General features: G+C 49.5%; 52 protein-coding genes (1 of these 52 running past the window's edge). 28 read left to right on the top strand and 24 right to left on the bottom strand.

Annotated features, from left to right (window positions below):
- The 3 genes from BLW68_RS17445 to BLW68_RS17435 form a co-directional block, all read left to right on the top strand.
- Positions 1-342 carry the 3' end of a cytochrome c1 gene (locus BLW68_RS17445; RefSeq protein ID WP_092796103.1) on the top strand. The gene continues 396 nt to the left of window position 1, outside the view, so the window shows 342 of its 738 coding nt (coding positions 397-738); its start codon lies off the left edge, out of view; the stop codon is at positions 340-342.
- Positions 343-417: 75 nt separating this feature from the next.
- Positions 418-1056 (top strand): stringent starvation protein SspA, encoded by a 639-nt coding sequence (gene sspA / locus BLW68_RS17440; protein WP_092796102.1) that lies wholly within the window; start codon positions 418-420, stop codon positions 1054-1056.
- A 5-nt stretch (positions 1057-1061) separates the two neighbouring features.
- Complete coding sequence (locus BLW68_RS17435) at positions 1062-1475, top strand: ClpXP protease specificity-enhancing factor (protein WP_092796180.1); 414 nt, start codon at positions 1062-1064, stop codon at positions 1473-1475.
- A gap of 20 nt (positions 1476-1495) precedes the next feature.
- On the opposite strand, the gene ilvY is transcribed toward BLW68_RS17435, so the two are convergent.
- The gene (ilvY, locus tag BLW68_RS17430; protein WP_092796100.1) at positions 1496-2380 is read right to left on the bottom strand and encodes an HTH-type transcriptional activator IlvY; all 885 of its coding nucleotides are present in this window, start codon (positions 2378-2380) and stop codon (positions 1496-1498) included.
- A 158-nt stretch (positions 2381-2538) separates the two neighbouring features.
- On the opposite strand from ilvY, the gene ilvC reads away from it, so the two are divergent.
- From ilvC to BLW68_RS17410, 3 genes are all read left to right on the top strand, one after another.
- Positions 2539-4020 carry a ketol-acid reductoisomerase gene (ilvC, locus tag BLW68_RS17425; protein ID WP_092796099.1) on the top strand — a complete coding sequence of 494 codons (1482 nt, stop codon included), beginning with the start codon at positions 2539-2541 and terminating at the stop codon, positions 4018-4020.
- Between the two features lie 183 nt (positions 4021-4203).
- Positions 4204-4635, top strand: a complete 432-nt coding sequence (locus BLW68_RS17420) for a methylglyoxal synthase (protein ID WP_092796097.1) — start codon at positions 4204-4206, stop codon at positions 4633-4635.
- A 650-nt stretch (positions 4636-5285) separates the two neighbouring features.
- Positions 5286-6206, top strand: coding sequence for a Dyp-type peroxidase (locus BLW68_RS17410; protein WP_092796093.1), 921 nt, complete (start codon positions 5286-5288; stop codon positions 6204-6206).
- Here BLW68_RS17410 and argR read toward each other — a convergent pair whose 3' ends face one another.
- Positions 6207-6680, bottom strand: a complete 474-nt coding sequence (argR, locus tag BLW68_RS17405) for a transcriptional regulator ArgR (protein ID WP_092796091.1) — start codon at positions 6678-6680, stop codon at positions 6207-6209.
- 187 nt (positions 6681-6867) lie between these two features.
- Between argR and mdh the strand changes: the two genes are divergently transcribed.
- Entirely contained in the window at positions 6868-7806 is a 939-nt protein-coding gene (gene mdh, locus BLW68_RS17400) for a malate dehydrogenase (RefSeq protein ID WP_092796089.1), read from the top strand.
- Positions 7807-7861: 55 nt separating this feature from the next.
- Here mdh and ispB read toward each other — a convergent pair whose 3' ends face one another.
- Positions 7862-8833, bottom strand: coding sequence for an octaprenyl diphosphate synthase (ispB, locus tag BLW68_RS17395; protein WP_092796087.1), 972 nt, complete (start codon positions 8831-8833; stop codon positions 7862-7864).
- A gap of 210 nt (positions 8834-9043) precedes the next feature.
- Here ispB and rplU point away from each other — a divergent pair, with 210 nt between their 5' ends.
- From rplU to BLW68_RS17370, 5 genes are all read left to right on the top strand, one after another.
- Positions 9044-9352 carry a 50S ribosomal protein L21 gene (gene rplU / locus BLW68_RS17390; RefSeq protein WP_068233856.1) on the top strand — a complete coding sequence of 103 codons (309 nt, stop codon included), beginning with the start codon at positions 9044-9046 and terminating at the stop codon, positions 9350-9352.
- Positions 9353-9367: 15 nt separating this feature from the next.
- A complete protein-coding gene (rpmA, locus tag BLW68_RS17385; protein ID WP_068233853.1) occupies positions 9368-9625 on the top strand; it encodes a 50S ribosomal protein L27 in 258 nt (85 codons plus the stop codon).
- Between the two features lie 167 nt (positions 9626-9792).
- Complete coding sequence (gene cgtA / locus BLW68_RS17380) at positions 9793-10950, top strand: Obg family GTPase CgtA (RefSeq protein WP_092796085.1); 1158 nt, start codon at positions 9793-9795, stop codon at positions 10948-10950.
- Positions 10951-10963: 13 nt separating this feature from the next.
- The gene (gene folA, locus BLW68_RS17375) at positions 10964-11452 is read left to right on the top strand and encodes a type 3 dihydrofolate reductase (protein WP_092796083.1); all 489 of its coding nucleotides are present in this window, start codon (positions 10964-10966) and stop codon (positions 11450-11452) included.
- Positions 11453-11528: 76 nt separating this feature from the next.
- On the top strand, positions 11529-11909 hold the full coding sequence (locus BLW68_RS17370; protein WP_092796081.1) for a DUF3718 domain-containing protein: 381 nt from the start codon (positions 11529-11531) through the stop codon (positions 11907-11909).
- A 61-nt stretch (positions 11910-11970) separates the two neighbouring features.
- On the opposite strand, the gene BLW68_RS17365 is transcribed toward BLW68_RS17370, so the two are convergent.
- The 7 genes from BLW68_RS17365 to lptD all read right to left on the bottom strand — a co-directional run bounded on the left by BLW68_RS17365 (position 11971) and on the right by lptD (position 20623).
- Positions 11971-13983 carry a methyl-accepting chemotaxis protein gene (locus BLW68_RS17365; protein WP_092796079.1) on the bottom strand — a complete coding sequence of 671 codons (2013 nt, stop codon included), beginning with the start codon at positions 13981-13983 and terminating at the stop codon, positions 11971-11973.
- Between the two features lie 73 nt (positions 13984-14056).
- Complete coding sequence (locus BLW68_RS17360; protein WP_092796077.1) at positions 14057-14875, bottom strand: symmetrical bis(5'-nucleosyl)-tetraphosphatase; 819 nt, start codon at positions 14873-14875, stop codon at positions 14057-14059.
- Positions 14875-15252 (bottom strand): Co2+/Mg2+ efflux protein ApaG, encoded by a 378-nt coding sequence (gene apaG / locus BLW68_RS17355; protein ID WP_092796075.1) that lies wholly within the window; start codon positions 15250-15252, stop codon positions 14875-14877. Before apaG ends, BLW68_RS17360 begins: the two co-directional genes overlap by 1 nt.
- On the bottom strand, positions 15249-16061 hold the full coding sequence (gene rsmA, locus BLW68_RS17350; protein WP_092796073.1) for a 16S rRNA (adenine(1518)-N(6)/adenine(1519)-N(6))-dimethyltransferase RsmA: 813 nt from the start codon (positions 16059-16061) through the stop codon (positions 15249-15251). The genes apaG and rsmA overlap by 4 nt, the downstream gene beginning before the upstream one ends.
- Positions 16054-17049, bottom strand: a complete 996-nt coding sequence (gene pdxA, locus BLW68_RS17345) for a 4-hydroxythreonine-4-phosphate dehydrogenase PdxA (protein WP_092796071.1) — start codon at positions 17047-17049, stop codon at positions 16054-16056. The genes rsmA and pdxA overlap by 8 nt, the downstream gene beginning before the upstream one ends.
- The gene (surA, locus tag BLW68_RS17340; RefSeq protein ID WP_092796070.1) at positions 17049-18338 is read right to left on the bottom strand and encodes a peptidylprolyl isomerase SurA; all 1290 of its coding nucleotides are present in this window, start codon (positions 18336-18338) and stop codon (positions 17049-17051) included. Before surA ends, pdxA begins: the two co-directional genes overlap by 1 nt.
- Positions 18339-18349: 11 nt before the next feature.
- Positions 18350-20623 (bottom strand): LPS assembly protein LptD, encoded by a 2274-nt coding sequence (gene lptD, locus BLW68_RS17335; protein ID WP_092796068.1) that lies wholly within the window; start codon positions 20621-20623, stop codon positions 18350-18352.
- A gap of 139 nt (positions 20624-20762) precedes the next feature.
- Between lptD and djlA the strand changes: the two genes are divergently transcribed.
- The gene (gene djlA, locus BLW68_RS17330; protein WP_092796066.1) at positions 20763-21572 is read left to right on the top strand and encodes a co-chaperone DjlA; all 810 of its coding nucleotides are present in this window, start codon (positions 20763-20765) and stop codon (positions 21570-21572) included.
- On the opposite strand, the gene BLW68_RS17325 is transcribed toward djlA, so the two are convergent.
- The 5 genes from BLW68_RS17325 to rapA all read right to left on the bottom strand — a co-directional run bounded on the left by BLW68_RS17325 (position 21567) and on the right by rapA (position 27790).
- On the bottom strand, positions 21567-22343 hold the full coding sequence (locus BLW68_RS17325; RefSeq protein ID WP_092796064.1) for a DUF3530 family protein: 777 nt from the start codon (positions 22341-22343) through the stop codon (positions 21567-21569). The genes djlA and BLW68_RS17325 overlap by 6 nt on opposite strands.
- 72 nt (positions 22344-22415) lie before the next feature.
- Entirely contained in the window at positions 22416-22775 is a 360-nt protein-coding gene (locus BLW68_RS17320; protein WP_092796062.1) for a hypothetical protein, read from the bottom strand.
- A gap of 211 nt (positions 22776-22986) precedes the next feature.
- Positions 22987-24066 (bottom strand): OmpA family protein, encoded by a 1080-nt coding sequence (locus tag BLW68_RS17315; RefSeq protein WP_092796061.1) that lies wholly within the window; start codon positions 24064-24066, stop codon positions 22987-22989.
- A 170-nt stretch (positions 24067-24236) separates the two neighbouring features.
- Positions 24237-24875: an RluA family pseudouridine synthase gene (locus BLW68_RS17310; protein ID WP_092796058.1), complete on the bottom strand. Its 639-nt coding sequence runs from the start codon at positions 24873-24875 to the stop codon at positions 24237-24239.
- Positions 24876-24877: 2 nt separating this feature from the next.
- A complete protein-coding gene (gene rapA / locus BLW68_RS17305; RefSeq protein WP_092796054.1) occupies positions 24878-27790 on the bottom strand; it encodes an RNA polymerase-associated protein RapA in 2913 nt (970 codons plus the stop codon).
- Positions 27791-28030: 240 nt separating this feature from the next.
- Between rapA and BLW68_RS17300 the strand changes: the two genes are divergently transcribed.
- Together BLW68_RS17300 and BLW68_RS17295 are read left to right on the top strand one after the other, a co-directional pair.
- Positions 28031-29422 (top strand): PhoH family protein, encoded by a 1392-nt coding sequence (locus tag BLW68_RS17300; protein WP_092796051.1) that lies wholly within the window; start codon positions 28031-28033, stop codon positions 29420-29422.
- A gap of 107 nt (positions 29423-29529) precedes the next feature.
- On the top strand, positions 29530-30600 hold the full coding sequence (locus tag BLW68_RS17295; RefSeq protein ID WP_092796049.1) for a hypothetical protein: 1071 nt from the start codon (positions 29530-29532) through the stop codon (positions 30598-30600).
- On the opposite strand, the gene BLW68_RS17290 is transcribed toward BLW68_RS17295, so the two are convergent.
- Positions 30592-31515: a hypothetical protein gene (locus tag BLW68_RS17290; RefSeq protein WP_092796047.1), complete on the bottom strand. Its 924-nt coding sequence runs from the start codon at positions 31513-31515 to the stop codon at positions 30592-30594. The two genes, BLW68_RS17295 and BLW68_RS17290, sit on opposite strands and share 9 nt — an antisense overlap.
- Positions 31516-32172, bottom strand: coding sequence for a choice-of-anchor H family protein (locus BLW68_RS17285; RefSeq protein WP_092796045.1), 657 nt, complete (start codon positions 32170-32172; stop codon positions 31516-31518).
- 85 nt (positions 32173-32257) lie between these two features.
- Between BLW68_RS17285 and BLW68_RS17280 the strand changes: the two genes are divergently transcribed.
- Positions 32258-33103 (top strand): RluA family pseudouridine synthase, encoded by an 846-nt coding sequence (locus tag BLW68_RS17280; RefSeq protein WP_092796042.1) that lies wholly within the window; start codon positions 32258-32260, stop codon positions 33101-33103.
- Between the two features lie 12 nt (positions 33104-33115).
- Here BLW68_RS17280 and BLW68_RS17275 read toward each other — a convergent pair whose 3' ends face one another.
- Positions 33116-35170: a tetratricopeptide repeat protein gene (locus BLW68_RS17275; RefSeq protein WP_092796040.1), complete on the bottom strand. Its 2055-nt coding sequence runs from the start codon at positions 35168-35170 to the stop codon at positions 33116-33118.
- Positions 35171-35223: 53 nt separating this feature from the next.
- A complete protein-coding gene (locus BLW68_RS17270) occupies positions 35224-36174 on the bottom strand; it encodes a D-2-hydroxyacid dehydrogenase (protein ID WP_092796038.1) in 951 nt (316 codons plus the stop codon).
- A 142-nt stretch (positions 36175-36316) separates the two neighbouring features.
- Between BLW68_RS17270 and BLW68_RS17265 the strand changes: the two genes are divergently transcribed.
- Positions 36317-36556: a DUF2798 domain-containing protein gene (locus tag BLW68_RS17265; RefSeq protein WP_092796037.1), complete on the top strand. Its 240-nt coding sequence runs from the start codon at positions 36317-36319 to the stop codon at positions 36554-36556.
- Between the two features lie 12 nt (positions 36557-36568).
- Here BLW68_RS17265 and BLW68_RS17260 read toward each other — a convergent pair whose 3' ends face one another.
- Positions 36569-38902 (bottom strand): putative bifunctional diguanylate cyclase/phosphodiesterase, encoded by a 2334-nt coding sequence (locus BLW68_RS17260; protein ID WP_092796035.1) that lies wholly within the window; start codon positions 38900-38902, stop codon positions 36569-36571.
- A 195-nt stretch (positions 38903-39097) separates the two neighbouring features.
- Between BLW68_RS17260 and BLW68_RS17255 the strand changes: the two genes are divergently transcribed.
- The 3 genes from BLW68_RS17255 (at position 39098) to BLW68_RS17245 (ending at position 43586) form a co-directional block, all read left to right on the top strand.
- Positions 39098-41374, top strand: coding sequence for a patatin-like phospholipase family protein (locus BLW68_RS17255; RefSeq protein ID WP_092796032.1), 2277 nt, complete (start codon positions 39098-39100; stop codon positions 41372-41374).
- A 107-nt stretch (positions 41375-41481) separates the two neighbouring features.
- Positions 41482-42411: an ABC transporter ATP-binding protein gene (locus tag BLW68_RS17250; protein WP_092796029.1), complete on the top strand. Its 930-nt coding sequence runs from the start codon at positions 41482-41484 to the stop codon at positions 42409-42411.
- Positions 42408-43586, top strand: a complete 1179-nt coding sequence (locus tag BLW68_RS17245) for an ABC transporter permease (protein ID WP_092796026.1) — start codon at positions 42408-42410, stop codon at positions 43584-43586. Before BLW68_RS17250 ends, BLW68_RS17245 begins: the two co-directional genes overlap by 4 nt.
- Here BLW68_RS17245 and BLW68_RS17240 read toward each other — a convergent pair whose 3' ends face one another.
- The gene (locus BLW68_RS17240) at positions 43587-44765 is read right to left on the bottom strand and encodes a substrate-binding periplasmic protein (protein WP_092796024.1); all 1179 of its coding nucleotides are present in this window, start codon (positions 44763-44765) and stop codon (positions 43587-43589) included.
- A 126-nt stretch (positions 44766-44891) separates the two neighbouring features.
- On the opposite strand from BLW68_RS17240, the gene BLW68_RS17235 reads away from it, so the two are divergent.
- Positions 44892-45200, top strand: coding sequence for a hypothetical protein (locus tag BLW68_RS17235; RefSeq protein WP_218141401.1), 309 nt, complete (start codon positions 44892-44894; stop codon positions 45198-45200).
- A 58-nt stretch (positions 45201-45258) separates the two neighbouring features.
- Here the strand turns inward: BLW68_RS17235 and BLW68_RS17230 are convergent, their stop codons facing one another.
- On the bottom strand, positions 45259-45720 hold the full coding sequence (locus BLW68_RS17230) for a tellurite resistance TerB family protein (protein WP_092796019.1): 462 nt from the start codon (positions 45718-45720) through the stop codon (positions 45259-45261).
- Positions 45721-45902: 182 nt separating this feature from the next.
- Between BLW68_RS17230 and BLW68_RS17225 the strand changes: the two genes are divergently transcribed.
- From BLW68_RS17225 to BLW68_RS17215, 3 genes are all read left to right on the top strand, one after another.
- Positions 45903-46724 carry a M90 family metallopeptidase gene (locus BLW68_RS17225; RefSeq protein ID WP_092796016.1) on the top strand — a complete coding sequence of 274 codons (822 nt, stop codon included), beginning with the start codon at positions 45903-45905 and terminating at the stop codon, positions 46722-46724.
- A 92-nt stretch (positions 46725-46816) separates the two neighbouring features.
- Positions 46817-47878 (top strand): efflux RND transporter periplasmic adaptor subunit, encoded by a 1062-nt coding sequence (locus tag BLW68_RS17220; RefSeq protein ID WP_092796014.1) that lies wholly within the window; start codon positions 46817-46819, stop codon positions 47876-47878.
- A gap of 3 nt (positions 47879-47881) precedes the next feature.
- Positions 47882-51079: an efflux RND transporter permease subunit gene (locus BLW68_RS17215; protein ID WP_092796012.1), complete on the top strand. Its 3198-nt coding sequence runs from the start codon at positions 47882-47884 to the stop codon at positions 51077-51079.
- Here the strand turns inward: BLW68_RS17215 and BLW68_RS17210 are convergent.
- Complete coding sequence (locus BLW68_RS17210; protein WP_092796178.1) at positions 51009-51197, bottom strand: hypothetical protein; 189 nt, start codon at positions 51195-51197, stop codon at positions 51009-51011. The genes BLW68_RS17215 and BLW68_RS17210 overlap by 71 nt on opposite strands.
- A gap of 136 nt (positions 51198-51333) precedes the next feature.
- On the opposite strand from BLW68_RS17210, the gene BLW68_RS17205 reads away from it, so the two are divergent.
- From BLW68_RS17205 to tmpT, 4 genes are all read left to right on the top strand, one after another.
- The gene (locus BLW68_RS17205) at positions 51334-52305 is read left to right on the top strand and encodes a calcium/sodium antiporter (protein ID WP_092796010.1); all 972 of its coding nucleotides are present in this window, start codon (positions 51334-51336) and stop codon (positions 52303-52305) included.
- Between the two features lie 32 nt (positions 52306-52337).
- On the top strand, positions 52338-54614 hold the full coding sequence (locus tag BLW68_RS17200; protein WP_092796008.1) for an exonuclease domain-containing protein: 2277 nt from the start codon (positions 52338-52340) through the stop codon (positions 54612-54614).
- A gap of 12 nt (positions 54615-54626) precedes the next feature.
- Complete coding sequence (locus BLW68_RS17195) at positions 54627-55127, top strand: GNAT family N-acetyltransferase (protein ID WP_092796005.1); 501 nt, start codon at positions 54627-54629, stop codon at positions 55125-55127.
- A 126-nt stretch (positions 55128-55253) separates the two neighbouring features.
- Entirely contained in the window at positions 55254-55907 is a 654-nt protein-coding gene (gene tmpT, locus BLW68_RS17190; protein WP_092796002.1) for a thiopurine S-methyltransferase, read from the top strand.
- Positions 55908-56352: 445 nt separating this feature from the next.
- Here tmpT and BLW68_RS17185 read toward each other — a convergent pair whose 3' ends face one another.
- Entirely contained in the window at positions 56353-57558 is a 1206-nt protein-coding gene (locus BLW68_RS17185) for an IS4 family transposase (RefSeq protein ID WP_092796000.1), read from the bottom strand.
- Positions 57559-57671: the final 113 nt, after the last annotated feature.

Genomic DNA, 57671 nt, shown 5'->3' with positions numbered 1-57671 from the left:
CCGTCACGTCCATTTGGCGTGAACAACGACGTGTTTCCACTAGTGGGTATGCCGCATGTGTTGCAAGAACTGCAGGGCATGCCATACAAAGCTTATGAAACCCGGCTGGTGGATGGTGCATCAAAAGAAGTTTATGTTGGTATTAAAACCGATGGTAGCGGTGAGCTTAACGCAGAAGAATATGATCGCGCTGTAGCAGATCTGGTAAACTACCTGGAATATGTTGGCGAACCTACCAAGCTGGAAGCCCGCGCTTTGGGAACCAAGGTTATGGTGTTCCTGCTGATTTTCTTTGTGCTGGCTTATTTGCTGAAGAAAGAATATTGGAAAGATGTACATTAACTAGTTATATCAACTAGATATGTTTACAGGGGCCTTCGCGCCCCTTTGCCGTTTTTTATTTTACCGGAGGAAGACATGGCGATCACTGCCAATAAACGCCCTGTGATGACATTGTTCTCAGCAGCTGATGATATGTTCAGTCATCAGGTACGTATAGTACTGGCTGAAAAAGGCGTAACTGTCGATATTCTTCAGGTCGCACAAGATAACTTGCCGGAGGACCTGTACGAAGTAAATCCGTATGGCAGCCTGCCAACTTTGCTTGATCGTGAGCTGGCGTTGTATCAAGCCAATATAATTATGGAATACCTGGATGAGCGTTTTCCGCATCCGCCACTGATGCCGGTATACCCTGTAGCACGCGGCCAGGCCAGATTGATGATGTACCGTATTGAGAAAGACTGGTACCGTCAGGCTGCCGCCATACTGAATAACGATGACAACGCTGCAACTGCACGGCAGGAACTGAAAGAAGGCTTGTTATCTATAGCGCCGCTATTCAATGAAGCGCCGTTCTTTATGAGCGAAGAATTTGGTCTGGTTGATTGCTACATGGCAGCCTTGTTATGGCGCTTACCTTTACTGGGTATTGAGCTGAGCGGCCCGGGCAGCAAAGAACTGAAAAACTACATGACGCGTATTTTTGAGCGTGACGCATTCCAGGCATCTTTAACGGATATTGAGCGTGAGATCCGCAGAGGAATGAAGTTCTGATGAAGATGACGGCAAACCGCCCTTATTTATTGCGGGCGTTTTACGAGTGGATTGTGGATAACAACTGTACACCTTATCTGGTTGTTGATGCCACTTTTGAGCGGGTAAAAGTACCCACTCAGTTTATTCAGAATGGCCAGATTGTGCTAAATGTTACGCCCTCAGCAGTGGGCAATCTGCAACTGGGCAATGATGCAGTGACTTTTAATGCCCGTTTCGGCGGCCAGCCATTTGCGCTTTATATTCCAGTGAATGCAGTATTAGCAATATATGCCCGTGAAAATGGCGCTGGTACGGTGTTTACGCTGGAAGAGGAAGAAGATGAAGCTGATATTTTCAGTGAAAACTTCGATCACGACGATACTCATCCTGAGCCACCAAAACCAAAGAAAGGCTCGCATCTGAAGGTTATAAAATAGCGAAGCTGCCTTCGCGGCTTCTAGTTTTTTGCTACAGCTACTTGCCAAAACGCCTGGATCAGCGGCTCGTTCAAACGTTTGCTGAGCATACATACGCCCAAATCGAAAGCTTCAAACTGGTAACCTAACTCCAGGCTACGCACCCGGTCACGTACCGGGCTGTGTAACACTACGGCATCAGCTGCCAAGGCAATACCGGTACCCAAGGCTACCATAGATACCATAGCTTCATGCCCGTCTACTTTGGCCACTACCGGTGGGTTAATGCCGGTATCGTGTAACCAGCGGTCAAATCGGCTGCGCGCTGGCCCGTGCTCAGGCAGGATCACCGGTATATCTTGCCAGGGGATGGGTTGCTTTTGCAGCAGATCGTTTACTTTGCAGGGAATAACCGGCGCAATCATCATGACCGGTAGCTTGGCGATACTGCGAAAAGCCATATTAGCGGGCAAGGTTGTTGGGTGGGCAGCGAGCGCGATATCCGCCTCGTCCAGCCGCACTTTTTCGATAGCGGCTGATGCATCGCCTGTAGTCAGTTTTATTTCCGCTTTGGGGCACATCAGACGAAACCGGTCCAGAATTGCCGGCAAATGACTATAACTGGCGGTGACGGTACAAAATAGTCTGATCTCGCCACTGAGCCCGGCACTGGCCAGTTGCAGATCAATTTGCAACTGATGCCATTCATCGAGCCATAACCGGACAAATTGCTGAAAGCGATGGCCAGCGGGCGTCAGTTTTACTGAGCGCTTGTCACGATAAAACAGTTCAGTATTTAACTCCTGCTCCAAACGCTGTATCACCCGGGTCAGAGTGGGCGGACTGACATAAAGTTGTTCGCTGGTTTTACTAAAGTTCAGGCTGCTGGCCAGGTGCTGAAATAGCTGTGCGCTGCGAATATCCATGGGCTTCTATTCCATAAAGTGAAATACAGAGTTGTAAATATATCACTTCACGCAATTATATCCAGCGACTAAGATGAGCTTATTAAAGCAAAGCCTGTGCTCTGCTTATGCTCGCCAAAACTGGCTGGAGCAAACTTCACTAAATTCTGAGATGTAGTATGACAAATTACTTTAATACGCTGAATTTACGTCAGCAGTTGGGCCAGTTAGGCCAATGCCGCTTTATGGATAAATCTGAGTTTGCCAATGGCTGCACACTGCTGCAAGGCTGGAATATTGTTATTGTAGGTTGCGGTGCTCAGGGGTTAAACCAGGGCCTGAATATGCGTGACTCAGGTTTAAATATCAGCTATGCATTGCGCGCTGAGGCCATTGCAGAAAAACGCGCATCGTTCCAAAAGGCCAACAGCAACGGCTTTACCGTTGGTACATACGAAGAGTTAATTCCGACAGCAGATTTGGTATTAAACCTGACGCCGGATAAACAACACAGCAGTGTAGTAGATGCGATTATGCCGCTAATGAAGCAAGGTGCAACTTTAGCTTACTCACACGGTTTTAATATAGTAGAAGAAGGTAAGCAAATCCGGCCTGACATCACTGTAGTGATGGTGGCACCTAAGTGCCCTGGTACGGAAGTGCGGGAAGAATATAAAAGAGGATTTGGGGTGCCGACATTAATTGCGGTACACCCGGAAAATGATCCCAAAGGACAAGGCTTGGAAATTGCCAAAGCATACGCATCGGCAACGGGGGGAGATCGGGCTGGTGTGCTGCAGTCGTCTTTCGTGGCGGAAGTGAAATCCGACCTGATGGGCGAGCAAACCATACTGTGTGGCATGTTACAAACCGGCGCTATTTTAGCATTCGATAAAATGGTCGCCGATGGGTTGGAGGCAGGTTATGCCGCCAAGTTGATTCAGTACGGCTGGGAAACGGTAACCGAAGCGTTAAAACATGGTGGTATCACCAACATGATGGACCGCTTAAGTAACCCGGCGAAAATCAAAACCTTTGATTTAGCCGAACAGCTGAAACAAACACTACGGCCATTATTTGAAAAACACATGGACGATATTATCAGCGGCGAGTTTTCGCGCACCATGATGGCGGACTGGGCCAATGATGATAAAAATCTGCTGACCTGGCGTGAACAAACCCGCAGCAGTGGTTTTGAAAAAGCGCCGGTGTCGGATGAAAAGATTGCCGAGCAGGATTACTTTGACCGTGGCTTGTTGTTAGTAGCGATGGTTAAAGCGGGCGTAGAGCTGGCGTTTGAAACCATGGTAGATGCCGGCATAGTGGCTGAATCGGCGTACTATGAGTCATTACATGAAACACCGTTAATTGCCAATACCATAGCGCGTAAGCGTTTGTATGAGATGAACGTAGTGATTTCAGATACAGCAGAATATGGCAACTACCTGTTTGCCCATGCGGCAGTACCGTTATTGAAAGATATGGTAAATGGCTTAAGCAGTGAATATATCGGTAAAGGTATCAACGGCAGTAATGGCGTGGATAACCTGAAGCTGATAGCGGTAAATGACGCTATCCGCCAGCACCCGGTTGAGACAGTAGGTAAAAAATTACGCGGTTATATGACAGCGATGAAGCGCATAGTGGAGTCAAGCCAGTAACCGGAAGAATGATGTGGTTAAAGGTGCATGGCAGGCCAGAAGCGGCTGTGCTACCTGACCAATAACGATGTTATACGTGGACCTTGGTTGTTTTGCCCTGCTATGCAGGGCTTTTTTTTATCTGATATATTAACCACACTCACGCCTTACGCGTAGCAATGCAGATTAAGGAGCACGATAGATATGAAAACCATAGCACTGGTCGCCCATGACGGTAAAAAGCAGGCATTGCTGCGCTGGGTGACTACGCACAAAGATTTTTTTGCTGATAAGCAGTTGGTTGCAACCGGCACTACCGGTAAGTTAGTGGCTGAAGCGTTGCAACAACCGGTGCAGTGTTTAGCCAGCGGGCCGCTGGGGGGCGATCAGCAAATTGGTGCTATGATCGCTGAGCAGAAAATTGACTGGCTGGTATTTTTCTGGGACCCGCTGTCATCGCAACCCCATGATCCTGATGTAAAAGCACTGATACGCCTGGCTGTGGTATGGAATATACCTGTAGCCTGTAATCAGGCTACAGCAGATTTCATTGTTCACTCTTCGCTTTATCAACAGGATTACCAGCGCGAAGTGCCGGATTTCTCTGTATACCAGCAACGGTTAGACAAACAGTAAGCGGGTAGCCGGCAGAACAAAGTTAAAGCACTGAATAAAAAAAGATAAGTGAGAGGGGTATAGCAGTGCGGAGAGGGAAGAAGGTAGGCCGCAAACTACGCGGCCACCTAAGGTCCTTTTTCGTCATCCATGTCGATACTATCCGTAGTATTTCATCCCTGGCTCCATCCCGGAGTGTCCAAAAGGCATCTTGCCTGGTCCTGTCATCCATAAACATTATCATCCTGATAATGTACTCTCATCCTGAGAGGTCCTGCTTGCTTCCTTGATATTTTCAGCGCCGGTGAAGAATCTGAAAATGCTGTGCTCATCCTGAGCATGTCCTGTCTGCTACCGCTGTGCTATCCTAGCAAGGTACTGCTTCGTGCAATTAACGCTAACATCCTGTCAGCCTGCTTATCCGTTGACGAAGTAAGTATGCGCTTTATTGTGAGAATCTGGCATGGCTTTTTTATAATTTGCGCTATGTAATATTATTGTAAAAGTGTTATTTTTTGTAATTTCGCTTTATTTTTCATAGTGATATAGTTCTTTTGTCTTTCTTCATTCTGTGTGAAATAGCGTTTAAACTTACTCTTTTGTGAGATATATCTCACAAGAATGCCGGCCTGAAAGCGGTTATTGTGGCATGTAGTAAAAAAAGGATTGTTATGGCCAGAGAGCAACTGGGAATTTGTACTGAAGCAAACCTGCATGGTAGTTATTTATTCTTCAACGCCCTGGAGGGGCACGAGCGGGTCCTAAGGCATAAACTTGCCCGTTTACCACAGCTATTTGACCGCTTGGCCGTGCATTTTTCTGAGGCATTATTAACCAGTGTAGTGGCTATCGGCAGTAACTACTGGGATATCCTGTATCCTGATGCCAGACCGGCAGGCCTGAGCCCTTTTCCTGACTTACCCGCTGAAGATATTGATCTTGCGCCTGTGCCGCTGGATCTGTTGATTCAAATTCGCTCTGACCGTCTGGATGTGAATTTTATTGCCGCGCAACAGGTGTTGCAATTGCTACAGGGCCATGCTGAGCTGCAGGAGCATATTCAGGGTTTTCGTTACCTTGATGGCCGCAGCCTCACCGGCTTTATTGATGCACCATGCAATCCAAAGGGCAAAGCCAAGCGTGTGGCAGCCTTGGTTGACCATATACAGCAGCCGGTTTTTGCCGGTGGCAGTTACTTGCATTTACATTGTCTTAATTTTGATTTGAGTAACTGGCAGCAACTGAACACTAAGCAGCAGGAAGACATAATGGGGATGGATAAAGTATCTGGTAAACCCCTTCCCCCGCCACTACAGGCGGCTGATAGCCATTATGCAGTGGTGCAGCCAGATATCGCCCGGGGCATTTTTTTACAGCAAAACATGCCATTTTCACAACCAAAGGTGCAAGGCATGTTGCAATTAACCTATTGTGCAGATGCAGACGTTTTGTTACAACAACTCAAGCGTAGATTAGGGCTGGCAGAACAAAATCAGGGCTACGATCAACTGCTGAATTACAGCCGCTTCGATTTCAGTGCAGCGTTTTTTGTACCTTCTATAAGTTTTCTGGAGCTGGCAGCCAGGCCGTAATCAGGCCAGCTTTCCTTCAAATAACTTAGTTACCGTTTGTAAAATCTCATTAATATTCTGCACTTTATTTGGTGCGATAAAAATGGTGTCGTCACCGGCGATAGTGCCAAGCACACCTTCAGCCTTGCCGATAGAGTCAAGCATACGTGCTATAAGTTGTGCTGCGCCCGGGCTGGTACGGATAATAATCATCACATCATTATGTTCTATGTCCAGTACCAGTTGGCGTAACGGGCTTTTGGTTGTTGGCATACCTAACTCAGGAGGCAGGGTATAAACCATTTCCTGCTTGGCATTGCGGGTACGTACCGCACCATATTTGCTAAGCATACGGGATACCTTTGACTGACTGATATTATCAAAACCGTCATTTTTCAGGGCATCGACAATTTCACTTTGAGAACCAAATTTTTCCATTTTTAACAGCGCTTTAAAAGCCTGAGTTAACACTTCCTGTTTGGCTTGCCTGGTCATATAACACTCTTACCTCTTGTTTCGTGTCGTTATCTTAGCAAAGTTCGTTGCCGCATTCACTTTGTGAAGTAAAGTACACTAAAATTCGCTAAAATGCTTAGACTTTAGGCTTAAGCTATTTGTGTTTTCAACGCGGTTTCAGTATTGTTGGCGCGTTTTCATTCAACCGTTATCAAGGGAGATAATTATGAAAGTTGCCGTATTAGGTGCCGCCGGCGGTATTGGCCAGGCATTATCGTTATTGCTGAAATTAGACTTACCTGCAGGCACAGACTTGGCGTTGTATGATTTAGCGCCGGTAACACCGGGTGTTGCGGTTGATTTAAGCCATATCCCTACCGCTGTTAAAGTAACAGGCTACGGTAAAGAAGACTTACACACCGCACTGGCTGGCGCTGATGTAGTGATGATCCCTGCAGGTATGCCGCGTAAGCCGGGCATGGACCGTTCAGACTTATTTAATATCAACGCAGGTGTGGTTAAAACGCTGGCAGAGGCTATTGTGCAGCAGTGCCCTAAAGCGCTGGTGGGTATTATTACTAACCCGGTAAATACCACTGTGGCTATTGCTGCTGACGTATTCAAAAAAGCCGGCACCTACGATCCGCGCCGCTTGTTTGGTGTAACGACTCTGGACGTGATCCGTGCTGAGACTTTCGTCGGTGAATTAAAAGGTAAGAATCCGACCGAAGTGACTGTACCGGTCATTGGTGGTCATAGCGGTACTACTATTCTGCCTTTATTGTCACAGGTTGCAGGTGTTAGTTTCTCTGATGACGAAGTAGCCTCATTAACGCACCGTATCCAGAATGCCGGTACTGAAGTAGTTGAAGCTAAAGCCGGTGGCGGATCTGCTACGCTATCAATGGGTCAGGCTGCTGCGCGTTTCTGTATTTCCTTAATTAAGGGTTTACAGGGCGAGAAAGTAACTGAATATGCGTACGTTGAAGGTAACGGCGAATATGCCCGTTTCTTTGCTCAGCCAATTACGCTGGGTAAAAATGGCGTAGAGGCATTGCTGCCAATCGGTACTTTAAGTGCTTACGAGCAAAAAGCCATGAATGATATGCTGGGCACGTTAAAAGCCGATATCACTTTAGGCGAAGAGTTTGTAAAGAATAACTAAGTTATTCTCAGCATAAAAAAAGGCGCATCTGCGCCTTTTTCTATGCCCGGCAACCTTAGTGGTTGCGGGACACGGCAATATTGGCTAACGCCAGCAATGCCTGTTTATGTTCTGATTCTGGTACAGCCGCCAGTGCCTGACGCGCTTTCTCTGCTTCCTGCTCTGCCAACTGGCGGGTGTATTCAAAAGCATTGGTTTCATGTAGCGCGGCCATAATAGCCTCAAGATGCGCCATACCATTACCTTCTACTATGGCTTCACGGATCAGTGCTTGCTGGGCAGCAGTACCATGTTTTAAGGCATGGATTAACGGCAGTGTGGGTTTGCCTTCAGCAAGATCGTCGCCAATATTTTTGCCAAGCTCAGAGGCATCAGCCTGATAGTCCAGTACATCATCAATCAGTTGGAAAGCGGTGCCAAGATGCATACCGTACAACTTCATACTGTTCACTATGGCTTCAGGTTGATTAGCAATAATAGCGGCTAATTGGGTGGCGGCTTCAAACAGCTTTGCTGTTTTACAGTAAATAACCTGCATATAGCTTTGTTCTGTAGTGTCGGGGTCATTTACATTCATCAGCTGTAATACTTCACCTTCGGCGATAATATTGGTCGCGTCGGCCAGAATATTCATGATGCGCATATCGTTCAGCGATACCATCATCTGAAACGAGCGGCTGTAAAGGAAGTCACCCACTAATACACTGGCCTGGTTACCAAACACTGCATTGGCGGTTTGCTTGCCCCGGCGTAAAGTGGATTCATCTACCACGTCATCATGTAATAAAGTGGAAGTGTGAATGAATTCTATAATTGCCGCTACAGTGACATGAGCTGTGCCCTGATAATGCAGCGCTTTAGCTGCCAGCACCGCCAACAACGGGCGCAGGCGTTTGCCACCGCTGTTAACGATATAAATGCCTAATTGATTAATCAGGGCGACATCTGAATTTAGCTGAGAAAAAATATGCTGATTAACGGCAGCCATATCGTCAGAGGTTAGCTGCTGGATCTGTTCGAGCGTCATGAAAAACAACTGCTTAAACCATAGAATGTCGCTAATTCTACACTATTGGCTGGGCAGTCCCAAAGCAAAACCGGATCCTTTTGTCAGCAGAGAGATCTTTTTTATATTACTACTTGCGGGGGTAGGGGAAATTGCGTACAATTCGCGCCCTGTGAATTGAATTAACACGCCCCTTAACCAAGCGATGGCGTGCTTTGTACGGAGTTAACTATGTACGCGGTTTTCCAAAGTGGTGGCAAACAGCACCGTGTGACGGAAGGTCAAACTCTACGTCTAGAAAAACTAGATTTAGAAACCGGCGCAACAATCGAATTTACACCGTTGATGGTCGCTAATGGCGAAGATATCAGTATCGGTGCACCTTTAGTAGAAGGTGGTAAAGTAGTAGCGGAAGTGGTCACTCATGGCCGTGGCGATAAGCTTAAAATCGTTAAATTCCGTCGTCGTAAGCATTCACGCAAACAGATGGGCCACCGCCAGTGGTTCACTGAAGTGAAAATTACCAGCATCAGCGCGTAACAGGAGTATCGACACATGGCAAGTAAGAAAGGTGTAGGTAGCACTCGTAACGGTCGCGATTCAGAAGCTAAACGCTTAGGTGTTAAGCGCTTCGGTGGCGAAACGGTTTTAGCTGGTAGCATCATCGTACGTCAGCGTGGCACTAAGTTCCACCCGGGCACTAACGTTGGTATCGGTAAAGACCACACTTTATTCGCTTTAACTGAAGGTAAAGTGAAGTTTGAAGTGAAAGGCGAGTACAACCGCAATTTCGTAAGCATCGTCAGCGAATAAGCTGATAGGCTTCAGAAAAACCCCGCCTAAGTGCGGGGTTTTTTATTAAACAAGGTACAGCAGACTGCATAATGTGATGTTAGCGGCACACTTGTACTTAACCTAAGTTATACTTATCGCCAGTTAGCTGTTAACTGGTTTTAATCTGATTAATCAGGACGCACCCGATGAAGTTTGTAGATGAAGCGATAATTCGAGTTGAAGCCGGCGACGGTGGCAACGGTATTATCAGTTTTTTACGTGAGAAGTTTATATCAAAGGGTGGCCCTAACGGTGGCGACGGCGGCGATGGCGGCGACGTATACCTGGTAGCAGATGAAAACCTGAATACTTTAGTGGATTACCAGTTTGAAAAATTTCATCGCGCTGAACGCGGTGAAAATGGTGGCAGTGTAAATTGTACCGGTAAGCGTGGTGTCGATCTTGAGTTGCGGGTGCCGGTAGGTACGCGCACAGTAGATGTGGATACCGATGAGATCATGGGCGATTTAACCCGTCATGGTCAGCGTTTACGTGTAGCCAAAGGCGGTTGGCATGGTTTAGGTAACGCGCGTTTTGCCACCAGTACTAACAGAGCTCCACGGAAAAAAACCAATGGCACGCCCGGCGAAATTCGTAATTTGCGGCTGGAGTTATTACTACTGGCTGACGTAGGCTTGCTCGGTTTACCTAATGCAGGCAAATCGACGTTAATCCGTGCGGTGTCGGCAGCTAAACCCAAAGTGGCTGATTATCCTTTTACGACCTTAGTACCCAACCTTGGCGTAGTGCGGGTTGAATCTCATCGCTCTTTTGTTATTGCCGATATTCCAGGTTTGATTGAAGGCGCAGCAGAAGGTGCAGGTTTAGGTATTCAGTTTTTAAAACATTTAGAGCGTTGCCGTTTATTATTGCATGTTGTTGATGTGCTACCGGCTGATGGCTCAGATCCTGCTGAAAATGCGGTAACCATCGTGCAGGAACTGGCGAAATACAGCAAAAAGCTGGCAGGCAAACCACGCTGGCTGGTATTTAATAAGCTGGACTTGGTTATGGAAGACGAGCTGGACGAGATCATTGCCAGTGTTACCGCTGCGCTAAACTGGGACGGGCCGGTATTTAAAATTGCTGCGGCTGCCCGCACCAATACGGAGCGCCTGGCGGCCGATATTCTGAATTATATTGAGCTGTTACCGGTAGATAAACCTGCTGAGCTGCTTGCTGATCCGGTTAGCTTTAAATGGGATGATAGCCCGGCAGATATCCAGCCGGTTATTGATGAAGACGACGATGATGATGATTTTGACGACGACGACTATGATGTCGAGGTTATTTATCAGCGTTAAGTAAGGTAAGCTCATGATCATCTCTATGGTGGCAGCGATGGCTGCCAATCGTGTAATAGGCAAAGATAATCAGATGCCCTGGCATTTGCCGGCAGATTTAAAGCATTTTAAAGCAGTGACACTGGGTAAGCCGGTAGTAATGGGCCGCAAGACTTTTGAGTCTATCGGCCGTGTGCTGCCCGGGCGGCGCAATATTGTGGTGAGCCGGCAAACAGTAACAGACCCACGTGGTGCAGAATGGGTGAATAGCTTAGCGAAAGCTTTTGAGCTATTGCATGACCAACCTGAAGTCATGGTCATTGGCGGTGCTGAGATATACCGTCAGTGTCTGCCGTTAGCCCAACGGTTATATCTGACAGAAATATCATTGGAAACAGAAGGTGATGCCTGTTTCCCGGATTATCATGCTGCTGGTAGCTGGGAATTAGCCGAGCAAAGCTTCTTGCCTGCAGACGATAATAATCCATATGATTGTCGCTTTATAACCTTAATACGTAATTAGCTTCTGCTGGCTATATTTGCACCTGCTGCTGCATATTGTTAAGATGCTTCAGGTTGTGTTCAGCAAGGAGTAGTAAATGAGATTATTACCAACGTTGTTTTGCGGTGCTGCTTTAAGTGTTGCCGCACTGGTATCGCCGGTTGCGGTAGCAGATGATCAGTTAGCTGCTTCTATGTGTGATTATGTGGCAGCTGACGATAAGAACCGTCTGAGAAAAGTTCTTAGTGACTATCGTCTGCGTTTACGCAATATTTACGATGGTGTGGTATGTAACGGTGAAAGTCTTATCCGGCACGCTTTTAAAAGCAATGCTGCAGATGTTGGCGAGTTTATTGTTAAACAGTTACCGGGGTCTGCTGTTGGCGCATCAGGTGATATTGCCTGGGCTGAAGCAAACGGCTTTGCGGCCTCACCCTTGCTGGCAGTGCTGAAAAGCCGCGCCGGTGAAGGCGACTAAAATTAGTCTACCAATAAAAAAATCCGCCAGCTGGCGGATTTTTTTATTTCGGGCCGTGAAATCAGACTTTGAACTGCTCTACAGAAACACGTAATTCTTCAGCCAGTCTTGCTACTTCATGGCTGGATTCAGACGTTTGTTCAGCACCTGATGCCGTTTCCTCTGCAATAGAAACAATCGACTCCAACAGCTTGCTGATCTCATGCGACACCTGATTTTGCTCTTTAGCCGCATCAGAGATTTGTGTGCTCATATCATGCGCTAAATGCACAGCATGGGTGATAGAGTCCAGCGCTTTGGTGGCCACCTCAGTTTTTGCCACACAGTTTTCAGCTTGTTTTTTACCTTTGTTCATCGCTTCTACCGCAGCCTGGGCGCCGCTTTGCAGTACCTGGATCATCGCCTGAATTTCCTGGGTAGATGCCTGGGTCTTACTGGCCAGCGAGCGAACTTCGTCTGCTACTACCGCAAAACCACGGCCTTGTTCACCGGCACGGGCCGCTTCAATAGCCGCATTTAATGCCAACAGGTTAGTTTGCTCGGCAATGCCACGTATTACATCCAATATACTGCCGATAGAGGCACTGTCTTTGTGTAATTTGTTGATAACAACTGAGGCCTGCTCCACTTCGTGTGACAACTGGAGAATAATAGCTTTATTTTCCAGAGAGATGCCTTTAACCCGTTCAGCTTCATTGTCAGCGTTCTTAATTTCGGCAACCGCATCATTAGAGCTTTGTAATACGCCTTGCGCTGTGCTGCTCATCTCTGTGGTAGCTGTTGCCGCTTGGGTAACCTGAGACTTTTGCTCACGAATGGCTTGGGTGGTTTGCACCGTAATGGCTGAAGTCTGCTCAGATGCTGCTGCCAATTGAGTAGAGCGGGAGATAATGCCCTGGATCAGCTGTTGCAGGTTAGCAATAACCTTGTTGCAGTTACGGGCCAGCTCACCAAACTCATCTTTGGCGCTGTCATCCAGTTTTTGAGTCATATCACCAGACGCCACTACGCCGAGGATCTGATTTACCTTAGCCAGTGGAATAGAAATGCTGCGCACAGTTACCGTTGCAATAACCACTGAAACAATAATAGAGATCAGCACTACGATAAAAATCAGTGTAATAGCATTAGACACACCGGACGCCGAGTCTTGCTGAATCGTTTCTGCCGCTTTGCTGGCCTGGGTTAATAAGCCAGCAAGGCTGGCCATTGCACTGGCAGTTTGTTGTTCAGCTGAGGCCAACAGTGCTGTTGCATCTGCAGTGCTTTGCAGCCGGCGGGTTTTTAACTCTACAATACTGTTATTACCTGCCAGCAGAGTGTTAATTTGAGCAAATTTTTCTGCCAAATCATCAATCAGGCTTACCTGGCCTGCAGTTTCTGTTTTGATTGTTTCAAATTGATCATTAAGCTCTTTTAACCGGAACGCAATTTCATTGCTGATAGTATTGGCGGTGGTGTCGGATGTAGTACGGTTTAAATCTACCACATTGCTGATTAAGGTGTTTATGCCGGTTTCAATACCGGTTGCGGCCTGATATGAACGCGGAAAGCGGCGCTGGACATCGCGCGTGTCAGTAAAATCCAGAATCAATGATGCTGTATCATCTGCTTGTGTTTCAAGCTCAGCAAGTTTGCTGTCAATGTTGTCACGCAAGGTTAAATTATTTTCCAGTTGCTGGAATAACTGTGTAGTGACAGGGGTAAAATTGCTATAGGCTTCATTTACTGTTTCTGCAGCTCTTTTCAGAGTCGCTTCATTTTGTACTGCGGTGCTCAGGTTTTTTGCTGCCTGGGCATAACGCTGTTGTTCTTCAGAAAACAATTTTCGTAAAGAAGAAACGTCTTGCAAAGAGGTCGCGTAGAACGCCTGCAGGCTTTGTTTGCTCATTACCACAAAACCGCTTTGCATTAGCGCACTTTGTTCAAGAGCGGGTATGGAAACCTGGTTTACTTCTGCTGTTGATGCACTGATATTGTTCAAACTTACATAAGATGTTGTACCTATGATTAACAGGAGTAGCGAAATGATGCCAAACCCACCAATCACCCGTAATGCTACGGTTAACTTCATAATAACTCCCATTTTTTGTTTTTTTATGCAGCCTGATCCAGACAGCAAAGCTTAACAATTCCGGACAACGCCGTTAAATATACAGGTTCCGGGTAATCCCTGCCACACTATAACGTTGTTGTGTATCAATACAATATGCAGTTAACGCATTACCCCAGACACAACCAGTGTCAAGTGCATGAATATTTGCTACCGGACTATAACCATTTAATGCTGCCCAGTGACCAAAGAACAGTTCAGGATGTGTTTTTGTGCGCCAGAATTCATACCAGGGCACCAGTTGTGTTTGATTCCTTGGGTGGCCTTTCTCTTTCAGTTCAAGCGAGCCATCCTGACGGCAAAACCGCATCCGGGTGCAACTGTTAATAGTGAAACGCCAGCGCTGTTCGTCTGATGTTGCCTCGCTGTAGCGTTCGGGCTTGTTGCCGTACATACTGCTTAATAGCGTTAGCGGATCCTTTTGCAGTAGCTGTTGCACTGCGGTAGTGGCAACAATAGCGTCTTCCAGTTGCCATTCCGGTGCCAGGCCGGCATGAACCATCATAAAACGTTGGTCCGGGCTAAAATGCAGCAGCGGTTGCTGACATAACCACTGCACCAGTTCTTCCCGCTGCGGGCTATCCAGTAATGGCTGTAGTTTATCCTGTTGCTTAACGGTGCTCAGGCCATAATGGCAGGCAATAAAGTGCAGATCGTGATTGCCAAGTACTGTAACGGCTTTGTCGCCCAACCCTTTAACAAAAGTAAGGCACTCCAGTGACTGCGGGCCTCTGGCGATCAGATCGCCGCAAAACCAGAGCTGATCCTGTTGCGGGTTGTAATTGACATGTTCAAGCAAACGCTGCAAAGCGTCATAACAGCCTTGCAAATCACCAATAACGTAGGTGGCCATTAGTTAAGAATATTTGGCATAGCCAGACGAAACAGCGGAATAGCGGCGTGAAAGCGTTCCTGCTGCGTGGTTATCATTTCATAGTGGCCTTGCATAGTACCAACCGGAGTTTCCAGTACCGCACCACTGGTATAACGATAACTGCCGCCGGGGGCCAGATGAGGCTGCTCACCGATAACACCTTCACCTTCAACTTCGGTTTGTTTGCCGTTGGCATCGCTGATTAACCAGTAACGCCTTAACAGTTGTATTGGCTCACTACTATGATTGCGGATAGTAATAGTATAAGCGAACACATAACGCTCAGCGGCTGGATCTGATTGCGCAGCAATGTAGTAGGTTTCAACTTCTACCGGCACGTTAAAATGTGATGTCATACTGCTGATTCCTGCTGTTGCAGCCACTGGGCTACACGGACAAAGTCGGCCACTGCAAGTTGTTCTGGCCGTAGGCCGGGATTAAGCCCTAACTGTTCTAATTGCTCCGCGCTGGCAAAGTTACTAAAGCAATTACGAATTGTTTTGCGCCGCTGGTTAAATGCTTCCAGACAAACCCGGTTTAGCACATCAGCGGGTACTGCTGCGCGTTCAGCTACAGCACGGGGCAGTAAGCGTACAACGGCAGAATCGACTTTGGGCGCTGGTTTAAAGGCGCCTGGCCCTACTTCTACTACTGGCATGGCTTCACAGTAGTACTGTGTCATGACGCTTAAACGGCCAAATGCCTTACTACCGTGAATGGCTGTCATACGCTGCACAACTTCTTTTTGCAGCATAAAATGCATGTTTTCAATAAAGTCTGCATATTGAAACAGATGAAATAACAACGGCGTAGAGATGTTATAGGGTAAGTTACCAAAGATTTTCAGTTTCTTACCTTCTTGTACCAAGGCGGTGAAATCAAATTTCATTGCATCGGCCTGGTGTACTGTCAGCTTATCAGCCAGCGTTGGGTGTTGTACCAGACGTTCGGCTAAGTCTCTGTCCAGTTCGATAACGGTCAGGTGACCTGCCGCTTCGGCGACGGGTTCTGTCAGCGCACCCAGACCCGGGCCAATCTCAACCAGCAGATCGTTTGGTTTAGGTGCTATTGCTTTAACAATACGGCCTATTACCTGAGGGTCATGCAGGAAGTTCTGGCCAAAGCGTTTACGGGCGCGGTGGCCTAAATGTACATTATCAGTCATGTAGAGTCGTCGTTTTAGTGGCCAGTGTAATAGCCTGATTAACTGCGTGAAATAAACTGCCGGCATCTGCTTTGCCGGTGCCGGCTAAATCCAGTGCGGTACCGTGATCAACCGAGGTTCGGATTAGGGGCAAACCCAGGCTGATATTCACAGAACGGCCAAAGCCCATATGTTTGAGTACCGGTAAGCCCTGATCATGGTACATCGCCAGCACGGCATCGGCATGATCCAGATATTTGCTCTGAAACAATGTATCTGCCGGTAGCGGTCCAATCAGCTGCATGCCCTGGGCTCGCAGTTCATTCAGGGTGGGGATAATAATATCCAGCTCTTCTCTGCCAAGGTGGCCATCTTCTCCGGCGTGGGGATTCAGGCCACACACGTAAATTCTGGGCGCCGCGATAGCAAATTTTTGCTGTAAATCCTGATGCAGTATCGTCAGAACTTGCAGTAAACGTTCTCTGGTAATGGCTTTTGCCACATAGGCTAACGGAATATGTGTGGTCGCCAGAGCCACGCGCAGGCCTTCTGTTGCCAGCATCATGACCACATAAGGGGTATTGGATTGCAAAGCAAAGAATTCAGTATGGCCGCTAAAAGGAATGCCAGCCTGATTAATAATGCCTTTATGCACCGGGCCGGTCACAATAGCGGCAAATTCACTGTTAATGCATTTCTCGCCGGCGAAGGTCAGTGTATCGACCACATAACGGCCGTTGGCAACATTAAGCGTGCCAGCGAGAACCGGCTCTGCCAGTGCAAAGTCTGCAACTGTCAGTGTGCCGGCCTGTTGTGGTCTGGGTATTGCTGAGGCGTCGTAGGGGATAAGGTTCAGCGCCAGCCCGAGCTGGGCTGCGCGTTCGGTTAACAATGCTGCATTGGCACACACAACCAGTTCTACCGGCCACGCCTGCTGGGCAAGGGTTATAACTAAATCTGGCCCTATGCCTGCCGGTTCACCCGGTGTAATGCCAATTCGCAGTGTCATCAGCCCTCTGACCTTACTTCAATATGAGCATCAGCGCGCAGCTCGCGCAAAAAGTTAGCCGACTCTTCGTTATAGCGGCGGTTGAAAATCATCCGGTATACCTGCTGGCGTTTTTTATCTGCAGTGGCGTCGACTGTGCGTTTTTCCAGTACCTGCGCAATATGCCAGCCGTGTTCGGTTCTGAATGGTTCACTGATTTCATTAACCTGTAAACGGTTTAACGTATCGCGAAATGCCGGTACAAAAATGTCTGGCTCGCTCCAGCCCAGATCGCCGCCGTTTAATTTAGAGCCCGGATCTTCAGAATGTTGTTTGGCCAATTCAGCAAAGTCGGCTTCGCCAGCACGTAGTTTAGCAGCAAACTCAGTCAGCATACTGCGGGCACGATCTTCACTCAGAATAATTGAAGGTTTAATCAGTATATGGCGTGATTTAACTTCGTTAATTTCGGCGACATTCTCACCGCGTATGTCAAAGATAGTCAGAATATGAAAGCCTGCACCAGAGCGCAGCGGGCCAACGATATCGGTCTTTTTGCGGCCACGAATAGCTTCTGAGAATAAAGTAGGCATTTCATTAATATTCATCCAGCCTAAATCACCCCCTTCAAGGGCATTGGAGCCTGATGAGGAAGCAATAGCAATGCGTTTGAAATCACTGCCGCTGCGCAGCAGTTCCATCACTTTGTCGGCCCGCTCTTTAGCGTCGTTAATATCGTCAGATGTGGCCTGACTTGGAATAGAGATCAGGATATGACCTAAATTATACTGCTCGTTGCTAGCGCCTTGCTCTTCCATCAGTTTAAGCAGGCTGTCTACTTCCTGTGGGCTGATATAAACCCGGCGCTGTACGTTGGCTCTGACCACTTCTCCGGTAATCATTTCTTCACGCAAACGCTCGCGAAAGCGCTCGTAGTTACCTTCTTCTGCAATTACCTGCTGGCGAAAAGCATCAAGCGACAGGTTCTCGCTTTGCGCTATGTTTCTAATGGTGTCATCCAGCTGGGCATCGCTTATCTGCAAACCCATGCGCTGCGCCATCTGCAATTGCAGGTTGGTCATGATTAAACGCTCTGATGCCTGGGTGCGTAACGCAGCATCAGACGGTAAGGTTTGGCCCTGACTGGCAGCATTACGTTTTACCCGTTCAACGATATCTGTAATGTCACTTTCCAGCACCACGCTGTTATCAACAATAACAGCTACCCGGTCTATTTCACGCTCAGCAGCAATGCTGCTGCAGCTGAAACCGCATAATAAGGCGGTACAGATAAGTTGTGATAGCTTCATAAATTCCTACATCAATTAGTTAATAAGTATGGCTTGCGGTAGCTGAAAATACCGTTGGACAGCATGTCGGTTACACCGAAGCCAGCACTGTCGCCAAAGCCTTTCAGGACAAACTGTAATCCAATGCTGCTATCGAGTCTGCTGGTACCATTAATAGCATCAACCGGCAGTTCAAGATCGGTTAGCACCTGGCGTCTGGCAACCAAACGCACGGCCCAACAGCATGATTCGTATTGCACACCAAAGCTGGCGTCTATCATACGATTATTTGTCACATCCCGATAGTAAGTGCCCACCAGTTGCCAGCTATCGCTTACGGGCATAGTGCCCAGCACGCCCATTTGCTGGATTTCCTGACCTGAGACTGCCCGACTGTATCTATGGTTCAACTGAAACAGGCTTTTACCACTGCCGCGGTAATCCAGTGAAGCATTGCTTTTCATTAACTGATCGCTGTCGATGTCGTACTGCGCTGCAGTGCTGAAATACCACTTACTGAACCAGTGCCAAATCATCTCGGCAGCCAGCATGGATTCAGTTGAGGTTAAATCGTCAACGATGTCTGTTCTGTCTGGTTGTGGCTTGGGATCTGACAGAAAGAAAATCTGCCCGAGGCTAAAACGAAATAACTCGTTGTCAATATTGTCGTAGAAACGGGTAGTCCAGCCTACTGTAATCTGGTTTGCTTCGTTAATCCGATCCAGGCCGGAATAGCGGTTTTCCCGGAATAAGCCGTAGTAATCGTCCTGCAGTCGGGTGGTGTCGTACAGGCCAATATTACTCTGGTCCCGGTAAGGGATATACAGGTACTGGATCTGTGGTTCAAAGGTATGCAGCGCAGGTTCGCCAAACCAGTTGTATTCGCGCTCAAAGTTGATACGTGAATGCAACCGTACTTTAGGTATGGTACGGGTGACACTGCTGCTGATGTGATCGATGCTACTGTCATCAAAGTCTTGCTGGTAATAGGTATACATCAGACTGGCTTGAGCGGTAAGCTCCAGTGCCGGTGTAATAAACGGAATTTCAATACCGGGCTCAATATGCAGACGATCAGCGTTACTTATTTGCGCTGTACTGTTTTCAAAATGGGCGTATTGCGCCTGCCAGTTAAAATTGACATTTGGCAGTAGGCTGTGTGGTTTAGCCGAACTCAGGCTAAGCTCGGGTAAGGTACTGTAAGCATTGTTATAGTTACCTAACACTTCAAAACCCTGTACTTTCAGGTGCGAGTGCACCTGAGTACCGTAATAACTTAATGCAGCCTGACGCAATAATTGGGTATCACTCTGGTTGCTGTAGTCTGAACCCAATTCGGTTAAATAGGCATCGTCGCTAACATCGGTAAAGTCGATGTAACCTCTGATCTCAGAGGTAAAGTCGCTTAAATGGCTGATGTGGCCCAGATACCGGCTGCCAAAATCTGAAGGTTTGTCATTGTCAGAATGCATATACTCCAGCTGTAAATTGCCGCGGTGTTGCTCTGTCAGGTAACGAAACTCTGATTTAAGCTGAGCGCCGCGCTTACTCATATAGCGTGGGGTCAGCGTCATATCATAGTTTTCTGCCAGATTGAGATAATAAGGCTGCTCAAGATCCAGGCCTAAACGTTGCGAGTTGCTGATTTTTGGCAACAACAGGCCACTGCGGCGGTTCTCGTTCACCGGGAATGTCAGGTAAGGCAGATAAAATACCGGAATATCTTTAATTTTAAATACGGCATTGCGGGCTTCGCCCCAGCCTTCACCTTCTTCAATACGAATTTCGCTGGCATGCAATGCCCAGCTGTTATCGTCTACCGGGCAGGTAGTGAATAATGCACTGTCTAATGTCAGCAGTTGTTCTGTAGCGGTAAGCTCCGCGGCATAGCCGCGGCCAGCCTGCTCTAAAAACCGGTAGTTGGCATCATTAAGGCTGGCTTTATCATTAATAAGATCGGCACTGAATTCTGAACCACTAACCTGAATGGCGCTGTTAAAGTATTCGATACCGCCAGCAGCCAGCACAGTTTGCTGGCTGCTGCTGAAGTTAGCTTTGGGCGCAATTAACAGCGTATCACGATAACTTATTTCAACATTACCAGTGAATTCAGCAGTTTGATTACCAGATAAATTAACATTGTCTGAGCTGATACGGATTGCCGGGTCTTTCGCATTTAGCTGATTAAAGGCTGCAGGAGGCTGAACTGGTGCATAACACATAGCCGCTGGCGAAGTCTGAGCATGGCTGTCAAAGCAGGCAGCACCAACCGGAACGAAAAAAAATACCGCTAAACCATGCTTCATGCAGCTACTCTTGCCTTACGTAAAGGTTAACATTATCAGGTGTGCAAAGGACTTGCTATGATAAATCAATTTTAGAAATCCTGCTAATCCGATATAGTGCGATCAGTCGATAATCGCGTTGTGGCAAAAGGGTTTGATTGTGTGGGGTAAAATTCTCGGGGCCTTGTTTGGTTTGGCTTTACTGAAACTGCCTGGCCTGTTGATTGGTGTACTTATCGGTCATTGGTTTGATCGCGCTTTTAAGCAACAGTTTGAGAAAAACGGCGGTTTTACCGGCTTGTTTAATGACAATCTCGATGAACAGGCACTATTTCGTTATACCACTTTTGCTACCATGGGCCATGTTGCCAAAGCCACCGGCGTGGTAACGTCGGCTCATATCAGCCAGGCTACGCAGTTTATGAACCAGCTTGGTTTAACGGCAGCCCAACAAAAAGAAGCTCAGGCAGCATTTCGTGACGGTAAGGCGGTTAGTTTTCCTCTGCAGCCGCAGTTAAACAGTTTTTATCAGGCTTACCGACGCCGCCGCGACGTATTGCAGCTGTTTGTTGAAATTCAGATCAACACGGCTTGTGTTAACGGCCAGATGACAGCAGAGCAATATGCTTTGTTGCAACAAGTGGCCGGGCATTTAAACTTTAGCAGTGTCCAACTTGATGCGTTGATTCTGGCATTTCAGGCGCAAAGCCGCTTTGCCGGGCGTAATCAACCTGCCAACAGCACAAGACACAGCCTGGCAGACGCTTACAAAGTGCTTGATGTAGCAGAGTCTGCCAGCGATGCTGTATTAAAGAAAGCTTACCGCAAGCTAATGGCGCAGCATCATCCGGATAAGTTAATGGCACAAGGTGTGCCGGCAGATATGCTGGAAGTAGCAAAACGCAGGACGCAGGACATTCAGGCCGCTTACGAACTGATCAAACAACAACGAAACCGCAGTAAACTATAAACCGACAGATGTAAGCCAGCCATATATTTCCTGCAATACCCATTCTTGTTCATCGTAATGGTAACCTGAACCGACAATCTGGCGTTGGCGATAAATAGCTTTAAGCTGTTTTTTCGCCAGTTGCTGGCGCAGCTTTAGCTGGCTGCTGACATAGCCATTATCGTATTGATGATTAATATCCAATGTCGGGATCTGGTGCGAAGCCAAAGCTTTAGCCAACTGCCGGTTGAGTTCCTGATCTGGCAGGTAGGCACCCAGCATAATAAACGCCGCAGGCTCTTGCAGTTGCTTGTCGGCATATAAGCGATTGAGCACCGCAGCGCTGCTGCCCTGTGCGATAACTATACTGACCCCAGGTTGTTGCTCTGCAGTACGTTGCACCGCTTCCATTCTGGCCTTCAGGCTTAGCTGATACTGCTGCAGGCTGTCTTCGGTAAGTGGGTGCTCGGGGTAGGAGGGAGGCATAATTGCCAGCGTATGCCAGCCGTAGTCATTTAGTTGCTGGCGCAAATGATCAATATGTTTCGGGCTTGCTGCATGCTGTGACCAGTCAGGAACTAATATGGCAGTGCCTTTGGTAAAGCTGGTCATATTTTCACGTTGCAACAGTAAAAATGTACTGCCATTTACCGTTTGTTCTGTCTGCTCATACGCGGGTAACTGCCGGTTTAAATCGGCAGTTAAGGCTTGCTCGGGGGTTAATGCGCTGGCATAGCTGTCTGCTGCCGCGCCAAAGATTGCAATCAGTAATCCAACAAGTAGGTAAGGCATAACCTGATCTTATTTGCAGCGAATAATCCGTTATCGGCTGTCCGGGATAAGTCTTTAACAACTTTGCTGGTGTTAGTAAGTTTGTTCCTGGGCGAGCGCCTGAGTCTGCACCTGCACATATTTGGCGAAGGTATAAAGAACTTGCGATTTATAGTCGAACTTTATATAAGTCGCGTGCTGTTCCAATACCTGCACAGCGGCTGCTGAGGGCAAAATAAAACAGAATTTTGTAGCTTTAAATTCTACCAGTGCCCGGGCCATTTCCTGTAATTGCTCATTTTCTGCCAGACGGGCAGTTTCTGTCTCTGAATTGCAGACGTGCGAATTTTCCATCAGGTTAACGATAACAGGAACTTGCTCTGCGGAAGCGGTAAAACAGCAGAACACACTGGCACAGCACCACAAACGAAGTGGCCGATAATAATTTGACATAACAGACTCCAGACCTGAAAAGCAGCACTTCCTTCCCTGTTGCAGTTTTAGGCAATCAAGACAGACTGGCTGTCATACCACAGTGGCCTCACCAGCGCACGGCGACATGCTAGCACAGCTTTTTTACAAGGTGCAGCCTGTTTTTTACTAAGCGGACGACAAAATAAAAAAGCCGCTGATATACAGCGGCTTTTTTTCTGAAAAACTTAAATTAACGCAGTACTGGCTCTTTAATTGTAGCTGTTACTTTAGCTTCAATACGCTGGTTCGCTGCGTGAGCTGCAGAGGTGTTACCCTCAACGCGTGGACGTGTTACACCGTAACCCACAGATTTGATACGTGAAGGAGCAATGTTAAACTTGTTCTTCAGAATATCTGCAACAGAGTTAGCGCGACGCTCAGATAAACGCATGTTGTAAGTCGGATTACCGATGTTAGATGCGTGACCTTCAATCACTACGGTTGATTCTGGGAAACGTTGCATAAATGCACCCAGGCCTTCTACGTCAGAAATTTTGTTTGCTGGAATAGCGGCAGAATCGAACGCGAAGCGAACTTCGATATCAACGTCACCAACAGCAGCCATTTTCTCTTCAAAAATGCTACAACCAGTTGCATCTACTTTATGGTTTGCAGGGGTGTTTGCACACTTATCTGCACTATCTGGCACGCCGTCACCATCAGAATCTACTACTGCAGCCTGAACTGGTGCAGCTGGGGCCGGAGCTGGCGTTGGCGCAGCTTTGGCAGCAGGAGAGCCAAAGGCATAGGTCATACCCAGCTTGATGCCAGCGTCGCCGTAAGACTCGTCAATACCCTGGTAGCGGTTAGCTTCAGCATATAAAGCAAAATTCTGGTTGAAGAAATGTTTGTAACCTAAACCCACATTAAATGCTGTGGTATTTTGGGCAGCATCAAAACGCTTTAAACCACCTACCAGATAAACAGAAGATAACTGTGGCAGATGATACATTACATCTAAACCATAACGGTTACCGTTAACATCTGAACCATCCAGTTTTGATTGCATTTCCATGCGGGCATATTCTGCACGGATGGCCCATTGTTCAGTCAGGTAATAACCTAACTCAACGCCGTAACCCCAATCTTTCTCCATATAATTCCAATCTGGAGATTCAGTTTTTTTCGTATCCGGCATGTAGTACTCGCCGAATAAAGAACCAAATACGCGCTCTTTCAGATCAGCTGCTGTTACCGTATTTGCATTTGCTGCAAAGCTGAACAATGGTAGAGCTGCTGCTACAGCCAGAAAAGTTTTATTAAGTTTCATCCATATCTCCTTAGACTACACTGACACTTTTAACAATTAAGTTATTATGCGTTGGTTTTTGATTTTTTGTAGATTGTTAATTAATTTCTATTAACGAACAATCTTATTTGTATTTGCATATGATATACCACTTATCTGAACCGTGGGTTAATAAATGCAAGAATATCTTATTAAAAAGGGCTTTTAGTAATAAAATGTAACCGTTGCCCCGTAGTAGGGTGCGTTAATATCAGCTTTTCAGCATGTAACTGCAGTCTGCCCTTTGCATCACCATAAAATTTGTCGCCAACAATAGGATGTTGCAGCCACTGCAGGTGTACCCGCAACTGATGCGAGCGGCCGGTTACTGGTGTTAACTTTAGCCGGCTATAATGTTCCTCACGTTGTAATACCTGATAATGTGTCAATGATGGCTTACCATATTCAAAGCAAACTTTTTGCTTTGGCCGGTTCGGCCAGTCGCAGATTAACGGCAGGTTTATACTGCCGCTGTCTGCTTCTACCCGCCCATTAACGCGCGCAATATAATGCTTTTCAGTTTCACGTTGTTGAAACTGACGGTTAAGTTCGCGCTGGCTGTTGGCTGTCAGCGCCATCACAACAATGCCTGAGGTTGCCATATCTAGCCGGTGTACTATGCGCACACCGGGCCAGACTAACCGTGCACGATACTCCAGGCTGTCTTTGTGCTCGGGTGCTTTGCCTGGCACTGTCAGCAAGCCGCTGGGCTTGTTAAACACCACCAGCGCTTCATCCTGATACAAAATATCCAGATAAGGCGACATCGGTGGCGTGTATTCCAGCAACATAATCAGTCGTGGCTAACAACAATAAGGCGGATGGCATCAAGTTTAAGCCGAGCCTTACCGATGTATTGTGTTAGTTGCTGTTGTTGGTGTGCCAGTGCATCAATTTCATCTTGCCGTACAGACGGGTTATATTGCCGTAAGGCATTAAGGCGTTGCTGTTGTTCATTCAAAGCCTGCTCTGCGCTTTGTTGAGCAGCTTGCATAATATCTGCTAATTGTTGCTCTGCCATCGCAGAAGCATTGGCAATTAACGGGTGAATTAAGCTTTGCAGCGCACCTGCCAGCTTGCTGCCAGTCTGGCGGCCAACAGGTTTCAGTTGTTTATTTAACTGCTCAAAGCTGACTTTAGCCGACAGGTTGTTGGCGCTTTTATCCAGCAATAAACGCAGCGGGGTTGCCGGTAAATAGCGGTTGAGCTGTAAAGCAGCAGGGGCGCTGGCTTCAACAATAAAAATAAACTCTAGCAAATAACTACCAACCGGCAGGGCTTTATTAGCCAGTATTGCCACTGAGCTGCTGCCATGTGCTTCGGTGGTTAAGATATCCAGCGTACCGCGCACCATAGGGTGATCCCAGCTTAGCAACTGAATATCTTCTTCGGCCAGTGCTGTTCCGCGGTCAAAGGTAACGGTAATACCGTCATCATTTAACATCGGGTAGCTAGAGCAGTGCATATGCTCAGACTGGGTAAGAATGATACTGGTGTCGCTGCGGTCTTCCTGGTTAATACCCAGCATGTCCCAGGCTTTAAACATCAGCATTGGCAGGGCTGTATCGTTGTCCTGTGCGGCCAGCTTTGTTACCAGTGTTTTGGCTGCAGCGCCGCCGCCGGAGTTTATTTCCAGCAGTTGGTCGCGACCTTGTTCCAGCTGTTGTTTTAACTGTTGATTGACCTGGCTGGTTTGAGCAATAAGCTGTTGCAGTGCTTTGTCGTCTGCATGTTGCGTTGCCAGCAGCGGCAGCAACTGCGGTGCAAATTGTTCAAACACTGTGCGGCCGGTTTGGCAGGTGTGCTCCAGCGCATTCAGCCCTTGTTGATACCACTCGAGCAGTACCTGCTGAGCCTGGCCGGTAAAATACGGCAAGTGGATCTGAATATCTTCACGCTGGCCGATACGGTCCAGACGGCCAATGCGCTGTTCAAGTAAATCCGGATTTAGCGGCAGGTCAAACAGCACCAGATGATGGGCAAACTGGAAGTTACGGCCTTCGCTGCCAATTTCTGAGCACAGTAGCAACTGGGCGCTGTATTCTTCCTGGGCAAAATAGGCTGCAGCTTTGTCACGCTCAAGTATGCTCATGCCTTCATGAAATACCGCAGCGCGTATGCCTTCACGCACCCGCACGGCTTCTTCCAGTGCAATAGCGGTTTGCGGCCGGGCACAAATCAGTAAAAATTTATCGTGCTTATGTTGTTTTAGTAACTGCAGCAGTTGTTCTACTCTGGGGTCAAACTGCCACCAGTTGCTTTGTGCATCTAACTGCTGAAATACCTGCTCTGGAAACAGGTTTGCACTAATGCGCTCGGCGTCTGTCAACGCCGGGTTCAGGCTGAAATGCACTTTCAGCGCGTTCTGATATTGCTCTGGCAAGCTAAGCGGGTAAAGCCTGGCCTGGCGCTTGGGGAAGCCTTTCACGCTGGCGCGGCTGTTACGAAATAAAATGCGGCCAGTGCCGTGACGATCCAGCAACTGGGCCAGTAATTGCTGGCGCGCTACAGTTTGTTGCTCTGGATCGCTGCTGGCGTCGGTTAGCGAGGCCAGTTCAGCAGTAATGTCGCTTTCATTAAGCACCTGTTGCAGCGCCTGGGCTTCGGCCTGGCTCAGGTTGTGCTGTGCTAACAGTGGTTTGGCGACTGCAGCAATATGCTGATAGCTTTGTTCTTCCTGTAAAAACGCGTTGTAGCTATGAAAACGTGCCGGGTCGAGTAATTTCAGCCGGGCAAAATGGCTTTCATGGCCCAGTTGATCCGGGGTGGCGGTAAGCAGAATTAACCCTGCAGTATTGGCTGCCAGTTCGCTGACACGCTGGTATTCTTCGCTTGGTGCCTGTTCATGCCATTGCAGGTGGTGAGCTTCGTCAACCACTAATAAATCCCACTGGCTTTGTGTAGCTAACTGATGCCAGCGTGGCTGGTTTTTCAGAAATGCCAGGCTGCATAGCACCAGTTGTTCGGTATCAAACGGATTAGGGTTATCCAGCAGTGACTGCTCGCAGCGCTCCTGATCAAATACCGCAAAGTGCAGATTAAAGCGGCGCAGCATTTCAACCAGCCACTGATGTTGCAATGAGTCAGGCACTACAATCATGACTCGGCTGGCTAAACCGCTGATAATTTGCTGATGAATGATAAAACCGGCTTCAATGGTTTTACCCAGGCCCACTTCGTCGGCCAGCAGTACTCTTGGCGCATGGCGCTGAGCCACTTCGTTGGCAATGTGCAACTGATGCGCAATTAAGCTGACCCGCGGGCCGGATAAGCCGCGTAGTGGGTTCTTTTGCTGTAAATGCAGCTGTTGCCACGCCTGATAACGCAGGGTAAACCAGTCAAAACGGTCAATCTGGCCGGCAAACAAACGGTCTTGTGGCTGATTAAAGCTGATAAAGTGATCCAGAAAAGTTTCACGCAGTTCTGTGTAGCTGCCATCATCCAGCCTGCTGCCACAATATACCAGGATATCATGCTGCGGTTTGATTGCACTGATTTGCAGTTTAAAACCATCTGCGCTGGCCACTTCGTCGCCGATATTAAATTGTACCCGGGTTAATGGCGCTTCGGCCTGGGCATAAAGCCGGGTTTCTCCGCTGGCAGGGAACAGCAATGTTACATTGCGGCCTTCCAGCGCGACTATGGTGCCTAAACCTAAATCGGATTCTGTATCACTAATCCAGCGTTGTCCCAGAGCAAACTTCATCTTGTACCCTATCAGCTAAAACGGGGGCGCTATGGTACTAGGAATCATGTCTTGCTGCATCTGTATTCGCATTAAATAGCGCAGAGTATTTTGTCATCTATTTGACATACCATAACGGCACAGTATGAGTGGCTGAAGTTACAGTAAATTTTTGCATAAGCTGAGGCAAAGTTTATCAGTTGCACTATGCTTGTTTTATGACACTGGTATAGGCCTGTGTCAGGCGAAGAGGAGCCCCGTATGGCGCGAAGAAAAAGTAAAGATAAAAAAATCTACGTTCTAGACACCAATATCCTGCTACACGAACCTTTTGCCTTCCTTAACTTCCAAGAACATGACGTTGTAATACCGATGACAGTACTGGAAGAGCTTGATCATATAAAAGATCGCAATAAAGATGTCAGCCGTGATGCCAGGGTTGCCATTCGGGCGCTGGAGGATGTGCTAAAAGATGCATCGCCGGATCAGATGCTGCAAGGTGTGGCCATGCCGCGGCAGGGAGAACAAAAGCAGGGCGGCCATCTGTTTATTGTTAATGATCATCATATCACTGATGAAATTCCCGGTTTACCCGGCGGCGAGAACGACCACTTAATTATTAATACCGCACTTTACCTGCAGCGGGAAAAAAGTCCGACTAAGGTTATTCTGGTTACCAAAGACATTAATATGCGGCTTAAAGCCAAAGGTGCAGGTTTAAAACTGGTAGAGGATTATCGTACCGACCAGCTGATTGATGATGTCCGCTTTTTATATAAAGGCTATTACAAATTTCCCGGTGATTTCTGGAGCCAGGTAGGCGAGTGCCGCACTGAGAATGAAGGTCGTGAAACCTATCATTATGTTAGCCGCAGTGTGTTACCTAATGCTTATCTTAATGAATATCTGATAGATGAGGTGGAAGGCTTCGCTGGTAAGGTGGTCGCGATAACCGAGAAAGAAATCCGTATTCTCGATTTTGGTTATGAGCGCTTAATGCACCGCCATGCCTGGGGTATTCATCCGAAGAACATCTATCAGGCTATGGCCATGCAGGCCCTGCTGGACCCGCAGATGGATTTAGTGATTTTGACCGGCCCGGCCGGTTGCGGTAAAACCTTAATTGCCCTGGCTGCTGCACTGGAGCTGGTAATAGAAAAAGGTATGTATGACAAAGTAATTGTTACGCGCAATACCCCTGAGATTGCTGAATCTATCGGATTCTTACCCGGCACAGAGGAAGAAAAAATGGCGCCCTGGCTGGCCGCTATTACCGATTCGCTGGAAGTGTTGCACAAAACAGATGAACATCCGCATGCCAGCGTCAATTACATTATGGAAAAGGCCAATATTCAGTTTAAGTCAGTTAACTTTATGCGTGGGCGCAGTATTCAAAATGCGATAGTAATTTTGGATGAGTGTCAGAATTTAAGTGCAGCGCAGTTAAAAACCATTATTACCCGTTGTGGTGAGGGGACCAAACTGATTTGTTCCGGTAATTTATCGCAGATTGACAGTAACTATTTAACGGCAGTAACATCAGGCTTAACTTATATAGTGGAACGATTTAAAAACTTTGAAGGTAGTACCACCATTAACTTAAATGGTGTAGTGCGCAGCCGTCTGGCGTCGTTCGCTGAAGCTAATTTGTAACCTGTCTGTATTGTTTATAAAAAGCCTGGTTGACTAATTATATCGTTCAACTAGGCTTTTTTTGTTCTTATTACCCTAAAGTCCTTCCGGACATGCAAAGGAGTTGCATGAAAAACCCTGTATACACCGAATATAAACGCAGTAGCCTGCTGGGGGCTCTGCTGGTGCTTGCTTTGTCGCTAGTGGGAGCAACCGGGCATTACCTGCTGACTATTGACAATAAAGTGGTGCATAGCAAAAGCCAGCTGGATAATGCAGTAAAGCAACTGGACAGCACCTTGCTACCGCTGATGGGATTTGCTGAAGCATTGCGGCGCAATGCACAGATCAAACTACAGTTACCGGCTATACAAAACGATAACAGCCTGCCGGTGTTATCTGTGCTCACGGCTGAGACTGAGCAACTACCGTTGTACAGTGAAAACGCCGCGCTTAATCTGGAGTTGCAAATGTTGTTAAGGTTGCAGCCCTATTTTGAGCTGGCCGGCGAAACGCAACCGGTTGTTAAAGGGCTGTATTATTTTTCTGAGCAGGGTTTTGCTTACAATGGCGCGGTGAAATGGCCGGATTATCTGACAGAGCAGTTGTTAAAATGGCGCCAGAACACCGCGCAAACTTTAAGTTTTGAACGTGACTTAGTATTTTATTCGCATTTTTCGCCACAGCAGGCTGCAATGATGGTACCGCTGAGTTATCAGGACAAAAAACTGGGTAGCTTTTTGTACCTGGTGGCAACCGACGCTTTGTTGGCACCGGTACACGGCCAGTATCCGCAACTGGATTTTATGTTGCTGGATCAGTCTGGTGAGCTGGTAGGCGGCGCGGGCAATAGCAAACGGCCACAGCGTGCCGATGAGCATATGTTGCAGGTGCAGCGCTTAAGCAGCACGCCCTGGTCATTGGCGGTGCTGGAACATAAAACCAATGTGTTTGCAGCCGGTCTGCAGACTTTTTTCTGGCACTGGCTAGGGTATTTATTACTGCTGGGCGCGCTATTAGTAGCGTTACAACTACGTTATAAAAAACGTACTTTATCAGCAGTGGGCCGCTTAGTTGTGCATATTGACCGGCTGGCTGCTGGTCAGGCGCATGGTGTGCGGCATATTCCGCAGGGCTGGGCCGAAGTATTCGATAAGGTGTACCAGCTGCATGACAGAAAAAAACCGGATTCAGAGTAAACGATAACCAAAGCTGCCACTGCGGGTATACATAATATAGCTTTGGCTTATCTGGCCGGGCGCCGAGAGCGCCGGGCCGGTAGGGTCTATCAGCAAATACTCTTTACCCTCTAGGGTAACTTTTTCGTCCGTAGCGCTAACTGGTAACTGTACTGCCAGCATGGCGTGCTGTGGCAGGTATACTATGGCCAGTTTTACATCTGGCAACAGCATGCGGATCAGTGCAGCAAGTAACACCGTTTTGCTATCACAGTCGCCACGGTTTTCCTGCAGCACTCTTAGCGGCGGGCTGAAAGTATTACCACTGGAACTCTGCCGGTCAGATAAATCCTGATAGGGCAGTTGCTGTAGCCAACTACTGATATAGGCCACCGTATCCCGGCTGGCGGTGTTCACCAGCTTGTCATGTAAGGCTTTGGCTACCGGTAACAGGTCATTCAGGCTGTCCTGCATCAGCCGCTGGTGGTCGGGCACAATAGCGAGCCCACTCCAGGGCAGGCTCAGTTGATAATAATAAGCCTGCTGCAAATAGAACTGGCTGCGCTCAGCTGTGAGTTGGCTTAGCTCCTGCTGCAGTTGTGGTAGCAGAGTGTTATCGGCACTGACGATCTGATAACGCAATGCATTGCTGTCTGGCTGGCGCTGCAGGCGGACGTTAGGATATTGCGCCATGTGCATTTGCAGATCCCGCCATAAATACTGCTGCAATACGTTAGTTTGAAAACGGCGAAACTGGCGAAAGTGATTGCTTAGCGTAGTTTGGGCAATGCTAAAGTTCAGCTGTTGAGCCTGCCCGGCCACACTGAAATTGTAGTGAAAATGGGCCTGACCATCATCCTGTTGCAGGGAAAAACGTAAAGCATCTGCCGCCAACAGTGGTGGCAGCAGCAGAAAAAGCAGTAGGGTAAATTTCATTCAGCTCCGGTGACGTAATGCCCGATAACGTTGCCCAGACAACAAGCATAATACCAGCAACAGCAAGATACCAGTGGCGCCGCCAGATGCTTCAACCGTTACGCTGCTGCGAATGTAGCTGTCTCTGTTGTAATCTTCCAGTGGAATATAATCAAGGTTGGCATCATCAAAGCCGGATATCTCTGCCAGCAGGTAACCGGTTGCTGCGTCAAACAGCCTTATGGTCAGCAGATAGTCGTCTGGCGCAAAACGGTTTTCCAGCACCGTATCAATTGCCAGCCAGTCGTCAGGGCTTTGCCTGTACAATTCAAATACACTGCTGGTGTAATATACCCGCTCATCGCCATAGCTTGGCAGCAGGGTAAACTCAGCAAATACCTGCTGATAGGGTAATGACGTATCGGCATCCAGTTCAACTTCCAGCCGGTGATAGTAACCGTTGGCGTTGAGATCGCCGCTGATAAACACATCAACGCTATGAAACCAGACATGGCTCTGGTAAGCCTGAGTCGTTACTTTGGTATCTTTTACACTTTTTAGCAGTGGTTTATGCTCACTGCGCCGCTCGGTAGTGCTGCTATCAGTTGTGCTGGCCGTGGCTGGCGCAGCAAGCCACAACAGCAGGCAACTTAGCAGGCTAAAGCTGATATTTTTCATAACGGTATCTCCTTAGGCTTTGTTACTATTACAGGCTGGCGGGATGAATTTTGGCTGAACTTCAACGTAAAGGATGTGTAAAGCAATGAGACTGGTTCGCACTGTAGTGGCAGAGGGCAGCATAAATGCGATTGATTTACTTAGTCTGCGCGTGCCTGAGCTGTCAAAAGGCCGGTTGAAAGACGCTATGAGTAAAGGTGCGGTGCTGCTAAGCGGCAAACCGCAAAAACGGCTGCGCCGTGCGCAAACAGCCTTGCAAACGGGTCAACAGCTACAACTGCATTATGATGACGAGCTATTACAACGCAGCTGTGAGCCGGCGCAACTGATAAGTGATCAGCAGCAGTATAGCGTGTGGTTTAAACCTGCAGGCATGTTGTCGCAGGGCAACGAGTGGGGCGATCATTTGTCGCTGCTGCGTGCGATTGAGCAACATTTTGCCGCAAAACGCCAGGTATTTTTACTGCACCGGCTGGACCGCGAAGCCAGTGGTCTGGTTATTGTTGCCCATAGTAAAAATGCGGCAGCGGCATTTAGCAAGCTGATTGCCGGGCATAAGATCAGCAAGCAATATGTTATCCGGGTTAAAGGGCTACTGCCCGATAGCTTGTTACAACAAGGCGAAATCAGTTTGCCGCTGGACGACAAAGCCTGTCTTACCCGTTTTCAGCTGTTGCAGTTTGATACGGCAGCGCAACAAAGCTGGCTGGAGGTTGCTCTTATCAGCGGCCGCAAGCATCAGATCCGCCGGCATTTTGCTGCGGTTGGCCACCCGGTAATGGGGGATCCGCAATACGGCCAGGGCAATAAAGATACCACCGGGCTGGCGTTACAGGCAGTTGAGCTTAGTTTTAGCTGCCCACTGCGGCATAAGAGCCAAAGCTTTACTGTGCCGCCAGAACTTAGGTTGCACAGTTCATCAAAGCAATAACCGGTTAACTGCTCAGGTTAGCTCGTCAGCAGCACTGGCGGGCAGCAGCTTGTTATTGCAGCTAAGTTCAATACTCCCCAGCCGGATCGCATTGAGTAAGTCTTGCCGTACCATATTGCTGTGCCATTCACAGGCTCTGGCCGCTTTGCCATGCAGCGCCAGTAGCCACAGCTGCTGCTGTGGCGGCAAAGTAGCTGCCAGTGCCCAGCTTAACCAGAAAGCTTCAGGCAGGGCGTTAAGTTCAGCCAGTTGCCAGGGCGTATCTGACAACTGCTGCAATGCCAGCCTTAAGCTAATAAAGGGTTGGCTGGCAAAGTGCTCCGGCAGCAAAGCCTGTAGCTGTGCCGACAGCTGTTGTTGCAACGCTTTGGCAGTATCGTCGTCGGTATGCAAAGCCAGCCATAGCACATCATCGTTAACGCAGCTGGCAGCTAGCTGGCTGCAATCCAGTTGTTGTATAAAGGTCTGCACCGCCTGCTGCAAGCGTTGTTCACCAAACTGTAATTTTAGCTCTGTTATTGCCGCTGGCGTAAACGCCAGGATATGCAGCGTGGTCTTTGCCGCCTGATGTTGTGTACGCTGACAAAAGTTGTGCCAGCCGGCAGAGGTGAGTTTTACGGCGCTTTGAGTTACCGGTTTGCGCCTTTTGCGCCAGACTAAAGCTAACACCACCGCCAGAAACAACACCAGTACTGCCTGCGCCAGCAGTTGGCTATAGCGTCGTTGTTGCTGCAATTGCTGTTGCAGTTGTGTCAGTTCAGTTTGGTGCTGGCTGGCTGCGGCAACCTGGCTGAGGCCGTTATTAATTAAATCCAGTTGCAGTTTATTTTGCTCGGTAAATTGCTCAAAACGCTGGGTACTGGCTTGCTGCATGCTGGTGTAGGCAAGTTGCCAGTTGCCCTGATGTGCCGCCAGCTTAGATACCAGCTCGTTGTAGCGGTATTGTATGTAAGCCGCCGACTGCGGAATATGCGGCAGCAGTTCTGCTATCAGGCTATTGGCATCGGCGTATTGCTGCCGGCGAAACAGCAACTCAGCCAAAGCTAAGCTACTTTCATACAGGTAAGTCTGCACGTTTTGCTGGCGGAATAATTGCACGGCGTCATTAAAATACTGCAATGCCAGCTCATCATGTTGTTGTAACACTGCCAGCCGGCCGAGACCCTGCAGCGCCATACCCACCCGGAGTAAATCATCTTGCTGTTTGGCCAGTGTCAGCGCTTCGTTCAGATATTGGCTGGCCTGCTCTGCAGTAGCGGTATCTTCCAGATAGGTTTCGCCAATAAACATCAGGGTGTAGGTATAGTTAGAGTGGCGCTGCAGTTTCTGATAACGTTCTTTTGCCTGCAGCAAGTGAGCCAGAGCATGTTTGTGATCTTCAATTTTGCGGTACGCTATGCCGAGGCGAAAGTGAATAGAGGCCAGAGCTTCGTCGTCCTCTAACCGGGTTGCCAGTTGCAACGCCAGATTAAGATTCTGATAAGCCTGATTATAGGCGTTGTTTTGTAGTGCCAGCCTACCCAGTGTAATGCGGGCTTTCAGTTCAGCCTCAGGCTGTTGTCCGGTTAATGCCAGTGCCAGGCTCTGCTCGGCATAAGGAATGGCTTTTTGCACATTACCCAACTGATTGTAAGCCTGAGCAAAGTTTTGCAGCACATCGCTGTACAGTTGCTGGCTAAAAGGATCGGTTTCGTTTTGCAGTATTAATTCGGCCCGTTCCAACTGGGTAATTGCAATGGCAGTGTCGCGGTATAACATGCCGTAAATTTGTGCCTTTAATAAGTAAGCCTGTGCCTGTAAATACGGCGGCGCCGGGTTTTGCAGCACGCGCTCAGCGGCATCCATCGCGGCGTCTTTATTACGCAAACGCAACTGCGTCAAACCCAGCACCAGCCAGTCTTCGCTACTGAAAGATGTCGTTGGTTGCGACAGCAATTGATTGCTGACTTGTTCGGCATTGCTGCTGGCCTCATTCAAGCGCAGTTGTAAGCGCTCAGAGGCCTGTGCTGTAAACGTCAGCACGATGTATAGCAGAGCTATACACAGCTGGGTAGTACGTAATGGCATAATGATAACTGTTTTTATTTTTATCGCAGTTTAGCCTTATTTAACCCCGGCAGCTACACCTGATACCGGGGGCTGCCTTGCATAAAGGCCTGTATGTTGTCTGCCAGCTGTAACACCATGCGCTGGCGGGCCTCCGCGCTGGCCCAGGCCATATGCGGGGTAATTAGCAGGTTGGGTAAATTGGCGCGGATCAGTATATTGTCTGGTGCAGGTGGCTCTTGTGTTAATACATCCAGCGCCGCGCCGCCCAGGGTACCGTTTTGCAAGGCATTAAGCAGCGCGGCTTCATCAATCAGGCCGCCACGGGCAGTGTTAATCAGCAGGGCGTTAGGCTTAACCGCAGCAAAAACCTCAGCGTTAAACAGCTTTTCGGTGGCAGTTGTCAGCGGGCAGTGCAGCGATATTACATCGGCCTGTGCCAGCGCGTCGGTAAAAGGCACTCTGCCCGGGCGACAAGCAGTAGCGCCCGGCTGCTCGGCAATAATCAGTTGCATACCAAATGCCTGCGCCAGCGCTGCACTGGCCTGCCCCAGGGCACCATAGCCCACTACCACAAAGTTTTTATTGGCCAGTTCAGTTACCGGGTAATCCAGCAGACAAAAGTGTTTACTCCGGCTCCATTTGCCTTCCAGCACCGCCTGATGGTATTGCTGAACTTTGTTGGTAAGTTGCAGTAACAGCGCAAAAACATGCTGTGGCACAGCAGTGTCGGCGTAGCCACGCACGTTACAGACGGTAATGCCCAGCTGGCGGGCGGCGGCAAGATCCACATTGTTTACCCCGGTAGCGGCAACGCAAATCAGCTTTAAACCGGGTAAGGCCTTTAGCATCTCTGCCGTCAGCTCTACCTTGTTAACGATAGCAATACTGGCCTGTTGCAAGCGGCTGACTACCTGCTGTGGTGTGGTGTAAGGATAGCACTGCAGGGGGGTACTGCTGCTGCGTAACGGCGATAAGTCGGCATCGCCCATAGTGTCTGTATCGAGAAAAACCATAGTATGCATAATCTTGTCCTGTTAATGCAGCCGACGTTATTGTTCTGGCGCGTTATACCAGCGCTTTGGCGAGTGGTAAACCGTTATGATACTGAATTATGCTAAAGTCGCATGCAAACAAACCCCTATCTTATTGTGTGGAGCCTGGCTCATGTTTCCAATGCGTTTTCAGCCGTTTATTTTTGCCTTTATTATGTCTGGCTTTATGGCATTTCTGATGTCAGGCATTTTGACATTTATTAATTTGGGTTGGTTTGATGCGTTTATTGTTGCCTGGCTTAAAGCCTATTTGTATGCCCATGCCTGTGCTTTTCCGCTGGTATTTATTTTTGCGCCGCTAAGTCGCAAGATTACGGCAAAGCTGGTTAAAGCGGATACCCGCGCGGCTTAATAGCATACCGTATTATTTAACTGTTTGGGCATTAAGCCAATGCGGATGATTGCTGGTATAGTGTTGTAACCAGGTTGCAAAAGCGTCGGCCTGCAGCGGCCGGGAAAAATAATAACCCTGCACTTTATCGCAACCACATTGCTGCAGTTTGGCCAGCCCGGCCTGATTCTCCAGGCCTTCAGCGGTAACAACAAAGCCCAGGCTGTGCGCCAGTTGTGTTGTCGCAGCAACTATCAGGGCATCATTGCTGTTATGGTCGATATCTTTGATAAAAGCCCGGTCAATTTTAAGTTCATGCACCGGCAATTGCTTCAGATAAGCCAAAGATGACTGGCCGGTACCAAAATCGTCAATCGCCAGCGTTATGCCCAGGCCTCGTATGCGTTGCAACTGGGCTATTACCGTTGCAGCATCCTGCATAATAGCGCTTTCGGTAACTTCCAGTGCTAATGCCGCAGCGCTTAACTTATATTGTTGTAATTGGGCATTAATATTGTCGGCTAAAGCCGGGTTTAGCAGATCATGTACCGACAGGTTTACCGCTATTTGCAAGCGTAGCCCTTGTTGCCACCATTTTGCTGTTTGCGCGATGACCTGTTGTAGCATCCAATCCGAAATCAGGCTGATATTGCCGGAGTGCTCTGCCAGACGAATAAACTCGTCCGGGGCAATCAGGCCCAGTTTGGGATGTTGCCAGCGGATCAGAGCTTCTGCGCTGCTGCATTGCTGTGAAGCGAGATCAATTTTAGGCTGATACACAGCATAAAACTGGCCATTGTGCAGTGCTTCAGGCAGGTCGCGGATCAACATCAGTTCACGCTGGTGGCTTTCATCCTGGCCTTGCAGATAAATAGCGGTGCGCTGTGGTGTTTGCCGGGCGTTGTCCAGAGCAATATCTACCCGGCGCAGGGCGTCATTTACGTTGCTTTGCTGGCAGAAAAAATGATAAATACCAATACAAAGTTTCAGATTAATTTGCGAGTTAGCTAACTGATACCCCTCACCCAAAGCCGCCAGCTTGGCACGCACCTGGCCTTCGGTTAGTAAGGTATTGTATACCAGTAAAAATTCATCACCGCCCAGCCGAGCCAGCATTACCGGTAGTTCGGGCCCCAGTTTTAGCCGCCTTGCTAACTGTTGCAGCAATATATCGCCATTACTAAACCCCAGCACATCATTAATATGTTTAAACTGCTGAATGTTAATTTGCAGCAGGCTGCCGTCGCTGCTGGCCAGCAGGTCTGGCAATAAGCGTTCTACTGCTGTGCGGTTATATAAGCCGGTCAGAGAGTCGTGTTCGGCATTAAACTGCAATTGTTGTTCACGCTGGCGTATATCATGCTGCATGGCGCTAAGGGTGCGGCTAAGCAAAGCCACTTCATCGTTGCCCCGTACCGGAATGGTTTCATCAAACCCCTGGCCGATGCGCCTGGCAAAATAGCTTAGCGCTTTAAGGGGTTGGGTAATGCTACGGGCAAAAATAATACCTGCCAGCAGGGTGAGTGATAACGCCGCACCGAAAATAAGCAGCAGTTGATGGCGAAACTGCTGATAACTGCTAAGCCAGCGCTGATTGGATAAATGCTGTACTGCCCATAACTGCTGTTGCTGATCCAGTGGCATTGCCAGTGAAATATAGTCCTGCTGCGGATTATTGTGTGGGATCCCGGCGTCGTTAATCAGCGTATCCAGCAGTGCCGGCAGTTGTTGCTGATAGACACTGTCCAGAGTTGAGGTATAGATCTGATAGCCTTGCGCTTGTTTGGCCACAAAGCTGATATCCAGATCGGTTATGCCGCGGATTTGTTTGGCTAAGGTACTATCGAGCGGAAAACCCATGCCAACCCAGGCAATTAACGCCGGCGCCCTTACCGGGGCCAGCACCAGCTGATAGGGCTGGCCGGCCAAATGCAAAATATCGTTCACCGCAGCGGCATTATGGCCCTGTGTTTGTTGAAATAACGGCGCTATATCGGCGGCTTTAATTGTACTATCCGAGCTAACCAGTAAAGCGCCGCTGGGCGACAGCAGCAGGGTAAGGCTGGCATTAATACGATTACCATGGTTGGCCAGCACCGACTCTATGGTTTCCTGCTCTGCAGTGGCTACCGCATTGCGAAAACCAAAGTCGGTAGCCAGAATCTGCACACTGCTGCTTAACTGGCTGGCTCTGTTATTCAGTGCTTCACGCAGTACTTTACTGGCCACGCGAAGAATATGTCCGGCCTGCAATTCACTGTCGCGTTTCATCGCGCTAAGCGTAGCCAGCCCGGTAGCAGTTGCCAGCAGGCTTAACAATACCAACAGAATAAGTATCAGTTTTGTGCGTAAAGAGCTGAATGTCATCAGAGCTTAACTATGTTTATTAAAACGACAATAAGGTTCAGCAAAACAGCACGACGAACAGGAGCGCCACAACGAAAGAATAAGGCATAATGCTGGACACCAAATTGAAAATTTTATTAACAATAGCAATAAGCCAGAGCAGGCTCAAATAAAAACTGGTGATAAAGTAGCGCTAATGAGACGGACAGATAGCAAATGAAGACAGGGTTAAGCATACAACTGGCATTGTTACTGCTGATTATTACATTACATTATAGCCCTGCTGCCAGTGCCACTGATATTTGTCAGCAGGCCAGGCAGCAGCAACGGCCTTGCGTGGCGTTGGTGTTGGGCGGCGGTGGTGCCCGGGGTGGTGCGCATCTGGGGGTTATCGAGCAACTGGAACGGCAGCAAATACCGGTTGATCTGGTGGTGGGCACCAGTATTGGCGCCTTTATTGGCGGTTTGTATGCCAGCGGCCATAGTGCCAGCGAAATTGCTGCCCGGCTGGAAAATACCCCCTGGGCTGATGGCTTTCGTGATCGGGTGTACCGTGATGAAATGCCGCTGCGGCGCAAACATAAAAGCGACGACTTACCGGTAAATCTGGATCTGGGTGTATCGGAACAAGGCGTACGCTTACCCAAGGGGATTTTAAGCGGCCAGGCGCTGGCGGAAATTCTGCACGGCACCTTTGGAGCTTTTGCTAACCTGAAACATTTTGATGATTTACCGGTACCCTTTCGCGCCGTGGCAACCGATTTACTTACCCAGGAAGAAGTGATTCTCAGCGATGGCAGCCTGGTACAGGCCATTCAGGCGTCAATGAGTCTTCCGGGCGTGGTGCGGCCGCTGGAATTAAACGGTAAGTTGCTGGTAGACGGTGGTGTGGTAAATAACCTGCCAATCAGTGTGGCACGGCAACTAGGGGTAGACCGCATTATTGCCGTTAGTATTGATTCGCCGCTGCTGCGCCGCGAGCAGATGGAGTCAGCCTTTAGTGTTACAGAGCAACTTACCAGTTTTCTGGTGCGGGCCGGGGTGCAACAGCAAATGCAGTTGCTGACCGAGCGCGATCTGTTGCTGCAACCGGATTTGGTGAATATCAGCACGCTGGATTTTGGTAATATTGCCCAGGCTGTGCAATCAGGGCGGCAAAGTGCCATTCGTTTTGTGCAGGCACTGGCCGATTTCAGCCAGCCACAACGAGTCTATCGCGAATGGTTCAGCCGGTTTGCCAAGGCCGATGCTGCGGCCATTAAAATTGACCACATAACGCTGCAAAATGATTCCCGCCTCAGTGATGAGCTGTTACTGGCCCGGCTGGAGCTGCAGCCAGGCGATTTTTATACCGAGCGTAGTATCCGCCGCGGTTTACGCCAGATGTATGGCCTGGACACCTTTGAGCGCGTTACCCAACACCTTACCGTAGACGATAACGGTGAAACCCTGTTAACGGTGCGGGCCGAAGAAAAAAGCTGGGGGCCGGGATATATGAATTTCCGCCTGATGTTTGAAGATGATTTTCGCAATAACCATCAGTACCAGCTGGCTGCCGGTTATACCCGCAGCAATTTGTCTCCCTGGGGTGCAGAGTGGCACTCTGAGCTGGCACTTGGCAGCAACAAATACCTGCATACCGAACTATACTGGCCGCTGGCCGACAGTGGTTTTTATACTGAAGCCAGTTATCATCACCGGCGCGATACGCAGCCTCTACAGGATACCCAGGCGTTATCTGCCGGCGAGCTGAAAAACACAGAAAACGGCCTGCTGCTTAGTGCCGGCTGGAATATTTCGGATCACGCCCGGCTGCAACTGGGCTGGACACTGCGCGACGGTAAATATCTGTTGCCCAGCCTGTATGCCAGCCAGCTGGGCAGCGACACTGTCAGTTACCAGCGCAACGGGCCTGAGGTGCAGTTAATCTGGGATACCCTGAACAGCCGCAGTTTTCCGACCCGTGGTATCCGTTTGGCCAGTAACTACCGCTTTCTTAACGACGATGCCATGGGCACCGAGGTATCCAGCAAAAGCAGCAGTACCGAACTGCTGGCCGCGAAAAGCTGGCAGCAGCATACGCTGCGCACCCGCTGGCGCTTTGATCATTACAACACCGATGAAGACAGTTTTGCCCTGGAGCAGTTTAATCTGGGCGGTTTTCTGAATTTGTCCGGTTACCCGGCCGATTCGCTGTTTGGCAGCCAGATCCAGTTTGGCAGCCTGGTATATCTGTACCGGCTTACCGAGCAGAAGATCTCATTTTTTAACGCGCCGCTGTATTTGGGCACCTCACTGGAGCGCGGCCGGGTGCGTAAAGATCTGTTTGGCGCCTCAGGCGGTGCAGACGCCACCAACTGGCTGTGGGCGGGTAGCGTATTTCTGGGCTGGGATACGCCGCTGGGGCCACTGTATTTTGGCGTAGGTATGGCCGAGCAGGGTGAGTCTGATTACTCTGATGCGGTGTATCTGTCGTTTGGCAAACACTATTAATACCGCGGTTAATAGCGGGGTTTTACATATTTGCTCACACTTTGCCGTTGGAATAGACCGCTTTGCCGGTGATAAGCTTGCCGCTACGTTATTAACAGGAAACCTACATGCAGTTAATTGTTACCGCTATTAATAAAGCCTACAGCTCGGTGCAGGCTGTGAAAAATGTCAGCTTTCATATTAACAGCGGCGAAATTTTTGCCTTGTTAGGCCCAAATGGCGCCGGTAAATCTTCCATTATCCGTATGCTGGTAGGTATGACCAAGCCTGACAGCGGCAGCATTATGATCAGTTATCAGAGCCAGCATTACGACCATGTGCCACGCCGCCTGCTGGGTTACCTGCCGGAAGACAGAGGCCTGTACCCGGACAAAAGCATAGAAAAAAACCTGCTGTATCTGGCGCAGCTCCATGGTTTAAGCAAAAACAAAGCCCTCAGTGAAATGGAATACTGGCTGGACGTATTTGAACTGACAGCGCGGCGTCACGACGAGTTAAAACAGCTGTCGAAGGGCAATCAGCAAAAGGTACAACTGATTGCTGCCGTATTGCACCAGCCGGCGCTGGTTATTCTGGACGAACCCTTCTCCGGGCTTGATCCGATCAACCAGGAAAAAGTCGTGCTGTTTTTACAGCAACTAAAAGCCAAAGGCATGACAGTGATCTTAAGCGCCCACCAGATGGCAATGGTAGAAAAGCTGGCCGACCATATGCTGCTGATGGCACAGGGCCAGGTTGTGCTGGCCGGTACCTTGCAGCAAATTCAGCAACAAAGCCAAAATCAGCGTCAGATGAAAGTGGGCTTTAGCAGCGAGGTAAATCTGGCGCAGTTAGAGCAACTGGACGCTATTGTCAGTGTGCAACAACTGCAGGCGCGGCATTATCTGCTAACGCTGGCAGAGCAGGCCAGCGTGTCGGATGCTCTGAAACAGCTACTGCAATACGGTGAGCTGACCCTGGTAGAAATGCAGTCGGCCGATTTACATCAGTTATACCTGGCGGCAATGGCCAGGCATAAACCGGAGGTAGCGCTATGATATCGCGGCAAAGTTTAATTGTGGCCAGGTGGGAGTTTTTACGCTTTTTTAAATGGAAACAGCAACTGGTGTCGTACTTGCTGATGCTGGCCGTCATTGCTGCAATAGCATTGTGGAGTTTTTTTACCGATGAGAGCCAGCAGCAATATCGCATTGCAGTGCCACAAGAGCTGCAAATAACCAACACAGAGCAATTTCAGTTTCAGCGCCCCGGCATAGCGCTGGAAACACAACTTATGCAGATGCAAAGCGATGACTCCTGGCATGCTGTGATCAGCCTGCAGGACGGCCAACTGATCGTGCATACTCTTACCGGTAAAAAATGGTTGCAACAGCTGGACGAAGTGCTACAAAAATATTACCGGCATCTGGCCGCACAACAAATGGGGCTGGACGGCGCACAACTGCTTGCACTGGAGCAACCGGTACAGATTGAAACCCGTTATCTGGATCAAGCCTACAAAGGCAAAGACACCCCGGAAAAAATGATTGCCATCGGCGCGTTAATTTTGCTGTTTGTCGGCTTAAGTACGGCCTTTGGCCAGGTGCTGGTTAGTATTACCGGTGAGAAACAGCAGCGGGTAACCGAACAACTGTATGCCATAGTAACACCACAGCAATGGATGGATGGCAAAGTGCTGGGGCACAGTTTCAGTGCCCTTAAAGCCATGCTTACCTCGGCTTTGGTGATGTTGCTGTCGTTTGCTGTGGTTAGCCTGTTTGCGAAGAAAACCGTCGATTTAAGCTGGCTTGATATCAGTGTGGTGCTGTGGCTTATACCGTTTGCGCTGCTGGGCGTAGTATTGTGCGCCAGCTTTATGGGCGCGATAGCGGCATCGATTGATGATCCGAACAACAGCGGTAAAAGTGCGGTAATGATGATTACCTGGCTGCCAATGATACTAACCTTTATCGTTATCGACAGCCCGGCAGGTATGGGGATGACCCTGCTTAGCTTTATACCGCTAACGTCTTTTGCTGCTATGCCGGTAAAAATGGCCATGGTAACAGTGCCCTGGTGGCAACCGCTGCTGTCGTTACTGTTACTGCTGGCCACCGTGTACTGGATGCGCCGCGTTGCTGGCCGGGTGTTTTTACGTGGTATGCAAATGTACGGTAAAGAACCGTCCTGGGGCGATATAGTGCGCTGGGCACTGAGTAATAAAGCCGAATAATCAGTTTGCCGACAGGGCGCGCTCAACATCAACACCAATGCTGAGCGCGCCGATATGGCGGCGTTGTGCATCAACCAGCGGTATGCTCAGTTTTACCTGAAAACGCCTCGTGGACTGATCATATTCCACCACATCGATAAAATAGTCACTTTGCTGGCCAAACACGCTGAGAAATGGCGTTTCATCGCCCTGCCAGTAGTCTGTTGTTATTTCGCTTATAGCCACATTAGCGCCCTGATTGTCCATCAGGATCACTTCTGTAACCAGGCCGTTATAGCTGTCTTGCCATTGGCGCAGCTGGGCTGACGCTTTAGTTTGTAATAGCTGATGCGCCAGGTCGCTTTTGTTTTGTCCCTGCTGTAATTCTTGTTGCCAAAGGGCGTCTTGCTGGCGAATGTGTGCCAGTGTTAGTGCCGCACGGTTTTGCTGTTGTACTGCGTCGAGCAAGGTTCTGTCGCGGGCCAGTTGTTGTACGCTGCCAAGCAGTAAGGTGAGAATTTGTTGCTGCTCGCTCTGCGCCAGTGCAAAAGGCGCAGAAGCACATAAATGCACAGCAGCATTAAAGTGGCGCATAAACCCCGGCTTTTGTTGTAAGCGCAATTGCGAAAAATATACTCCCAGCGGCACATAACGAAAAAAGCGTTGCTCAAACTGATCGGCTGGCAGTTTTAACCGGCTGGCGGTGTGAGTAAACTCTTCCAGATCGGCCAGCACGGCATCAATACGCCCTATGGCTAACAACTGCACCAACTGGGCAATGTCACTGACTTCTACTTCCAGTTTGTAGTGCTGGCTGTTAAACCAGTCGGCCTGATGGCTGCCCAAAATAGCGCCGTAGCGCACTTTGCCGCTGTCTGGCCCGCTATGGCGCGGATGCCAGAACCAGTACCAGTTTTCCAGAAACAACGGCGCCGACAACGTGGCATGATCATTCATTTCATCGTTGGGAATAGCGGTAAAGTAACCGTCAATACGGCCTATTTTTACTTCTTGTTTGGCCCGGCGCCAGGGCATGGGTAATAACTTATAAGGCTGCTGGGTTTGCTGCATAATGCAGTTAATTTGCTGATGGCTGGTGTTAGCACTGTTGGCAGGCACATTGGTACCCAGCAGCACTGCGCCGCCTACGTCAGAAATAACAATTAAGGTGCTGAGTGACAAAGCTAAGAACATATTCATGATCCACAGTGTCTTGTAGCTGGCACCAAGTATAGCAGCCAGTTAGCCGGGCTGGGGTTGAACTTCAGCGCCATCACCCACACTAAGGCTGTATACTTGTGGGCAAAGGCCTGAATTGAGGTAATTATGTTTTCATCGTTTAAACAGCAAGGTAGTCAGTGGCAGCAAATGTATGCCCGGCGCCAGAGTGCGGGCCCGCTGCAGCGCTTACTGGCTTGGTTAATACTGGGGCTGATGTTGCTGGCCGGTGCGGCTATTTTGGTGTTTATGCTGTTGCTAAGCTGGATTTTAATTCCAATACTGCTGTTTCGCCACCGCGCTAAAATTAAAGCCTGGCAGCAACACCAGCAAGCTGGCGCAGGCTCGGCTGGGCAATCATCTGAACAACCACGCAGTGTAATTGAAGGCGAAGTGCTGCGTAAGCGGGAAGATTAACCGGCTGAAGTTGTTAAGTGTGGCAAGCCGGTTCTTCTTCGTAAGGTGATAAAGCAGATTATTCGCCACATACAGCCAGCTTGGCCTGAATATAGTCACCGTGGCGGATAAACAATAAGTCAGCAATTTTACGCAGCATAGCTTCTTCATTCGGGTCCAGCACACCGTCGGCGTATGCCTGCTGCCATAAGCTATCCAGCAGCGCCAGCCTGGCTTCATAACTCAATTGTTTTAACTGCGCGGTAAACTGGTGCAGCGAGGTAGCGTCTTTGGCTTGCTGTTCAGCCAGTGCTACTACCGCTTTAGTGTCAGCCCCAGACAAGTTAAATTCACGTTTTACATACTGCTCTGCCAACGCCAGTTCTTCATTACTGCTGCTAAAGTCAGCGTGTGCCACCATTAGCATTAACGACACACAAGCCAGTTCGGCTTCTGTCAGGCCATAAGTTGTTTTGCTGGCGGCCGGAGCAGACAAGCCATCATTTACTTTATCAAGCAAGGTTTTAAATAACTGAAACATTGAATGTCCTTTATTAATTACTGCCATTAGAGGCCACTGCCGGAACAAAGTTCTGCTATGGCGGTTTGTTGGCTAAAGCCTGCCGAACTTGAAAAAGCATGCTCAACGCCACATTAAGCTGGTAGCAATAAACTTGCAGCATAGTGCTGGCAGCATACCGTTGCCTTAGTCTGAGGTGAAGCTTGGCTATCCTGATTACAGTGTTACTGGGCGCAGCGATCATCGCGCTGGTGCTATTATCGCCGTACTGGCAGCGTTATAAACGCAAACAACTGATGGCCAAACCCTTTCCGGCGCCCTGGCGTGATATTTTAAAACGCCGCCTGCCTTATTTTCGCGCCTTACCGGCCGATTTACAGCTGCAGCTGAAAAAACATATCCAGGTATTTGTGGCCGAAAAACAATTTATCGGCTGCGAAGGTTTAACCGTTACCGATGAAATGCGCGTAACCATAGCAGCGCAGGCCTGCTTATTGTTGCTAAACCGGCCAGATTACTACTACCCGAAACTAAAACAAATTCTGCTGTATCCTGCCGCTTTTGTGGTCAGTGGTAACAGTGCAGACAGCGCCGGGGTAATGCATGAACAGCGCCGGGTGCTGTCGGGCGAATCCTGGGGCCTGGGCAAGGTTATTTTAAGCTGGGCCGACACGCTAAACGGTGCTGCGAACCCTTGTGATGGCCGCAATGTGGTGATCCATGAGTTTGCTCATCAATTGGATCAGGAAAAAGGCATTGCCAATGGTGCGCCGCTGCTTGAGCGCAGCAGCGACTATCAGCAGTGGTCCGGCATTATGGCAGCCGAATTCAACACCTTGCAGCTGCAGGCAGTAAAAGGTGAGGGCAGTTTGTTTGATCACTACGGCGCCACTAACCCGGCCGAGTTTTTTGCGGTAATAAGCGAAGTATTCTTTGAACAGCCGCAGCAGCTATCTGCGCTACACCCGCAGCTGTATCAGCAGTTGAGCCGCTTTTACCGGCTGAATCCGCTTAGCTGGCACTAAGGTTATAACTAACAAAAAAGTGATCTGAAACCCGCTTTACGGCATACTCTCTAGCTTATTAAGAACAGTTCTTATTTGGTTAGGGATGCGTTATGCGTTGGTTGATAGCAACAGCTTTGCTTTGCAATACAGTGTCAATAATGGTGCAGGCTCAGGAGCAAGTGCCGGTACGGGTAGCTATGCCGCAGGAACAGGGCCTGTCAGAGCAATTGGTACTCAGCGGTAGCTTAACCGCGCAGCAGGATGCCAGTTTGTCCAGCCGCACCGCCGGTTTAGTGGCCGAATTGCTGGTTGATGCCGGTAGCACGGTGAAAAAAGGCCAGCCGCTGCTGAAACTGGATACCGCTCTGGCACAACACGAGCTGGCGCAGCGCCAGGCCGCATTAAGTGCGGCCCAGGTGCTGCAAACCGAGCGCCTGCGTCTGGTAACTGAAGCAGAAAAACTGACCGAGCAACAACTTTTTCCACAAACCGAATTAAGCCTGCGCCGGGCCGCACTGGCCGAGGCCGACGCTATGTTGCAACAGGCTAAAGCTGAGCAGCAGCAACAGCAGGAAATTGTCGCCCGCCATACTCTTACCGCACCTTTTGCCGGTGTTATTGCCCAGCGAACTACAGATGTGGGGGAATGGGTGGCGTTGGGTACACCGGTGTTGCAACTGGTCAGCCTTGCGCCGCTATTGCTGGATGTACAGGTACCGCAGGAGTATTTTGCCGCGCTGTCGGCACTGCGCCGTATTGAAGTACGTGCCGATATGCTGCCCGCTGAAAAACTCAGTGCTAAGCTGCTGGCCACCGTGCCGGTAGGGAGTAGCAGTGCCCGCAGTTTTCTGGCCCGGCTTGAAGTGACCGACGGGCAGCAGGTGCTGCTGCCGGGCACCTCTGCCAGCGCTACCTTTTATTTTGAGCGTGATGATGCCACGGTATTGGTAGTGCCGCCCGATGCTTTACTGCGCCACCCGGACGGTAATTTCAGCCTGTTTGCTATCCGCGATAATAAAGCCTACCGCCACAACGTTACGCTGGGCCGTAGCAGTGAGCAGGGGGTAGAAATTCTGTCCGGCCTGCCTAAAGGGCAAGCGGTGGTAGTACGCGGCAATGAAACACTGCGCGACGGCCAGGCTGTGCGCGTACTTAGCGACGATAAGGAGTAAGCCATGCTGGAAGCCGGTATTCGCCGTGGCACTATTCTTACCGTAGCGGTATTAATTATTTGCGTACTGGGCATTGTGGCAGCACTGCGTATTCCGGTGCAGATGATCCCCGATCTGGAAGTACGCACCATCAGTGTGGTAACCGGCTGGCCCGGCGCCACCCCTCAGGATGTAGAAAAAGAAATTCTAATTGAGCAGGAGCGCTATTTACGCACCCTGCCGAATTTAAAGCGCATGGTATCGCGCGCCAGTACCGGCTCGGCAGAGGTAGAGCTGGAGTTTCCTTTTGGGGTAGACGTAAACGAAGCACTGATCCGCGTCAGCAATGCGCTAAGCCAGGTATCGGCTTACCCGGAAAATGTTGACCAGCCCCGCTTATTTAGCAGTTCCTATTCCAGCAATGCTTTTATGTATTTTCGCCTGATGCCACTAAGCGGCAACCCGCTTAAGCTGGATATGGATATGCTGCGCGATTACGCCGACGACTATGTGCGGCCGCAAATGGAACGGGTGCCGGGCGTATCAGAAGTCGGCGTTAGCGGCGGTGCCGAGCGTCAGGTGCAGGTGTTGGTTGACCCGGCCAGACTGGCGCAGCGCGGCATTAGCCTGACCGACGTGCGTGACGCCATTCGTGCCCGCAACCGTGACAGCTCGGCCGGCGATATCGACAGTGGTAAGCGCCGTTATTTGCTGCGGATGGTGGGGCGTTTTGACCGTATCGACGAGCTGGAAAATCTTATTCTTACCCAGCAAGGTGATAATCAGGTGCGGCTGAAAGATGTCGCGACCATAGTGCTGGATCACTTTGAAGTACGTAATTTGTCGTTTGCCGATGGCGAACAAACGCTGGGGTTGTCGGTACGGCGTGAGCCCGGCTCAAATGTCATTAACATTAAGCAAGGCATGCTGCAGGTGGTGGAGCAAATTAACCGCGATATGCTGGCACCTAATGGCTTGCAGCTGATGCTGATAGGCGACGATGTACGCTACGTTGAAGACTCCATCGCCAATGTCTGGGTTAACCTTGCTTTGGGTGCCTCGTTGGCAACTTTTGTCATGTATCTGTTTTTACGCTCTGGCCGCGCCACGCTGGTGGGAGTGATTGGCATACCCATTTGTACCATAGCGGCGTTTTTAGGCCTGCTGGCGTTTGGCCGCACCATCAACGTTATTTCGCTGGCCGGTGTCGCCTTTGCTATTGGCATGACGGTCGATAACACCATAGTGGTGCTGGAAAGCATCGAGCAGGCACGACGGCGCGGCCTGGACCGCATTGAAGGTGCCATTGCCGGTGTGCGGGATGTCTGGCCTGCTGTACTGGCCTCTACCCTGACTACCGTGCTGGTATTTATGCCGATTTTATTTGTCGAGCAGGAAGCCGGCCAACTGTACTCCGATATCGCCATTGCCATTGCGGCGGCCATTATCGCTTCCATGCTGGTGGCGGTGTTTGTGGTACCGGCCGCCATTGCCCGGCTGGGCTTTGGTAAAAGCGCGGCTATGCACCAGGACAGCATCGGTGACACCAGCCAGAGCCTGACCCCCGGCGCTATTTTCCGCCTGGTGCAGGCGGTGATCCGTACCCGAATGCGGCGTGGCTTGGTGTTGACACTTACCGCGCTGTTAACACTGGGCGCTGCTTGGTATTTAATGCCACCGGCCGAATATTTACCCGAGGGCGAAGAACCAAAAGCTTTTTCGTCAATGATAGCGCCGCCCGGTTATAACCTGTCGGAAATGGCAGCGATAGCGAAGGAAGTCCGTACTTATCTGACGGCGCAGGTAAATGCCGATCCGGCGTTGTTTGACCGCGGTGAAACCACAATGCCATCGCTACAGTATTATTCGCTTAGTGTATCGGTAGGGCGGATTTGGGTGATGAGCGAACCGACCCGGGCGCAGGATATTGGCGCCATGATGGACGCAATAACCGAAAAATTCCGCCAGTATCCCGGTATGCGGGCATTTTCGGCACGCGGCTCAATTATCAGCAGCAATGATGGCGGCACCCGTGCGGTGGCGCTGGATATTTCCGGGCCTGATTTAGCCAGTTTATACAGTACCGCAGATGCCGCCTATGTGGCGGCAAGCCAGCTGTTTGACAATCCGCAGCTAAGCTCAGAGCCAGCGTCGTTGTCGTTGGATCAGCCGCTGATTGAAATCCGTCCGCGCTGGCAGCGTCTGGCTGAGCTTAATTTTAGTGCGGCCGATTTTGGCTTTGCTGTATCGGCGCTCAGTGATGGCGCCTTTGTCGACGAGTTTTTTCTGGCCGATGATAAAGTCGATATTTTTCTGTTTAGTAGCGCCGGCGCCGAACAAAGCCTGTCCAGATTGGCGCAAACCCCGGTATTAACGCCACAGGGCGCCATATTGCCGCTAAATAGTCTGGCAGATCTGGTTGAGGTAGCCGACAGTGACACCCTGCGCCGGGTTGACGGCCGCCGTACCGTAACGCTGTACATAGTGCCGCCGCGCGAGGTTGCATTGGAAACAGCAGTAGCCATAGTGCAGCAGCAATTGGTGCCGCAGTTACAACGCGATGGTGCGATCGCCAGCGGCGTTACGCTGGATATCTCCGGCGCTTCTGATCAACTGGATGAAACCAAAGCGGCACTCGGCAGTAACTTTGCCATCGCCATTGTATTAATTTATCTGCTGCTGGTAGCCATTTTTACTCACTGGGGTTACCCGCTGTTTATTTTGGCTACTGTGCCGTTGGGGCTGGCCGGCGCTTTGGTTGGCCTGGCGGCTGTTAATGGTGTCAGCAGTGCTTTGGCGTTGGTGGGGTTGGGCGGTTTTCATCAGCCGTTTGATATGATTACCATGCTGGGCTTTTTAATTCTGCTGGGTACCGTGGTTAATAACCCGATTTTAATTGTCGATCAAAGCCGCAACAACCTGCGTGGTGGCAAAATGGCGGTAACCGACGCGGTGCTGCAGGCGGTGGCCACTCGGCTTAGGCCGATATTAATGTCTACTGCTACCACCGTTTTTGGTTTGGCTCCGCTGGTGCTTATTCCCGGTGAGGGCACCGAGCTGTATCGCGGTGTCGGTATTATTGTGCTGTGTGGTTTGTTGTTTTCTACGCTGATCAGCCTGACATTTTTACCGGCGCTACTGATAACGGTGCTTAGCCGTGTTCAGGGAAAAACACAAAGCGGATCACCTGTGCCGCCACCAGTGCAATCATCAGCGGAATAATATAACGGCTGAGTTTGGCGGTTTTTTCCGTGTCGCGGCTGCCGTATTTTTCTGCCAGCGTAACCAGAATAAACAGCGCAGCAAACAGCAGGGCTAAAATAGTAATTAACGTGGTCATGGTGTACTCCATAGCAAGGTTGCGGCAAAGCTTAACCTGTTTAACCTTTAGTTTCAAAAAGGCCTTGCCGCCGCTTCGCGCTAAAATAACTGCATGCTATGCTGAGCAAAGTTATCCGCTAAGTTAAGGACAAAAAATGTTATTGGCAGTAGTTGCGTTAATTGCCGGTTTAGCACTGCTGGTATGGAGTGCCGACCGCTTTGTCGATGGTGCAGCCGCCACCGCCCGTTATGCCGGTATGCCGCCGTTATTAATTGGTATGCTCATTGTCGGTTTTGGTACCTCAGCACCGGAAATGGTGGTGTCGGCCATGGCTGCCGCCGACGGCAACCCAGCACTGGCGCTGGGTAATGCTTATGGTTCTAACATTACCAATATTGCGCTGATCCTGGGCCTGGTTGCCCTGCTTAGCCCCATTGCTGTGCACTCGCAGGTGCTGCGTAAAGAGCTGCCTATTTTAATGCTGGTAACCCTGTTTGCCGGTTGGTTGCTGTTTGATCATCAGCTAAACAGCTTCGACGCCTGGTGTCTGCTTGGCGTATTCTTTGTGTTAATGGGCTGGTCAATCTGGCAGGGCATGCGCAACCCGCAGGATGCGCTGGCAACCGAGATGGGTGATGAACTGGCCGACAGCAGCAAAATGACATTAAAGCAGGCCATTATCTGGTTGCTGGTGGGTTTGGTGCTGTTAATTGTTGCCTCGCGCATGCTGGTTTATGGCGCCGTGTTTATTGCCCAGGGATTAGGCGTTAGCGATCTGGTTATTGGTTTAACGGTAGTGGCCATTGGCACCTCGCTGCCCGAGCTGGCATCGTCGTTAATTGCCATTAAAAAAGGCGAGCACGATATTGCGTTGGGTAACATTATTGGCTCAAACCTGTTTAATACGCTGGCTGTGGTAGGTATAGCTGCAGCTATAGAACCAATGGCCGTTGATGCTGTAGTGCTTACCCGTGACTGGACCTTAATGGCCGTATTAACCGCAGCTGTGTTTGTTATGGGCTACGGCTATAAAAAGCAGGGCCGGATAAACCGGGTAGAGGGCGGCATATTGCTGGCGGTATTTATCGGTTATACCGGTTATCTGGTTAGTACTGTTATTGCTTAACATGACTATTGTTTAACACAGACCGGGGATTAATGGCCGCGCCGCGCAAAGAACTCGACAGTGGTTACTACCTGCAGCACTTTAACGAGCTGCTGCAGTTTGTCGCGGCGCATTATCAGGGGGTATTAACCGCCGATAGCCAGACCTTACTACGGGATTTTACCGTTTTAAGCGAAGCGGCACAGCAACTGCTGGTACGCATGCTAAACCGCAAAGGTACAGTATTTGCCGATACCGAGCTTAGCTACAGCGAAATTGGCCCGCCGGAGCCGGTGCTGGACGAGCTAAGCCAGGCCGGTTTTATTGCACCGTTAACTGAGCCTGATCTTGCTGGGTTCTGGCTGCGTTTATCTAAAGACACCTTATGGCAATTGTTGCAACTGGCAAAAGCAGAGCTGGCTAACGCTGAGCAGACACACACTGCGCAGGCCGATATCAGCAGTATTAAGAAAAGCCAAACCAAACCGCAACTGCTGGGTGCAGCCTTAAAACTGCCGGTTAACTGGCTGGCACTGATTGCCAGGCTGCCACAGCGCTATGTGGCGCTGCAAAGGCAGGATGCACTTAACTATATTTATTTCCTCTATTTTGGCCGTATCGAAGCCAATTTGGCGCTATTTACCCTGCGTGATTTAGGTATCCGCCAAACCGGCCAGTTTAAGCAGCAGTTTACCCCGCGCTTTACGCAAGCCGTGCAGGCACAGCTGGCCTATCAGCTGGCCAAAGCCAAACCGGCCATTATCGAACTTGGCAAGCAACTAAAAAAACAGCCGGATAACGCCACAGCGCTGCTAAACCAGTGGCTTAATGCGGTGGCACAATGGCCACTGCCAGACGATAACGCCTTACTGCTAAAGCGCAGCGATCGCTGTTATCAGCTGGGTAAGCTGGCCGAGCAGTATAAGCTGAACGATATCGCCATCGCGTTTTATCAGCAAAGCAATGGTTTCCCGGCCAGTGAGCGTTTAGCCCGGCTTTACGCCCAAACAGGCGACGAGCAGCGCTGCCAACAGTATTTACAGCAGTTATTAGATGACCCAAGCTGCGACGAAGAATGGCTGTTTGCCGAAGATTTTTACCGCCGTAAATTTGCTGATGACAGCAGTGGCTCTAAACCCGGGCACAAGCGCCGGTCGCAGCTTACGCAATTACTACACGATGCGCCGCTGGTAGGGGTAGACGAGTTGTATCTGGGTAAAGCCGAACAGGGCTTAATGGCGCATTACGCCGCACAGGGTTATACGGTATTTCATGCCGAGAATAACCTCTGGCTGGCGCTGTTTGGCCTGTGGTTCTGGCATGAACTGTTTGAGCATAGCGGCAGCGCACTGCATAACCCGTTTGAGCGCCGGCCACGTAACTTAGCCGCCGGCGGTTTTTATCAGCAGTTTGCCACTGATATTGAGCAAAAGCTGACGCAACTGGCTGCGCCAACAGCAGCCACCATACTGCTTAGTGCGTTAACTGCGCATTACGGTAAAGCCAACAGTCTGTTTTACTGGCACAGCGATTTGGCAGAGCAGTTACTGCCGCTACTGCAACATGCGCCCCAAGTGCAGGGTGTAAGCAGCTTAGTGCCAATACTGCGCGCCATGGCGCAGGATTTTAGCCGCCATAGCAGTGGTTACCCGGATCTGTTTCTGCTCAAAGATAACCAGCTTGAGTTTATTGAAGTAAAAGCGCCCGGCGATAAAATACAGCGCCACCAGTTAGCCCGCCTGTTAGCCCTTAACAACGCCGGCTTTAACGCGCGGATAGAAAAACTGCACTGGATAGTCGACCCCAACCGGCTATATGTGGTGCTGGATGTCGAAACCACCGGCGGCAAAGCGGGGACCGATCGCGTTATCGAAATCGGTGCAGTTAAAGTACAGGCAGGCGAGGTGTTGGCTACCTTTAGCACTCTGTTAAACCCCGGCCGTTATATCCCGTCTTTTATTACCCGCTTAACCGGTATTAACAGCGCCATGGTAGCCGATGCACCCAGCTTTGCTGATATTGCTGGCAAGCTCGCCGAATTCCTGCAAGGTGCGGTGTTTGTTGCCCATAACGCCAAGTTCGACTACGGCTTTATCCGCGCCGAGTTCGCCCGCTTAGAGCAACCCTTTGATATGCCGCAGCTATGTACCGTAGTAAATATGCGGCGCTATTATCCGGGGCTGGCATCTTATAGCCTGGGTAAGCTGTGCGAAGAGTTCGACATTAAACTCACCCACCACCACCGTGCACTGGATGATGCCACGGCTACGGTGGAGTTATTAAAGTTGATAAATGCCCGGCGGTGTACGCCACAACTTGCCATAAAATAAAACTGGTGGAACATGAAAATACATTCCAGAGCTCTGCATGACGATGATTTCAAACAAATGAGAGAGCTTCTGCTGACAGAGGGTGCTAACGAGTGGAATTACATTACCGCCGACAGTATTAACCAACAGTTCGACCTTATTCGCGAAAAAAAAGCATTAGCCGTGCTGGCCGAAGAAGATGGAATCTTTGGCTTTGCTGTGCTGATTTTAAAAAGCGCATGCCCTTCGAAATTAAGTAAATACTCTGAGTTATCATCGATTGCTTATATCGGTGATGTGGTAGTTAGCGTAACGCTTAGTGGTAAAGGAATTGGCAGCAAGCTATTGAATAAGTGCGTAGGTATCGCGCGTGAAGAACAGTGCCGTAAAGTATATATTGAGCGACACGAAGAAAATTTGGCCTCCGCTGGCATGATGCGAAAAGCCGGCTTTGAACTGGTAGAAACTTTCTATGATCCTGATAAAAGGTTTGTGGGATCAAGAAAAACGTCGGTGTTGGTAAAAGGCATATAACGTCTGTTTTAAAATCAATAGGGTCAGTGACATTGGTTTGATGTAGGCAAAAGTGGCTAACAGAAATATCAACGTTACTGACCCCATCTTGGCCCAACTGTCCACAGCAAAGTAAAAGGAGGGCGTGTGCACCCGGAGTTCTGGCAGGAAAAATGGCAAAAAAGAGAAATTGCCTTTCATCAGGCGGCGGCTAATCCCTTGCTGGTAAGTTGGTTTAATCAGCTTGAAATTGCGCCCGGCGCCACGGTTTTTCTGCCGCTGTGCGGTAAAAGCCTCGATATACACTGGCTATTGGCGCAGGGTTCTTCGGTCGTTGGCGCCGAGTTAAACGAAATGGCTGTGCAAGAACTGTTTGCGGAGCTGGGGCTAACACCCAGCGTTAGTGGCGAGGGTAACTTGCTGCATTATCGTGCGGAACAGCTGCAGGTGTTTGTCGGCGATATTTTTCAGTTGTCACAGCACACCCTGGGCGCGGTTGCCGCTATATATGACCGCGCCGCGCTGGTAGCCTTGCCGGACATTATGCGACAGCGCTATGCACAGCACCTGATAACCATCAGCCAGGGGGCGCCACAACTGGTTATTTGCTTTGAGTATGATCAAACGCAACTGGCAGGGCCGCCGTTTTCTGTTGACAGCCTGGAGATGCATGAACTCTACAGTAGTGTTTACAATCTTAACTGTCTGGAAAAGCGCGAAGTACCGGGTGGGCTAAAACGCAAGTGCCAAGCCACCGAGATTGGCTGGCTTTTGACTCCAATAGAGTCAGAGCAAAACTAAATGATGCTGAGGCATTAGGTTTAATTTTTATCTGACCCTAATAATTAGTAACATCGCCTGCTGCCCTAGCCAGAAAGGAGTTGGTTTAAAACCATGGTTCTGTCTCAGCAACGCTGCATCACTTGGACAGGCGGGAGAACAGAGGGTTTTCTGGGGCTACAAGTAGCCAGGGGCCGGATGCAGTATGTCCAGAGCCTTGATCCCGATGGGTGGCTGGTGCGATACATCGCAACCACCAAAGAGAACTAAGGTGCGACAGTTATAGGCTTGCAGGGATGAAAAGATACGCGCACTTAACCATGCGCGCGGGTTTGGTTACTCTATTGACTCCGAGAGGCTAATGGGTGACTCTAATAATTAAGGTATATCGGGCTAATTCACTATATTTCAGTGATTTGCAAAAAAAAGCGATTTTTAGCTCCGACCCTGAGGGATCCCCACGAATTCAGCTCCAACACAATCCATACTCTGCCGTTCTTTGTCTGAAGTAAAGAATGCCGGATAGCCAGTGTTTTAGGGTTATCCGAAGTTCGCTCTGATGAATTAACCTTGCCGCGATGTAACAGTAGCTGAGTACCCGTCGGTGCTTGATAGTGTTAGCCTGGAAGCGTTTGGTCAAACCCGCTTGCTCTGCCGCTACGCCAATAAAACTCATGGCAAACAGCGCTAATGTGCCAATGAGTACCAGTACCGCCAATCGTTGATGACAGCGCGATTCATGCAGCGACATGCCCAAACCAAACCGGATACTTTTTTGGTCGCGGAACCCTTCTTCAATCTGCATACGAGATGCATAGCAGTTCGCTACTGCTTGTGCCTGGGCAGCAGAACCTGTGGGCAGTGAAGTGGCCAGCAACCATGGCTCCCGCGAGGCAGCCGCCGCATCCCTGCTGGGCTTATCAAGCCGTGACTGGCCGAATCGATTGAGGAGTTTTCGGCCTTTAGCCGGTGTTTTCATCAGAACCCAGTTGGCCATCAGTGGATTGCCTCTGGTAAACATGACATTTTTTAAGCACTGTGGTTTGCTCCCGGCCTGAGCATATAGCCCTTTGCAAGGCAGCCAGTTATCGCCGTTATCAAGGGTATACAGGGTGCGGTTGCGGATGCGGCCAACATAGTCCCAATTCAAACTTAATACTTGCCGAAACCAAGGCACACGAAAGCCGGCATCGGTGACAATTATTGGTTTACACTGCTCTGGCAGCATGGCTTTAAGGTGCTGGAGAAATGCCAGATGTATCGCCGGTTTTTCTTTCCCGCATAGCGGATGGACTTGCTCATACAGCGTTATCGAGCGACCATCAAATGCTAATGACGCCCGCAATAAGAAGTGACGCCGACTGGCGTCTAAATCAGACCAATCAACCAGAATAACCGGCCTTGGCAGCGACGTAGAGACAAGTTTAACCAAAGCACCATAAATCAGCGGCAGTTCACGGTATAAATGCCCATTAGAGCAAAGCCTGTCAGCACGTTTAATTCTATGTTTTTCATAAGCTTTACCGCAAATTCCACGGCCAAGCCGGGTAATGGTTAGCTTGTTCTGATGCACTGCACTTTTCACGCACGCTTCAAGCGCCTGGCGGCGCTGACTGTGCATATTGGGCGTGACGGTTTTGACAAAACGAGTTAGCATTTGCAGAACATTCATGGCGTGTCCTTGGTAGGTTTGTTTGGCGATAGATCTGATCACTGAACGCCATGAATGTTCCTTCTGATTTCATCTTTTTGTTTTAACTAGCAATTTTGTGGGGATACCTCAGG

Source organism: Rheinheimera pacifica (assembly GCF_900108485.1).
In the GTDB taxonomy this organism is placed as follows: domain Bacteria; phylum Pseudomonadota; class Gammaproteobacteria; order Enterobacterales; family Alteromonadaceae; genus Alishewanella; species Alishewanella pacifica.
Note: the sequence above shows the minus strand (reverse complement) of the source record. Positions and strands in the feature narration are given on the sequence as shown.

What these genes read in the sequence shown, in the direction of transcription:
- sspA (WP_092796102.1), top strand. Translation starts at nt 418, where the DNA reads ATGGCGATCACTGCCAATAAACGCCCTGTGATGACATTGTTCTCAGCA.
- BLW68_RS17435 (WP_092796180.1), top strand. Translation starts at nt 1,062, where the DNA reads ATGACGGCAAACCGCCCTTATTTATTGCGGGCGTTTTACGAGTGGATT.
- ilvY (WP_092796100.1), bottom strand. Translation starts at nt 2,380, where the DNA reads ATGGATATTCGCAGCGCACAGCTATTTCAGCACCTGGCCAGCAGCCTG.
- ilvC (WP_092796099.1), top strand. Translation starts at nt 2,539, where the DNA reads ATGACAAATTACTTTAATACGCTGAATTTACGTCAGCAGTTGGGCCAG.
- BLW68_RS17420 (WP_092796097.1), top strand. Translation starts at nt 4,204, where the DNA reads ATGAAAACCATAGCACTGGTCGCCCATGACGGTAAAAAGCAGGCATTG.
- BLW68_RS17410 (WP_092796093.1), top strand. Translation starts at nt 5,286, where the DNA reads ATGGCCAGAGAGCAACTGGGAATTTGTACTGAAGCAAACCTGCATGGT.
- argR (WP_092796091.1), bottom strand. Translation starts at nt 6,680, where the DNA reads ATGACCAGGCAAGCCAAACAGGAAGTGTTAACTCAGGCTTTTAAAGCG.
- mdh (WP_092796089.1), top strand. Translation starts at nt 6,868, where the DNA reads ATGAAAGTTGCCGTATTAGGTGCCGCCGGCGGTATTGGCCAGGCATTA.
- ispB (WP_092796087.1), bottom strand. Translation starts at nt 8,833, where the DNA reads ATGACGCTCGAACAGATCCAGCAGCTAACCTCTGACGATATGGCTGCC.
- rplU (WP_068233856.1), top strand. Translation starts at nt 9,044, where the DNA reads ATGTACGCGGTTTTCCAAAGTGGTGGCAAACAGCACCGTGTGACGGAA.
- rpmA (WP_068233853.1), top strand. Translation starts at nt 9,368, where the DNA reads ATGGCAAGTAAGAAAGGTGTAGGTAGCACTCGTAACGGTCGCGATTCA.
- cgtA (WP_092796085.1), top strand. Translation starts at nt 9,793, where the DNA reads ATGAAGTTTGTAGATGAAGCGATAATTCGAGTTGAAGCCGGCGACGGT.
- folA (WP_092796083.1), top strand. Translation starts at nt 10,964, where the DNA reads ATGATCATCTCTATGGTGGCAGCGATGGCTGCCAATCGTGTAATAGGC.
- BLW68_RS17370 (WP_092796081.1), top strand. Translation starts at nt 11,529, where the DNA reads ATGAGATTATTACCAACGTTGTTTTGCGGTGCTGCTTTAAGTGTTGCC.
- BLW68_RS17365 (WP_092796079.1), bottom strand. Translation starts at nt 13,983, where the DNA reads ATGAAGTTAACCGTAGCATTACGGGTGATTGGTGGGTTTGGCATCATT.
- BLW68_RS17360 (WP_092796077.1), bottom strand. Translation starts at nt 14,875, where the DNA reads ATGGCCACCTACGTTATTGGTGATTTGCAAGGCTGTTATGACGCTTTG.
- apaG (WP_092796075.1), bottom strand. Translation starts at nt 15,252, where the DNA reads ATGACATCACATTTTAACGTGCCGGTAGAAGTTGAAACCTACTACATT.
- rsmA (WP_092796073.1), bottom strand. Translation starts at nt 16,061, where the DNA reads ATGACTGATAATGTACATTTAGGCCACCGCGCCCGTAAACGCTTTGGC.
- pdxA (WP_092796071.1), bottom strand. Translation starts at nt 17,049, where the DNA reads ATGACACTGCGAATTGGCATTACACCGGGTGAACCGGCAGGCATAGGG.
- surA (WP_092796070.1), bottom strand. Translation starts at nt 18,338, where the DNA reads ATGAAGCTATCACAACTTATCTGTACCGCCTTATTATGCGGTTTCAGC.
- lptD (WP_092796068.1), bottom strand. Translation starts at nt 20,623, where the DNA reads ATGAAGCATGGTTTAGCGGTATTTTTTTTCGTTCCGGTTGGTGCTGCC.
- BLW68_RS17325 (WP_092796064.1), bottom strand. Translation starts at nt 22,343, where the DNA reads ATGCCTTACCTACTTGTTGGATTACTGATTGCAATCTTTGGCGCGGCA.
- BLW68_RS17320 (WP_092796062.1), bottom strand. Translation starts at nt 22,775, where the DNA reads ATGTCAAATTATTATCGGCCACTTCGTTTGTGGTGCTGTGCCAGTGTG.
- BLW68_RS17315 (WP_092796061.1), bottom strand. Translation starts at nt 24,066, where the DNA reads ATGAAACTTAATAAAACTTTTCTGGCTGTAGCAGCAGCTCTACCATTG.
- BLW68_RS17310 (WP_092796058.1), bottom strand. Translation starts at nt 24,875, where the DNA reads ATGTTGCTGGAATACACGCCACCGATGTCGCCTTATCTGGATATTTTG.
- rapA (WP_092796054.1), bottom strand. Translation starts at nt 27,790, where the DNA reads ATGAAGTTTGCTCTGGGACAACGCTGGATTAGTGATACAGAATCCGAT.
- BLW68_RS17300 (WP_092796051.1), top strand. Translation starts at nt 28,031, where the DNA reads ATGGCGCGAAGAAAAAGTAAAGATAAAAAAATCTACGTTCTAGACACC.
- BLW68_RS17295 (WP_092796049.1), top strand. Translation starts at nt 29,530, where the DNA reads ATGAAAAACCCTGTATACACCGAATATAAACGCAGTAGCCTGCTGGGG.
- BLW68_RS17290 (WP_092796047.1), bottom strand. Translation starts at nt 31,515, where the DNA reads ATGAAATTTACCCTACTGCTTTTTCTGCTGCTGCCACCACTGTTGGCG.
- BLW68_RS17285 (WP_092796045.1), bottom strand. Translation starts at nt 32,172, where the DNA reads ATGAAAAATATCAGCTTTAGCCTGCTAAGTTGCCTGCTGTTGTGGCTT.
- BLW68_RS17280 (WP_092796042.1), top strand. Translation starts at nt 32,258, where the DNA reads ATGAGACTGGTTCGCACTGTAGTGGCAGAGGGCAGCATAAATGCGATT.
- BLW68_RS17275 (WP_092796040.1), bottom strand. Translation starts at nt 35,170, where the DNA reads ATGCCATTACGTACTACCCAGCTGTGTATAGCTCTGCTATACATCGTG.
- BLW68_RS17270 (WP_092796038.1), bottom strand. Translation starts at nt 36,174, where the DNA reads ATGCATACTATGGTTTTTCTCGATACAGACACTATGGGCGATGCCGAC.
- BLW68_RS17265 (WP_092796037.1), top strand. Translation starts at nt 36,317, where the DNA reads ATGTTTCCAATGCGTTTTCAGCCGTTTATTTTTGCCTTTATTATGTCT.
- BLW68_RS17260 (WP_092796035.1), bottom strand. Translation starts at nt 38,902, where the DNA reads ATGACATTCAGCTCTTTACGCACAAAACTGATACTTATTCTGTTGGTA.
- BLW68_RS17255 (WP_092796032.1), top strand. Translation starts at nt 39,098, where the DNA reads ATGAAGACAGGGTTAAGCATACAACTGGCATTGTTACTGCTGATTATT.
- BLW68_RS17250 (WP_092796029.1), top strand. Translation starts at nt 41,482, where the DNA reads ATGCAGTTAATTGTTACCGCTATTAATAAAGCCTACAGCTCGGTGCAG.
- BLW68_RS17245 (WP_092796026.1), top strand. Translation starts at nt 42,408, where the DNA reads ATGATATCGCGGCAAAGTTTAATTGTGGCCAGGTGGGAGTTTTTACGC.
- BLW68_RS17240 (WP_092796024.1), bottom strand. Translation starts at nt 44,765, where the DNA reads ATGAATATGTTCTTAGCTTTGTCACTCAGCACCTTAATTGTTATTTCT.
- BLW68_RS17235 (WP_218141401.1), top strand. Translation starts at nt 44,892, where the DNA reads ATGTTTTCATCGTTTAAACAGCAAGGTAGTCAGTGGCAGCAAATGTAT.
- BLW68_RS17230 (WP_092796019.1), bottom strand. Translation starts at nt 45,720, where the DNA reads ATGTTTCAGTTATTTAAAACCTTGCTTGATAAAGTAAATGATGGCTTG.
- BLW68_RS17220 (WP_092796014.1), top strand. Translation starts at nt 46,817, where the DNA reads ATGCGTTGGTTGATAGCAACAGCTTTGCTTTGCAATACAGTGTCAATA.
- BLW68_RS17215 (WP_092796012.1), top strand. Translation starts at nt 47,882, where the DNA reads ATGCTGGAAGCCGGTATTCGCCGTGGCACTATTCTTACCGTAGCGGTA.
- BLW68_RS17210 (WP_092796178.1), bottom strand. Translation starts at nt 51,197, where the DNA reads ATGACCACGTTAATTACTATTTTAGCCCTGCTGTTTGCTGCGCTGTTT.
- BLW68_RS17205 (WP_092796010.1), top strand. Translation starts at nt 51,334, where the DNA reads ATGTTATTGGCAGTAGTTGCGTTAATTGCCGGTTTAGCACTGCTGGTA.
- BLW68_RS17200 (WP_092796008.1), top strand. Translation starts at nt 52,338, where the DNA reads ATGGCCGCGCCGCGCAAAGAACTCGACAGTGGTTACTACCTGCAGCAC.
- BLW68_RS17195 (WP_092796005.1), top strand. Translation starts at nt 54,627, where the DNA reads ATGAAAATACATTCCAGAGCTCTGCATGACGATGATTTCAAACAAATG.
- BLW68_RS17185 (WP_092796000.1), bottom strand. Translation starts at nt 57,558, where the DNA reads ATGAATGTTCTGCAAATGCTAACTCGTTTTGTCAAAACCGTCACGCCC.